The sequence below is a fragment of the Pseudoalteromonas sp. SR41-4 genome (genome assembly GCF_014163985.1).
Taxonomy (GTDB): Bacteria; Pseudomonadota; Gammaproteobacteria; order Enterobacterales; family Alteromonadaceae; genus Pseudoalteromonas; species Pseudoalteromonas rhizosphaerae.
In genome coordinates this window covers 1-57,671 of the sequence record NZ_JACJEI010000026.1, presented here as the reverse complement: position 1 = coordinate 57,671, position 57,671 = coordinate 1, and the positions used below count along the sequence as shown (strand labels likewise).

General features: G+C 41.3%; 55 protein-coding genes and 1 other RNA gene (1 of these 56 running past the window's edge). 24 read left to right on the top strand and 32 right to left on the bottom strand.

The genetic code is table 11. The annotated features are described in order from the left end of the window. From rnr to H5180_RS17800, 3 genes are all read right to left on the bottom strand, one after another. Positions 1-2,354: the 5' portion of a ribonuclease R gene (gene rnr, locus H5180_RS17810; RefSeq protein WP_182758756.1), read on the bottom strand. It extends 142 nt beyond the left edge of the window; only the first 2,354 of its 2,496 coding nucleotides appear in the window; its start codon is at positions 2,352-2,354; its stop codon lies off the left edge, out of view. Positions 2,355-2,474: 120 nt separating this feature from the next. Then, positions 2,475-3,089, bottom strand: coding sequence for a DNA-binding response regulator (locus H5180_RS17805; protein WP_182718062.1), 615 nt, complete (start codon positions 3,087-3,089; stop codon positions 2,475-2,477). Further along, a complete protein-coding gene (locus H5180_RS17800) occupies positions 3,089-4,189 on the bottom strand; it encodes a sensor histidine kinase (protein ID WP_182758755.1) in 1,101 nt (366 codons plus the stop codon). Before H5180_RS17800 ends, H5180_RS17805 begins: the two co-directional genes overlap by 1 nt. Before the next feature lie 310 nt (positions 4,190-4,499). On the opposite strand from H5180_RS17800, the gene H5180_RS17795 reads away from it, so the two are divergent. The 4 genes from H5180_RS17795 to queG all read left to right on the top strand — a co-directional run bounded on the left by H5180_RS17795 (position 4,500) and on the right by queG (position 8,578). Beyond that, entirely contained in the window at positions 4,500-5,366 is an 867-nt protein-coding gene (locus H5180_RS17795; protein WP_182758754.1) for a DMT family transporter, read from the top strand. Then, positions 5,366-6,061, top strand: a complete 696-nt coding sequence (locus H5180_RS17790; RefSeq protein ID WP_182758763.1) for a glycerophosphodiester phosphodiesterase family protein — start codon at positions 5,366-5,368, stop codon at positions 6,059-6,061. The genes H5180_RS17795 and H5180_RS17790 overlap by 1 nt, the downstream gene beginning before the upstream one ends. A 95-nt stretch (positions 6,062-6,156) precedes the next feature. Next, on the top strand, positions 6,157-7,374 hold the full coding sequence (locus tag H5180_RS17785) for a methyl-accepting chemotaxis protein (protein ID WP_182758753.1): 1,218 nt from the start codon (positions 6,157-6,159) through the stop codon (positions 7,372-7,374). 70 nt (positions 7,375-7,444) lie between these two features. Beyond that, complete coding sequence (gene queG, locus H5180_RS17780; protein ID WP_182735138.1) at positions 7,445-8,578, top strand: tRNA epoxyqueuosine(34) reductase QueG; 1,134 nt, start codon at positions 7,445-7,447, stop codon at positions 8,576-8,578. Between the two features lie 25 nt (positions 8,579-8,603). On the opposite strand, the gene H5180_RS17775 is transcribed toward queG, so the two are convergent. From H5180_RS17775 to H5180_RS17765, 3 genes are all read right to left on the bottom strand, one after another. Beyond that, positions 8,604-9,734: a PleD family two-component system response regulator gene (locus H5180_RS17775; RefSeq protein ID WP_182758752.1), complete on the bottom strand. Its 1,131-nt coding sequence runs from the start codon at positions 9,732-9,734 to the stop codon at positions 8,604-8,606. An 84-nt stretch (positions 9,735-9,818) separates the two neighbouring features. Further along, positions 9,819-11,795, bottom strand: coding sequence for an ATP-binding protein (locus H5180_RS17770; protein WP_182731633.1), 1,977 nt, complete (start codon positions 11,793-11,795; stop codon positions 9,819-9,821). Positions 11,796-11,871: 76 nt separating this feature from the next. Then, complete coding sequence (locus H5180_RS17765; RefSeq protein ID WP_182758751.1) at positions 11,872-12,360, bottom strand: GNAT family N-acetyltransferase; 489 nt, start codon at positions 12,358-12,360, stop codon at positions 11,872-11,874. 124 nt (positions 12,361-12,484) lie between these two features. Here H5180_RS17765 and H5180_RS17760 point away from each other — a divergent pair, with 124 nt between their 5' ends. From H5180_RS17760 to H5180_RS17735, 6 genes are all read left to right on the top strand, one after another. Beyond that, positions 12,485-13,057, top strand: a complete 573-nt coding sequence (locus tag H5180_RS17760) for a glutathione peroxidase (RefSeq protein ID WP_182731635.1) — start codon at positions 12,485-12,487, stop codon at positions 13,055-13,057. 85 nt (positions 13,058-13,142) lie between these two features. Continuing rightward, a complete protein-coding gene (locus H5180_RS17755) occupies positions 13,143-13,424 on the top strand; it encodes a peptidylprolyl isomerase (protein WP_149980623.1) in 282 nt (93 codons plus the stop codon). A 68-nt stretch (positions 13,425-13,492) separates the two neighbouring features. After that, a complete protein-coding gene (locus H5180_RS17750) occupies positions 13,493-14,071 on the top strand; it encodes a glutathione S-transferase family protein (RefSeq protein ID WP_182758750.1) in 579 nt (192 codons plus the stop codon). Between the two features lie 17 nt (positions 14,072-14,088). Further along, on the top strand, positions 14,089-14,439 hold the full coding sequence (locus H5180_RS17745; protein ID WP_145236925.1) for a DUF2750 domain-containing protein: 351 nt from the start codon (positions 14,089-14,091) through the stop codon (positions 14,437-14,439). A gap of 77 nt (positions 14,440-14,516) precedes the next feature. Further along, positions 14,517-15,197 carry a hypothetical protein gene (locus tag H5180_RS17740; protein WP_182758749.1) on the top strand — a complete coding sequence of 227 codons (681 nt, stop codon included), beginning with the start codon at positions 14,517-14,519 and terminating at the stop codon, positions 15,195-15,197. Positions 15,198-15,291: 94 nt separating this feature from the next. After that, positions 15,292-17,862 (top strand): M1 family metallopeptidase, encoded by a 2,571-nt coding sequence (locus H5180_RS17735; protein ID WP_182758748.1) that lies wholly within the window; start codon positions 15,292-15,294, stop codon positions 17,860-17,862. 47 nt (positions 17,863-17,909) lie between these two features. Here the strand turns inward: H5180_RS17735 and H5180_RS17730 are convergent, their stop codons facing one another. Both H5180_RS17730 and H5180_RS17725 read right to left on the bottom strand, forming a co-directional pair. Continuing rightward, positions 17,910-18,275 carry a hypothetical protein gene (locus H5180_RS17730; RefSeq protein WP_145236916.1) on the bottom strand — a complete coding sequence of 122 codons (366 nt, stop codon included), beginning with the start codon at positions 18,273-18,275 and terminating at the stop codon, positions 17,910-17,912. A 77-nt stretch (positions 18,276-18,352) separates the two neighbouring features. Further along, a complete protein-coding gene (locus H5180_RS17725; protein ID WP_182758747.1) occupies positions 18,353-19,222 on the bottom strand; it encodes a hypothetical protein in 870 nt (289 codons plus the stop codon). A gap of 137 nt (positions 19,223-19,359) precedes the next feature. On the opposite strand from H5180_RS17725, the gene H5180_RS17720 reads away from it, so the two are divergent. The 3 genes from H5180_RS17720 to yjjG all read left to right on the top strand — a co-directional run bounded on the left by H5180_RS17720 (position 19,360) and on the right by yjjG (position 21,546). After that, complete coding sequence (locus tag H5180_RS17720; protein WP_145236910.1) at positions 19,360-20,259, top strand: phosphoribulokinase; 900 nt, start codon at positions 19,360-19,362, stop codon at positions 20,257-20,259. Positions 20,260-20,326: 67 nt separating this feature from the next. Further along, positions 20,327-20,872: an inosine/xanthosine triphosphatase gene (yjjX, locus tag H5180_RS17715; RefSeq protein WP_182731640.1), complete on the top strand. Its 546-nt coding sequence runs from the start codon at positions 20,327-20,329 to the stop codon at positions 20,870-20,872. After that, the gene (yjjG, locus tag H5180_RS17710; RefSeq protein ID WP_182758746.1) at positions 20,872-21,546 is read left to right on the top strand and encodes a pyrimidine 5'-nucleotidase; all 675 of its coding nucleotides are present in this window, start codon (positions 20,872-20,874) and stop codon (positions 21,544-21,546) included. Before yjjX ends, yjjG begins: the two co-directional genes overlap by 1 nt. Positions 21,547-21,802: 256 nt before the next feature. Here the strand turns inward: yjjG and lpxC are convergent, their stop codons facing one another. The 16 genes from lpxC to mraZ all read right to left on the bottom strand — a co-directional run bounded on the left by lpxC (position 21,803) and on the right by mraZ (position 39,586). Further along, positions 21,803-22,714 carry a UDP-3-O-acyl-N-acetylglucosamine deacetylase gene (lpxC, locus tag H5180_RS17705; protein ID WP_182718054.1) on the bottom strand — a complete coding sequence of 304 codons (912 nt, stop codon included), beginning with the start codon at positions 22,712-22,714 and terminating at the stop codon, positions 21,803-21,805. Between the two features lie 103 nt (positions 22,715-22,817). After that, the gene (gene ftsZ / locus H5180_RS17700) at positions 22,818-24,062 is read right to left on the bottom strand and encodes a cell division protein FtsZ (RefSeq protein WP_182731641.1); all 1,245 of its coding nucleotides are present in this window, start codon (positions 24,060-24,062) and stop codon (positions 22,818-22,820) included. A 21-nt stretch (positions 24,063-24,083) separates the two neighbouring features. After that, entirely contained in the window at positions 24,084-25,316 is a 1,233-nt protein-coding gene (ftsA, locus tag H5180_RS17695; RefSeq protein WP_145236894.1) for a cell division protein FtsA, read from the bottom strand. Continuing rightward, positions 25,313-26,092: a cell division protein FtsQ/DivIB gene (locus tag H5180_RS17690; protein WP_182758745.1), complete on the bottom strand. Its 780-nt coding sequence runs from the start codon at positions 26,090-26,092 to the stop codon at positions 25,313-25,315. Before H5180_RS17690 ends, ftsA begins: the two co-directional genes overlap by 4 nt. Before the next feature lies 1 nt (position 26,093). Then, the gene (locus H5180_RS17685; protein ID WP_145236888.1) at positions 26,094-27,014 is read right to left on the bottom strand and encodes a D-alanine--D-alanine ligase; all 921 of its coding nucleotides are present in this window, start codon (positions 27,012-27,014) and stop codon (positions 26,094-26,096) included. Then, on the bottom strand, positions 27,011-28,450 hold the full coding sequence (murC, locus tag H5180_RS17680; protein ID WP_259399590.1) for a UDP-N-acetylmuramate--L-alanine ligase: 1,440 nt from the start codon (positions 28,448-28,450) through the stop codon (positions 27,011-27,013). Before murC ends, H5180_RS17685 begins: the two co-directional genes overlap by 4 nt. A 9-nt stretch (positions 28,451-28,459) precedes the next feature. Beyond that, the gene (gene murG, locus H5180_RS17675) at positions 28,460-29,569 is read right to left on the bottom strand and encodes an undecaprenyldiphospho-muramoylpentapeptide beta-N-acetylglucosaminyltransferase (RefSeq protein ID WP_182758743.1); all 1,110 of its coding nucleotides are present in this window, start codon (positions 29,567-29,569) and stop codon (positions 28,460-28,462) included. After that, on the bottom strand, positions 29,566-30,741 hold the full coding sequence (gene ftsW / locus H5180_RS17670; RefSeq protein WP_182718050.1) for a cell division protein FtsW: 1,176 nt from the start codon (positions 30,739-30,741) through the stop codon (positions 29,566-29,568). Before ftsW ends, murG begins: the two co-directional genes overlap by 4 nt. Next, positions 30,738-32,063: a UDP-N-acetylmuramoyl-L-alanine--D-glutamate ligase gene (gene murD / locus H5180_RS17665; protein WP_182758742.1), complete on the bottom strand. Its 1,326-nt coding sequence runs from the start codon at positions 32,061-32,063 to the stop codon at positions 30,738-30,740. The genes ftsW and murD overlap by 4 nt, the downstream gene beginning before the upstream one ends. Continuing rightward, complete coding sequence (gene mraY, locus H5180_RS17660; RefSeq protein WP_145236872.1) at positions 32,064-33,146, bottom strand: phospho-N-acetylmuramoyl-pentapeptide-transferase; 1,083 nt, start codon at positions 33,144-33,146, stop codon at positions 32,064-32,066. It lies immediately after the preceding gene. Beyond that, positions 33,140-34,528, bottom strand: coding sequence for a UDP-N-acetylmuramoyl-tripeptide--D-alanyl-D-alanine ligase (gene murF, locus H5180_RS17655; protein WP_182758741.1), 1,389 nt, complete (start codon positions 34,526-34,528; stop codon positions 33,140-33,142). The genes mraY and murF overlap by 7 nt, the downstream gene beginning before the upstream one ends. Continuing rightward, entirely contained in the window at positions 34,525-36,030 is a 1,506-nt protein-coding gene (gene murE, locus H5180_RS17650) for a UDP-N-acetylmuramoyl-L-alanyl-D-glutamate--2,6-diaminopimelate ligase (protein WP_182758762.1), read from the bottom strand. The genes murF and murE overlap by 4 nt, the downstream gene beginning before the upstream one ends. Next, on the bottom strand, positions 36,023-37,840 hold the full coding sequence (locus H5180_RS17645) for a penicillin-binding transpeptidase domain-containing protein (RefSeq protein ID WP_182731646.1): 1,818 nt from the start codon (positions 37,838-37,840) through the stop codon (positions 36,023-36,025). The genes murE and H5180_RS17645 overlap by 8 nt, the downstream gene beginning before the upstream one ends. After that, on the bottom strand, positions 37,837-38,163 hold the full coding sequence (gene ftsL, locus H5180_RS17640) for a cell division protein FtsL (protein WP_145236863.1): 327 nt from the start codon (positions 38,161-38,163) through the stop codon (positions 37,837-37,839). The genes H5180_RS17645 and ftsL overlap by 4 nt, the downstream gene beginning before the upstream one ends. Further along, a complete protein-coding gene (gene rsmH, locus H5180_RS17635) occupies positions 38,160-39,098 on the bottom strand; it encodes a 16S rRNA (cytosine(1402)-N(4))-methyltransferase RsmH (protein ID WP_182758740.1) in 939 nt (312 codons plus the stop codon). Before rsmH ends, ftsL begins: the two co-directional genes overlap by 4 nt. Positions 39,099-39,127: 29 nt before the next feature. Further along, positions 39,128-39,586 (bottom strand): division/cell wall cluster transcriptional repressor MraZ, encoded by a 459-nt coding sequence (gene mraZ, locus H5180_RS17630; RefSeq protein ID WP_145236856.1) that lies wholly within the window; start codon positions 39,584-39,586, stop codon positions 39,128-39,130. Between the two features lie 506 nt (positions 39,587-40,092). Here mraZ and H5180_RS17625 point away from each other — a divergent pair. From H5180_RS17625 to H5180_RS17595, 7 genes are all read left to right on the top strand, one after another. Then, positions 40,093-40,437, top strand: a complete 345-nt coding sequence (locus tag H5180_RS17625) for a DUF883 domain-containing protein (RefSeq protein WP_182731648.1) — start codon at positions 40,093-40,095, stop codon at positions 40,435-40,437. A 6-nt stretch (positions 40,438-40,443) separates the two neighbouring features. Beyond that, complete coding sequence (locus H5180_RS17620; protein WP_182758739.1) at positions 40,444-40,893, top strand: hypothetical protein; 450 nt, start codon at positions 40,444-40,446, stop codon at positions 40,891-40,893. Further along, on the top strand, positions 40,893-41,150 hold the full coding sequence (locus H5180_RS17615) for a hypothetical protein (protein ID WP_182731650.1): 258 nt from the start codon (positions 40,893-40,895) through the stop codon (positions 41,148-41,150). Before H5180_RS17620 ends, H5180_RS17615 begins: the two co-directional genes overlap by 1 nt. A gap of 120 nt (positions 41,151-41,270) precedes the next feature. Then, complete coding sequence (locus H5180_RS17610; RefSeq protein WP_259399589.1) at positions 41,271-44,384, top strand: EAL domain-containing protein; 3,114 nt, start codon at positions 41,271-41,273, stop codon at positions 44,382-44,384. A 109-nt stretch (positions 44,385-44,493) separates the two neighbouring features. After that, entirely contained in the window at positions 44,494-45,162 is a 669-nt protein-coding gene (locus H5180_RS17605; protein ID WP_182731652.1) for a YoaK family protein, read from the top strand. A 153-nt stretch (positions 45,163-45,315) separates the two neighbouring features. Next, entirely contained in the window at positions 45,316-45,945 is a 630-nt protein-coding gene (locus H5180_RS17600) for a response regulator transcription factor (protein WP_149980610.1), read from the top strand. Next, a complete protein-coding gene (locus tag H5180_RS17595) occupies positions 45,932-47,521 on the top strand; it encodes an MASE1 domain-containing protein (RefSeq protein WP_182731653.1) in 1,590 nt (529 codons plus the stop codon). The genes H5180_RS17600 and H5180_RS17595 overlap by 14 nt, the downstream gene beginning before the upstream one ends. On the opposite strand, the gene H5180_RS17590 is transcribed toward H5180_RS17595, so the two are convergent. The 3 genes from H5180_RS17590 to rsmI form a co-directional block, all read right to left on the bottom strand. Then, complete coding sequence (locus tag H5180_RS17590) at positions 47,518-48,060, bottom strand: hypothetical protein (RefSeq protein ID WP_182731654.1); 543 nt, start codon at positions 48,058-48,060, stop codon at positions 47,518-47,520. The genes H5180_RS17595 and H5180_RS17590 overlap by 4 nt on opposite strands. Positions 48,061-48,242: 182 nt before the next feature. Continuing rightward, positions 48,243-48,607, bottom strand: an RNA gene (gene rnpB / locus H5180_RS17585) — RNase P RNA component class A. A 43-nt stretch (positions 48,608-48,650) separates the two neighbouring features. Then, positions 48,651-49,508 carry a 16S rRNA (cytidine(1402)-2'-O)-methyltransferase gene (rsmI, locus tag H5180_RS17580; protein ID WP_149980608.1) on the bottom strand — a complete coding sequence of 286 codons (858 nt, stop codon included), beginning with the start codon at positions 49,506-49,508 and terminating at the stop codon, positions 48,651-48,653. 61 nt (positions 49,509-49,569) lie between these two features. On the opposite strand from rsmI, the gene H5180_RS17575 reads away from it, so the two are divergent. Genes H5180_RS17575 through dolP form a run of 4 tightly spaced genes read left to right on the top strand, consistent with a single transcriptional unit; the run spans position 49,570 to position 53,024 of the window. Then, a complete protein-coding gene (locus H5180_RS17575; RefSeq protein WP_182731660.1) occupies positions 49,570-51,447 on the top strand; it encodes a penicillin-binding protein activator in 1,878 nt (625 codons plus the stop codon). 50 nt (positions 51,448-51,497) lie between these two features. After that, positions 51,498-51,869 (top strand): YraN family protein, encoded by a 372-nt coding sequence (locus H5180_RS17570; protein WP_145236829.1) that lies wholly within the window; start codon positions 51,498-51,500, stop codon positions 51,867-51,869. Between the two features lies 1 nt (position 51,870). Next, entirely contained in the window at positions 51,871-52,458 is a 588-nt protein-coding gene (locus H5180_RS17565; RefSeq protein WP_145236825.1) for an SIS domain-containing protein, read from the top strand. Then, the gene (gene dolP / locus H5180_RS17560; RefSeq protein WP_064667842.1) at positions 52,458-53,024 is read left to right on the top strand and encodes a division/outer membrane stress-associated lipid-binding lipoprotein; all 567 of its coding nucleotides are present in this window, start codon (positions 52,458-52,460) and stop codon (positions 53,022-53,024) included. Before H5180_RS17565 ends, dolP begins: the two co-directional genes overlap by 1 nt. A 340-nt stretch (positions 53,025-53,364) precedes the next feature. Here dolP and H5180_RS17555 read toward each other — a convergent pair whose 3' ends face one another. From H5180_RS17555 to petA, 5 genes are all read right to left on the bottom strand, one after another. After that, a complete protein-coding gene (locus tag H5180_RS17555) occupies positions 53,365-53,805 on the bottom strand; it encodes a ClpXP protease specificity-enhancing factor (protein ID WP_145236812.1) in 441 nt (146 codons plus the stop codon). Next, complete coding sequence (gene sspA / locus H5180_RS17550; RefSeq protein ID WP_064667929.1) at positions 53,805-54,431, bottom strand: stringent starvation protein SspA; 627 nt, start codon at positions 54,429-54,431, stop codon at positions 53,805-53,807. The genes H5180_RS17555 and sspA overlap by 1 nt, the downstream gene beginning before the upstream one ends. 79 nt (positions 54,432-54,510) lie before the next feature. Beyond that, the gene (locus tag H5180_RS17545) at positions 54,511-55,254 is read right to left on the bottom strand and encodes a cytochrome c1 (RefSeq protein WP_182719666.1); all 744 of its coding nucleotides are present in this window, start codon (positions 55,252-55,254) and stop codon (positions 54,511-54,513) included. Next, on the bottom strand, positions 55,251-56,516 hold the full coding sequence (locus H5180_RS17540; protein ID WP_149980603.1) for a cytochrome b N-terminal domain-containing protein: 1,266 nt from the start codon (positions 56,514-56,516) through the stop codon (positions 55,251-55,253). Before H5180_RS17540 ends, H5180_RS17545 begins: the two co-directional genes overlap by 4 nt. Beyond that, the gene (gene petA / locus H5180_RS17535; protein WP_182719667.1) at positions 56,516-57,106 is read right to left on the bottom strand and encodes a ubiquinol-cytochrome c reductase iron-sulfur subunit; all 591 of its coding nucleotides are present in this window, start codon (positions 57,104-57,106) and stop codon (positions 56,516-56,518) included. The genes H5180_RS17540 and petA overlap by 1 nt, the downstream gene beginning before the upstream one ends. Positions 57,107-57,671 lie beyond the last annotated feature (565 nt).

Genomic DNA, 57,671 nt, shown 5'->3' with positions numbered 1-57,671 from the left:
CCTCGACTGGCACTGTTTTTTTTTGGCTTTGGTTTTCCCTGATCAGAACGACCGCTAAGTTCACCAGGCTCTTTCGCGTCAGCTTTTTTACCTGGTATTTTGCCACGTTTTAGCTGCGAACGAACACTTGCCGGCTGATGCCCTTTTGCATCACCACGACGACGCGCGTATCTGTCTTGTGCAACATCGCCACTGAGCGTTAAATTGATGCGACGCTCATCTAAGCTTACCGATGCAACCTGAACCGTGACTTTATCGCCTAAACGATAAACTTTACGAGAATGCTCACCAATCAAGCAATGTTTAGCGCCATCATATTGAAAATACTCATCGCCTAAATTAGTGACATGGATAAGGCCATCAATTTGTAAATCAGCTAAGCGAATAAACAAACCAAAGTTAGTAACCGATGAGATCACTCCTTCAAATTCGTCGCCCACATGATCTTGCATGTATTCACATTTCAGCCAATCAGCTACTTCACGGGTTGCATCATCTGCACGACGCTCCGTATTTGAACACTGCTCGCCCAATTGCGCGACTTCTTCGTCACTATAAACATACGCACCCGACGTAACCATACCTTGGGCTTTCAAAATGCCTTTAATCGCACGATGTACGACTAAATCTGGGTAACGACGAATTGGCGAGGTGAAATGTGCATATTCACCTAATGACAAACCAAAGTGACCGATGTTTTCAGCTTGATATACTGCCTGCTTCATCGAACGCAGTAGCATAGTTTGGATAAGTTCAGCATCAGGGCGGTCGCCAAGCTTGGCTAACACATGGGTAATTTCTTTTGGTGTTGGCTCATCACTGAGTGTTGATTCAATACCCAACTCTGATAAAAACTGTCTAAAGTTAGCCAGTTTTTCTCCATCTGGTTCAGCATGAACACGATAAAGCGCGCTGGCTTCGTGTTTTTCAAGCATTTTAGCCGCAGACACATTGGCTAAAATCATACATTCTTCAATCAGCTTGTGGGCGTCATTACGCAGCACCGGCACTATTGATTCAATCTTACGCTGAGCGTTAAATACAAAGCGTGTTTCAAGGGTTTCAAACTCAATCGCTCCGCGCTCTTGGCGGGCGGCTTTTAATGCCATATACATTTGCTGTAAATCAGTTAAATGTGGCACGACCGGTGCGTATTCAGTACGTAACTTCTCATCACCTTGTAAAATAGCGTTTACTTTGGTGTAGGTTAAGCGCGCATGCGAATTCATCACCGCTTCGTAAAAGCGATAGCCTGATAATTTACCTTCAGCCGATACCAGCATTTCTGCGACCATACATAAACGGTCAACTTTTGGATTTAATGAACACAAGCCATTGGACAATACTTTTGGCAGCATAGGAATAACTTGTTCAGGGAAATACACTGAGTTACCACGTTCGATTGCCTCGGCATTAAGTGGGGTATTCATTGCGACATAATGGGATACATCAGCAATCGCTACCCATAACCGCCAACCACCCGATTCAACAGGCTCACAATACACCGCATCATCAAAATCGCGAGCATCTTCACCATCAATCGTAACCAATGGTAAATCACGTAAATCAACTCGATTTTGCTTGTCACCTTCTTCGACAAACTCACCTAAGTGTTCAACCTGCTTTTCAACCGCTTCTGGCCATACATGCGGGATATCGTGATTACGCAGTGCCACTTCAATTTCCATACCAGGGGCTAAATGCTCACCCAGTACATCAATGATTTTCCCTACCGCATTCATATTACGGTTAGGGTTTTGGGTAATTTGCACTTGCACCATTTGGTTGTGACGTGCGCCGTTTTCACTGCCCGGCAAAATAATAATATCTTGGGTGATACGTGGATCTTCCGCCACCACCACTGCTATGCCATGCTCAACAAAATAGCGACCAACAATCGGTGCTCGCTCGCCAGCCAGCACTTTAATAATACGCGCATCGCACTTGCCGCCGGAGCCTCGTTTGGTGCCTTTAGCCAGTACTATGTCGCCATGCAGCACCGAACTCATTTGATGCTTGGCAATAAACCAGTCTTTACTTTCGCCTTCGACTTCTAAAAAGCCAAACCCGTCACGGTGACCGATTACTTTGCCTTTAACAAGCCCAGCTTCATCAATTAAGGCGTAGCATTTAAATTTATTAAAGAAGAGTTGACCATCACGCTCCATGGCACGTAAACGACGCTTAAAAGCAATTTGACGCTCATCATCGTTTACCGCTAACTCCTCACATAATTGATGAAAATTAGCAGGCTTGGCACGGTCTTTTATATGAGTAAGTATAAACTCACGACTTGGGACAGGGTTTTCGTACTTTTCTTGTTCTCGACTGAGATTAGGATCTTGGTTTGACATTCACTATCTTGTTAATTGGTTATGATGTTATTTTAACCCATAACCGATCAATGAGACAGGCAAAAGCTATGAAACTTTTAAGAAAGCGCTTTTACTTGCTTTAAACAGCTTATTACGGCGTTATAACCAACCTTTTTGTTTGGCTATACGCGCTGCATCTACTCGGTTTATGGCATTTAATTTAGCAATAGCGTCTGATAAGTAATTACGTACCGTGCCCTCGCTTAAGTATAACCTTGCGGCAATATCGGCTGTTTTCAACCCTTCACTTGCGAGTTGTAATGCTTTTCGTTCTTTATCTGTCAGCGGATCAGTATCATCTAATGCGTTAATAGCAAGCTCAGGATCAATAACCTTTTGCCCGTGCATTACTTTTTTAAGCGCGCTAATTAATTCATCGCTCGGGGCTTCTTTTAAAATAAAGCCCTTAACGCCAGCACTTAAAGAACGCCTAATATAACCCGCTCGCGAAAAGGTGGTCATAATAACTATTTTTATAGCAGGGTATTTTGATGCAATTTGCTCACTGAGTTCGATGCCGTTCATGCTAGGCATTTCGATATCGGTTAAAATAATATCAGGAAGAGAGTTACTGTCTAGCATGTTTATGGCTGTTAATGCATCTTGCCCGTTACTTGCTTGACCAATTACCTCAATATTAAAATCTAGACTTAATAATGCTGCGATTGCGTCGCGCACAAGCCCCTGATCTTCTACTAAATACACCTTGATCATTAGAAACCCTTCGCTGTTAAAGGCAGCATTACATTTAAACTAAAGTTATCCTCACAGGTAAATGTAGCCTTACCATCTAGCTGCTCTGCTCGTTCTTTAATGCCATTTAAGCCATTTCCAGGTTTTATTGAGCTGCCTGGTGCATGATCAATCACATTGATTATTAATTGCTGCTGATTTTGCGTTATGCTAATTATACATTTCTTGGTGCTGCTATGGCGTAGTAAGTTAGTAACAACCTCCTTAATTATAAGACTTGCTATGCCTTCTACTTTCGCAGGTAACGCATTTAACTTGACGTTAAAATCCGCCTCAAAACCTTGTTCGGTTAGCCTTTGTTTCAATTGGGAAATTTGACTCGCAAGATTGAGCTGTTTTAAATCACTGACAGCACTTCTCACATCACTCAATAGCTGCCTTGCAAGCTCTGCAACTTGGGCAATTTCAGTATTTGCTTGTGTGTAACGCTCACCTTGATTTAATTTATTAGCAAGCTCTGCTTTTAAAGCAATTGATGAAAGAGAATGACCTAAAATATCATGTAAATCGCGAGCAATACGCTCGCGTTCAGCAATTGCTGCTAATTGCTCTAATTGCGTGGCGTTTTCTTGCTCGCGGATTTTATATTGCTGCTCTCTTTTTGCAGCTATACCGTAGCTAAATAAGGCAGCACATAAAATTAAAGATATAGCGAGAAAGTATTCTACTTTTGCAATATCGCCAATATATGCACTTAATAAAACAGTTAAAATGACCGCTAACGCTGAAAAAATTCGTTGCAGTTTACTATATGCATAACCGACAATGTAGGCAACGAAACCAAATAATGTCGGTGTGCCTGAGGTATAAAAAGTAGCACTAAAACAAACTAACAACATAGCAATAACTAACTTAGTAGTATCGGTATCTTGGCAATTTATTGCTTTTACATAGAGCATAATAAAAGCAATATATAAAGCTAAGGACATAAAAATGTTGTTTGCGGTTAAATTTGCAAAGTTAATCATAATTGGCAACAAATAAAAGCCAGTAAAAATTAAATGTCCATACTTCCAAAACCCTTTATCGATTTGCTCAGCAACCGTGTCAAGTGAACTCATACTAATACCCCAAGTGTATCGTTTTATTTATAATTATGTTTTTACTAAATAACACAAAAACACATAACAGCATAAAGTAACCGGCGAAAGTAATACTAAAACTATATATTTCAAAAAAATCGCTGATATATAAACTGATTAAAATTAAAGCATTCATAATTACCTCCAGTTGAATGCGATAACTATGCCAGCCGCTAAAAAAAATAAGAGTGTAAAATGTCATCAACTTTGCTGACATTTGTCATGTTTTAAAAATTTCACCTTATTATGAGCAGTGATAAGATAGTAAAAAATAGCAGAGCGAATTTACATGCAACCCCAACAGCAAAGTTTAGTTTATTTACACATTGCGGTATTACTTTTTGGTGGCACAGCACTATTTGCCAAATTAATAAATCTAAACGCATTAGATATTACCGTGTACCGCGCAGCCATCGCGGGTCTGGCTATTATGATATTGCTGTTATGGCAAAAAAAAGCAATTAAACTCAGCTGTGCTAAAGATTACTTAATTGCTTTGTTGTTAGGAGCTGCTGTAGGTATACATTGGGTCACCTACTTTGCTGGTATGCAAATGGCTGGGATTGCGGTTGGCATGATTGCATTTTTTACTTACCCTGTGCTCACCGTATTTATTGAACCATTCTTTAATGGTAGTAAACCCAAAGTAAACGATTTGCTCAGCGCAGGTGTAGTAATAACTGGGATCTATTTGCTGACCCCAAATGCAGATATGGGTAATGATGTCACCTTAGGCGTGGTAACAGGTGTTATTTCAGCATTTTTTTTCGCATTTAGAAATATTGTTCATAAGCGATACTTTAGCCACTACGGTGGGCCACAAACTATGTTTTATCAAACATTAGTGGCTAGCTTGTTATTATGTGCTTTTATTGAAGTACCAGTGATTAATATATCGAACCAAGATCTAGGGTTATTGCTCGTCGCTGGCGTAATTTTTACTGCAACTCCGCACTCTTTATTTGCAGCAAGTTTACAGTATTTATCAGCATCAACAGCGGGACTTATTTCTTGTTTACAGCCTTTATACGGCACATTTTTAGCTTTTTTGCTGTTGCATGAACAACCTTCACTACAGACCCTGCTTGGCGGTGCTTTAGTGATCAGTGCAGCATTTTACGAAACATGGTCAGTTACTCGGAAACACACATTATGATAAAAGTTTTTGCTCATCGCGGCGCCAGTGGCACTTATCCAGAAAATACCCAGAGTGCGATAACCGCAGCAGTCGAAATTGAAGTCGATGGTATTGAAGTCGATGTACAAAGCTGTTTGGATGATTACATGATCATCCATGATACTTGGCTAGATCGCACCACCAGCGGCCGTGGCAAAATAAATAAACTCACCCGAGAGCAAATTCAATGTTTTGATGCTGGCAATGGCGAATTTGTCCCAACCCTACAGCAAACTATTGATTGGACAGCCAATAAAGTGCTCTTAAACCTTGAGTTAAAACACACTTTCTCGTTGGATAAATTTGTTGAGCTGATTGAGTTAAATATCGTTAATAACAAACTATCTCAGGACATGCTGTTAGTCTCTTCATTTGATCATCATCAATTAATGTGGCTTAAACAAAAACTACCTTGGCTAAAAATTGGCGCGTTAACGGGCTCCATTCCTATCAACTATGCTGAATTTGCCCAGCGCTTACAGGCGTTTAGTATTCATGTTGATAAAAACTTTATTAACCATGAGTTTGTCACGGATGCCAAACAACGCGGCTTACAAGTTTATGCATACACGGTTGATAAACAAGAAGATATTGAGTTAATGCTGAGTTTTGGTGTCGACGGAATTTTTACTAATTACCCATGCAACACGAAAATGATTTTAAACTCACTGTAGTTATCAAAAATGGCTGCCGTTCATCCTATATTCTTGAATTAAAGTGAATTTGAACGATACTGAGTAAAACAATACAACAGCCGAGCGGGCAATTGATGAGTGGGTATATGCGTATTTATAACTTTATAGAACAAAGCTTCTTTTTTACTTTAACCCGAAAGATTGTTGGCAATCTTAGCTTTGTATTTTTTTTCCAAGCTATTACTTTGATTTGGTTATATAAAAGTCTAACTACGCAAGACGCAGACACTAGCCTATTTTGGTTACTCACGGTGATTATTATTGCCGGCTTTGCCTTTACACTCTTTTACATGCGCTTTCTGATCGTGCGCCCAGTTACAGCAATGCGTGATACTTTAATAAAAATTAACCGCCAAGATGCAAACTTAGCAGCTAAACTCCCCCACTTTACCTATGATGAATTTCGTGAGATCAGCCAACAGTACAATACCTTTACTGATCATCTAAGCCAATTACTCGCTACCACTTACCAAAGTTCGCAGGCCAGCGCACAAAGTAATAATCAAGTGACTGAGTCAATGCAACATACGGCGCAGCTAAGCGAACAACAAATTGATTTTAGCCAAACAATAACCGCAGCCAGTAATCAAATAACTGATAGTCTGCAAAGTATCGTTACCAATACCGATGATGTTCATCAAGTAAACGCAGAGCATTTAAACTTTGTTACACACTCAGCACAAGAACTCACAAAACTAGTCACTCAAGTTAAATCGATTAGTCATGTATTGAGCAGTTTTTCAGAAACGATTTCTGGCTTAAAACAAAACAGCGAGAATATTCGTAGCATCCTGAAAATGGTTGAAGAGTTTTCAGATCAAACTAATTTGTTGGCGCTCAATGCTGCAATAGAAGCCGCTCGTGCGGGTGAAGCAGGTCGTGGTTTTGCGGTTGTAGCAGATGAAGTAAGAACTTTATCGGTTAAAGTAAGTGATGCAACTCGCCAGATCAGCGATTTCATCAACCAAATGGATTCTTTAGTAAATCAAACAAATAAAGAATCTGAGCAACTTGTCAGTTATTCACATAATGCAGAAACAACCATTAGTAATACATCCCATGGATTTACCGATCGGCTTGTTGAATTTGAACACAATCAACAACAATTACAGCAAATTGTAAGCGCTGTGCACTTACTCGAACAGACACAAAATCAAACCCATCAATCAGTTGAACAAATCGTTGCATTAGGCAGCCAAGCAAAAGCACAAATTGATGTAGCGTTAAGTGATTGTCAATTATCACAACAACTAAGTGAGCAAACTCAGCAGCAGTTAAAGCGTTTTGTCTAAGTACAAGCGTTTTAACTGCGCTGTAAATGTGTTAAATTGCGCCGTTATTTTTTCTTAATGATGTACCCATGTGAGTAGTTCAATATCCGATCACACGCAGTTAGCCCTTGATATAAAACAGTGGGGTAAAGAACTTGGCTTTGCTGAAGTTGGCATCACTGACATTGATTTAAGCAAACACGAAGCACAATTACAGCGCTGGCTTGATTTAGGCTATCACGGCGATATGGAATATATGGCCGCTCATGGAATGAAACGCGCTCGCCCTGCGGAGCTAGTCCCTGGTACTGTGCGGGTTATATCAGTAAAAATGAATTACCTACCCCCCGATGCAAGCTTTGCTAAAACCCTCAAAAATACCGATAAAGCTTATATTAGTCGTTATGCGTTAGGGCGTGATTATCATAAACTGATGCGTAATCGATTAAAGAAATTAGGTCAAAAAATTGAGCTGCAAATCGGTCAATTAGGCTATCGGCCATTTGTTGATTCAGCACCAGTATTAGAACGTCAACTTGCTGAAAAAGCAGGTTTAGGCTGGCGTGGAAAGCACAGCTTGCTAATCAATAAAGAAGCCGGTTCTTGGTTCTTTTTGGGTGAGTTATTTGTTGATATCCCTTTACCAATTGATAAGCCCAATGAGTTTGAGGGATGTGGAAAATGCGTAGCCTGCATTACTTTATGCCCAACCGGCGCAATTGTAGAGCCTTACGTGGTTGATGCACGCAAGTGTATTTCTTATCTTACTATTGAGCTGCAAGGACCAATCCCTGAGCAGTATCGCTCACTATTAGGTAATCGCGTTTACGGCTGTGATGATTGCCAATTAGTTTGCCCATGGAACCGCTACGGGCAAATTACCGATGAAGCCGACTTTCATCCACGAACACAACTAAAAGATAAAGATTTACTTGATTTATTTAGTTGGGATGAAGCTACCTTTTTAAAAAATACCGAAGGCAGTCCGATCCGTCGAATTGGCCATCAGCGCTGGCTACGAAATATTGCTGTAGGTTTAGGTAATGCGCAATTTAGCCAATCGATCGTTGACGCGCTTAGCGCCAGCTATGATCAATCAACCGAGTTGGTAAAAGAGCATATAGAGTGGGCGCTTAAGCAACAACGCTCAAAACAAGATAAATTGCTACGAAAAACCGCCCGTTTGATACGTATCGTAGAAAAGGGCTTACCAAGAGATGCGTAGCTTCACACCCCTTGATTATTTAGTGTTACTTTTTCAATAAGATAGATAGGTCTTGCTCAATTTCATGAAAAGCGGCTTTCACTCCCTGCACAGACTCTTCACGGGCAACTGAGTTTTGAATCGCTTGATCTACCTTCTGATAAATAAACACTTCTTGATCTTCGTCTAACCCCATTGATGGAATACGCTGTTCTAACTCTTCTTGTAAACGCTTGAACACCGCTTCATTACTCTTACGGTTTTCATTTAACAGCTCAATTAAGCCATGAAACTTGCTATTCACCATAGTAATTGCATCATTTAGCTTTGTTTGTTGCGACTGTAAAGCTTCACGAGTCATGATTGCTCGTAGCTGTTGCTCTGTGACACTGACAATAAAGCACACATGGTCACGGATCCGGCCATGCTTATCAGGATCGTGATCTGGCATATTTAAAATCAATAAACTAATTAATTCATAGTTAACTAAGATACGGTGAGAAAACTCATGTAAGCGGCCCTTATTTTTGAGCATATCAAACAACTCAATTACAATTGGCGAACACGTAGCATTGAGGGCAAAGTGCTCAGGAGCATCAGCAATAACTCTAAACTCAATATTACTTTGTAAATCAAACGATCTTAAACAATGAACTAGGGCCTCCCCAAGCGCTTTGGTGTTGTTAATCATACCAATCTTCTCAATATAATTAACTATTTGCCCCATTTCACTACTGTTTGCCATAGCATTGAATGCAGTTGATGTGGCCTCTTCAATTTGCTGTTCTAACGATTTTTTTTCAATCAGTACTTGATTAAGAATTTTCAGTTTCGATTTAAGTTCATCCTGTCCAAATGGCTTAACAATATAATCTTCAGCACCTACAGCATACCCTTCCATCCGCTCCTCTACTGTGCCTCTGGCTGATACAAACATGACTATGATATGAGCCGTACGAGGGTTTGCTTTTAGTCTTCTACATACTTCATAACCATTCATTTGTGGCATACTCACGTCAAGTAAAATTACTTGTGGCGCAAACTCTTCCACGATACTGAGGCACTCAGGGCCACTGCTAACCATCTTTAATTCAAAATCAAGATCTAATAATATTTCTTCTATAATTTCTAAATTAAAGGGCTCATCATCAACAGCTAGAATTCTCGTTACAGGCATAATTGTCATCCATTTCATAATTCATATTAATAGTTTAGTCGTAAAAAAAACTCTTACCAGTAAGGCTAAGTAATTTATTATTGCTTAGCTGAAACTTTTTATTTCTAAAGGCAGAGCGATGTGAATCGTCGTGCCTCCTGAGCTATTGTTATGAGCAGAAATAACTCCTTCATGTAATGAAACAAACTCACGGCATAAGGCTAAACCAAGCCCTGTTCCACCAGCACCGCTATTAGTTGTGCTACTCTGCACGAATTTTGAGAACACATACTCAAGTTCATCATCAGGTATCCCTATACCACTATCAATCACTTCAATAATTGCCTGCCCTTGTTGATTAGTTAAAACGACTTCAATACGGCTATGCTGATCACTAAATTTCAACGCATTGCCGAGGATATTACGTAATAATTGATTTATTTGCTCTTCATCACAGTCAATTATAATAGGCGGTTTTGGTGGCAAATACTGTACTTCAATCTCTTTTTCCATAGCGGTACCTGACACATCATCAATACTGGTTTTAATAATATTACTCAGGTTATGCGGGCGCGGATTAAAAGGGAACTTACCAACATCGAGTTTAGATAGGTCGAGTAAATTATTAAGTAATGAGAGCAGCCGCTCGCCACTACACTCTATGCGAGATAAATATTTCTGTAGCTTTTCAACTGAAATATCACCTCTGCCGAGTTTATCTAAACCAAAGCGAGCAAAACTTAATATTGAATGCATAGGAGTACGTAATTCATGGGACATATTAGCAAGAAACTCTGATTTACTGTGATTTGCTGCCTCGGCGACATTTTTAGCATGCTCAAGCTGCGATGTTCGGGCACGTACTTGCTCTTCAAGCATATCTTTTGCCTCGAGCAACAGCTCCTCTTTAAGTTTAAGATGAGTAACATTCTTAAAAATAACCGCGAGTGCAATATTACCATGATGGTCAATCTCATTAAACGAACCAACTAATGGGATAGCCTCTCCCTCTTTCATTGGCAGATATACATCACAACTAAATTGACGATTTTTATTTAACGTCGCTATTTTTTCTTTAATTTGCTCAGCAGACATCGTATCTAATAAAGTAAAAACTGAGCTACCTTTAAGTATTTTTGCAGGTAAATTAAAGAGTTTAGAGCAAGCATCGTTTGCTTCAATCACTTCACCATTGCGCTCAAATAACATAATCGCATCAGGTGTGTGCTTATAAATAACGCGTAACAAGCTATCCTTTTCAATAAGTGCATCAACGGTATCTTGCAGACGTTCAACTAACTCTGTGTTATGCCGTCTTAGCAACTCAGTTTGCCAAAGTTTATGCACAGATTGCAGTATCATATTTTCATTGATCGGTTTAACCAATACGTCTTCCACCCCTTGACGAATTGCTTCAATCATCGACACTTGATTTGGTTTTGAGGTAAATAACAAACAGCGACATTGCGGATATAGTACTTTGAGAGCGGCGAACACTTCTAAACCTGAGCCATCAGGCAGACTAAAATCACTCAATAACAGATCAATTTCATGCCCTTGCGCTTGAGTTACCGCAGAGCTAATACTATGAGCTGTAATCGTTTTAATATGGGCGCCTAACAGGCTATTTGCTATTTTTTCAAGCCGCTGGGGGATATGATCAACCAGCAATACCGTTGGTAATACTAAAACACTATCGGAGCCAAGCTCTAAAACACTCTCCAGCAAGGTGCTGATTTCTTTATTCGCAAAAAATGGATAAATTACAATAGCATTTGGCACCAGCCGATTAAGATCACTAAATGAAGAAAGTTGTTCATTGTTTTCAACTTTAGGGGCGAGAAGCAAAAAACGATCTTGATTGATCTGCGTTACTAAAGAATTTGCGGTAGCTAATGGAACGCCATGAGCCACAGCCACTAAATCATAACAACTAAACGCAGTGCACTCATGTAGCATTGAAAAATGAATCAACTCAACTTCACAGCCAATCAATTCGAGCAATACTTTTATTCGCATCGCTAAAATGCTACTGCTATCAACTATCAATATTTTCCGCACAGCTTTGACCACGCTTTTCATCAACTTGAGATTGTAAAAGCGTAGCCTAAGTTTTCTGCATTAACATAATCAAAGAGGTTATTTTTTGGGAGTACCGCTACCCTAAGTGCTTACCTAAAATAGTTAAGCTGTAGTGATTGCCATCCATAATTGCTACATTAGGCAACTCTCCCCACCGTTGATAACCAAAACGCTCAAACAATTTAACACTCGGTATATTATGACTAAATATAAATGCCAGTAGTACTTTAATATTTAATGGCTTAGCTTGCTCTTGGGCAAAAGTAAGTAAACGTTTACCAAGCCCTTGACCTTGTGCATCGGCTGTAATGTAAATACTGACCTCTACCGTACCATCATAGGCTGGACGGCCATAAAATGACTTATAACTAAGCCAAGCTATCACCTTCGAGTCTTGCTCATAAACGTAAATAGGCCGCTGCTCGGTATGGCTATTAAACCAACTTTGCTTGTCTGCTATGCTTACTTGTTCGGTGTCGGCTGTAACCATTCTACTTGCGATTGTTTCATTATAAATTGCAACTATAGCGGCTAAATCATTACTATTTGCTAATCGTATTGTCATTTTGTTTTTAGCGGTTGTTGATCAATTCATTGCATAGTAACGTATGAGTTAAACTGACACTACTGCAAAATAAACGGTAGACTGCCATCTAGGGTGATCAGCCACAACAAGTTAAGGAATCGGTATGTTTAAAAAATTATTATTATGCTGCGCAATACTCAGTTGTAGTGTTTATGCACAGCCAGAGCAAACAAGCCAACAGCAGGTTGAGGCTACATCATGTGATGACTTCACTAATGTTACTATGCGCAAACTTCGCTCTAAAGAGAGCATTAATTTGTGTCAATTCAAGAATAAACCCTTATTAATAGTCAATACGGCAAGCAACTGCGGTTTTACGCCACAATTTGAAGGTCTAGAAGCGCTATATCAAAAATACCAAGATCAAGGTTTAGTGATACTGGGATTTCCTTCTGATGATTTTTTCCAAGAAGAAGATGACGAAAAAGACACCGCTAAAGTTTGCTTTGTAAATTACGGCGTAACTTTCCCGATGTTTGCCACCAGCGAAGTCAGAGGCAGTGATGCTAATGCTATATTTAAACATTTAAATGCACAAACGAGTTCGCCAAATTGGAACTTTTATAAATATCTTGTATCTGCAGATCGCAAACAGGTTGAACGTTTTAATAGCAAAACCAAGCCTGATTCAGACAAGTTAGTTAAAGCAATAGAACAAGCAATTTCAGATATTTAATTTTATACTGGTACAAGTAGTTATTATTGAACTAGAATAACGTAAGATTTGATTAAAAAAACACCACCTTGAAACGGGAGATTTTATGACAGTGGCAAGTGCAAGACACATATTAGTAGACAGCGAAGCGCAGTGCTTAGATTTAAAAACCAAGATTGAACAAGGCGAAGATTTTGCTGAGTTAGCTAAGGTACATTCAAACTGCCCTTCAGGTCAGGATGGCGGTGCATTAGGTGAGTTTGGTCCTGGTATGATGGTTCCTGAATTTGATAAAGTGGTATTTTCAGCACCGATTAATCAAGTACAAGGTCCTGTGCAAACTCAGTTTGGCTACCACTTACTTGAAGTGACTAGTCGTACAGAATAACGTTGGTTTTATTACTAACCTAAAAGAAAGCCGCCTCTGCGGCTTTCTTTTTATCCAAAGGAAAGCACATGCAACTATTAGGCTCAACAACCTCGCCATTTGTACGCCGCATTCGTATTTGGGCACTGTTAAATCAATGTAGTCTTGAGTTTATCAACTTAGATATTTTTTCAGACACTGATCGTCAGCTGATGATACAAAATAATCCAGCCCGAAAAATTCCAGTGCTAATCACTAAGCAGCAAACTTTAGCTGATTCAAATAACATCATCCGCTTTTTGCTCGAACAACACAGTCAAACTCGTCTGAATTGGCAACAAGAGCACCTACTAACAATCATTAATGCATGCAATGATTCGCTGGTTGAGCTATTACTTTGTCAGCGTTCAGGATTCGATACACAGGATGATAAATTATTTTTTAATCTACAAAATGAACGCATTGCTGAAACATTAAGCTATTTAAATAACCATTTTGCAGATGCAGAATTTAAAAGCTGTGAATACCTGTGCATCAGTTTATACTGCTTACTTGATTGGATTTGCTTCCGCGAGTTAACGGATCTAACGGCACATACCGAGTTAATGAATTTCTATTATTCATTTGCTCAGCAACAGGCAGTGCAGCAAACCGATCCACGTAATTAACATTTAAGGGTAAACACATGAGTGATATCGAAATTGAATCAGAACTAGTTAGTTTTGTTGAAAAAGTACGTCAAAGTGAACAAATCTGGGCGCTAGGTGCTGAAGATGGCGGTTTTGTGGTTTGTGACTCTAACCAATTTGAAAACACCGATGTACTACTATTGTGGGAAAGTGAAGCAACAGCAAAAGCCCAGTGTAAAGAAGAATGGGCCGATTACAGCCCACTGCAAATCACCTTGGATGAGTTTTTAGATGACTGGGTTGAAGATCTAAAAGAAGATGACGCACTGGTTGGCCTAAACTGGAATGACGACCAAGTATGTGTTGAAATCGAGCCGGTTGGATTAGCACGCGCACTAAGCGAATAAGCATTATTTAACATTGCTTTACTGCGCTGGTTTATTTGCTATAAACTAGCGCAAATCTTTACTTTCAGGGTATTACGTTGAAGTCCCATCTTGGTCGCCGCCCTTTTTCCGCTATGGAATTACATACGCTTTACCATGGCTATATATATGGTGATCAACGCTTACCTCGCGAACAGCCGAAACACTGGCATTTTTGGCTCCCTTTAATCGCTTATTACAGCGGAGCTTACAGTGATGAAATTGGCCATTTACAACTGTGCGATATTGTTGAACATCAACAGATCCTTTGTTTTCATTTCCAGACCCACGGTAAAATAAAAGCCCGTATTGTGCCTATCCATCAAGCACTTTTTGATGCTGGCTTAAACGAGTATATCGCAGCAGTTAAACAACAAGGACACAATCGCCTATTGTTTGACTTACCATCTAAGTCAGGTCGCTATAGCGAGAAAGTTCGCATTTGGTTCTCTGGTGAAGGAGAGCGTGCCGGCTACTTACAAAAGTGTGATATTCCCAATATCGATCAACTTGGTATGAAAACCGCTGTCAGCAGTCTCAGGCTCAATTTTGAGCAGCAAATCCGCATTTATGCAATTCAAGCAGGCAATAAAGATGCTTTTAATTATCTGCTGGGTTTTAATGAATATGAATTGACTGAATTTAGCGATGTAATCACCCTTAATCAGATCTGCCAACAAATACGCGTGATCAACCAGCACATTGATTGGCACCGCTTTAATCAGCGCCACACCATTTGACAAACTTTGTTACCAACTAGCTCATTACTCACTGCTTAAAAACTGTTACGATAACTGAGCACAAAACTCTAACAAGAAAATATCAGGGATATCTATGTTTATTAAAAGCCTACTCACACTCAGTGTGGCCGTTGCAGTAAGTTCAGCTCATGCTAATGAGTTTGTCCTAGAAAAGCTCGCAAAACCAAGTTCTCAACACGTATCTCTAACGCTTGATCCAGCTCAAGAAACCTTTAGCGGTATGACCGAAGTCGCCCTTGAAGTACTTAAGCCAACTAACTATATCGAGCTAAATGGTGTTGCTTACGCAACGCAAATGGCAAAACTGCTTGGAGCAGAAAACTGTGACTTAAGTGCTGAAATGCTAAAAACAGGTAAAGTAAAATTTAGCTGCGATGAGCAAATTCAACCAGGTAAATACACGCTTAAAGTCGACTTCACTGCCCCCTATAATCGCCAAAGTGTTGGCCTGTATAAAACCTTAGATCAGGGTGTGCCGTATTTATTTACCCAATTTGAAATGAGCGATGCCCGCCGCGCATTCCCTGTATTTGATGAACCAAGTTATAAAATTCCATTCCAATTAACGATTACAGCACCTAGCTCTCAAAAAGTGTATGCCAATACACCTGAGTTAAAAACGACCGTTAATGGCGATATGACCACTCACTTTTTTGATAAAACACCGCCAATTCCTTCATACTTAGTGGCCATGGCTGTCGGTCCATTTGAGGAGCGTGAAGTCAAAGGCATGCCAATTCCAGGTCGTGTGATCACGCCACAAGGTAAAATTCACTTAGGTGAATATGCCGAGCAAGCAATGCCAAAAGTATTGGCCGCGCTTGAAGGCTACTTTGGTATTCCTTACGTTTATAAAAAACTAGATTCAGTCGCTGTTCCAGAGTTTCCATTCGGTGCCATGGAAAACGCAGGCTTAGTTACCTACCGTGAAGATATTTTGCTGCTTGATTTGGCTACAGCGACTCGCAATAAAAAACAACGTAATGTATCTATCATCGCTCATGAACTTGCTCACCAGTGGTACGGTAACTTAGTAACCATGAAATGGTGGAATGACTTATGGCTAAATGAAGCGTTTGCAAGCTGGATGGCTGCTAAAATCACAGCCCAGCTTAACCCTGAATTTGAATCACATTTAGACCTGCCGCAAAATAACGTTATGGCGTTAGATGCTCGTTTAAGTACTAAGCCAATTCGTAAACCAATCAAAACCGAAGCCGATATTATGGACGGCCTAGGCTTAGCTTATAGCAAAGGCAGCTCGGTATTAGCTATGGTTGAAAACTGGATTGGCGAAGAGGCTTTCCAGCAGGGTATTCGTGCTTATTTAAAAGAGTTCTCGTATAAAAACGCCGAAGCAGCCGACTTATGGCAAGCCCTTGGTAAAGCATCAAATAAAGATGTGGCAGCGGTTTTAAAATCGTTTATCGAACAATCTTCATTCCCACTGATCAAAGTAACTCAGCAAGGTAAAACGATTACCATTAATCAAAGCCGCTTTACTAACGCGGGCGTTGATGCTCCTGCACAGCTTTGGAATGTGCCAGTTGCAATAAAATACGGTGCTGGCGATAAAGTTAAAACTGCCAATATATTACTAACTAAAGCCAATCAAACTGTTGAACTTGAATTTGAACCTGAGTGGATTTATCCTGATCAAGGCGCTTTAGGTTATTACCGCTGGGTGATGGATGACAAACAATTTGCTGCATTGATTGATAACGCCGCACAGTCATTGACAGTACGAGAACGTTTAGCGTTATTGTCTGCCGCTGATGCATTACTAGATGCTGGTGTTATTTCTGCTGCACATTTAATGCAAACACTAGAAGTTTTTGTAAGCGACAAACACCCACGCGTTGCTAATACCGCTTTGGGTTATTTAGCCGCACAAAAGCGTACCTTTGAAGATGAAAGCAACCAAGACCTGTGGCCTGAATTTATTCGTAAAAGCATCATGCCTGCAGCTAAACAGTATGGTTTAACTGCAAAAGTAAATGAAGATGCTGCAATCTCGCAATTACGTACTCAAGTAGTTGCACGTTTAGGTTTTGATGGTGAAGATCAAAGTGTGATCAATACCGCCAAGGCACAAGCCCGTGTTTACTTAAATAACCCAGAAAAAGTTGATCCGTACCTTGCGTCAATCTACTTAAACTTAGCCGCATTCCATGGTGATAAAAACCTACTCGATGCGTATATAAATACCTTTAAAACTACCAAAGATCCGCAAGTGCGTACAAAAATGCTAGCGGCTATGAGTTACTTTGGCACGCCAGAGCTACAAACTAAAGTATTAAATTACAGCTTAACTGACGATGTCACTGCATCTGACATGCGTACGATTATGTCAGGACAGGCTTACACGAAAGCCCGTGAAGCTTTGTTTATTGAATGGATATACGCGAATTACGATAAGGTAGTTGCAAACTTGCCACCTTTCTTCGTACCTAACCTGCCTAACTTTACCACCTCAGGTTGTAGCGCCAGCAGCTTAGCAAAAACGCAAACTTTCTTTATGAGCAAAATTGCTGATGAGCCAGGTTATGCCCGTACCTTAAGCAAGCTTGAAGAAAGCGTAAATAATTGTATTGCACTTAAAGAACGTGAACTAGCTTCAGTTAATAGTTTCTTAAAACGTTAATTTGTACGGCAAGCCATTGGCTTGCCGTTTTTTATCAACAGCGTTATTTATCCATTGATAATTTTTACTAGCTGAGAAATAAACTCTTTTGCTCCTTCAACGCTGGTCATTTTAAAACCAATTCCATAATGGATTGGATTCGTGCTTTTAAAAATACGCGTTGGAAACCGTGTCATTTCACTACTATGAAAAAAACCGCTAATGCGGTTAACGCCTGCTATTTTATTAAAGTCATCACTAAAGACTTCCAGTGCAGGACGAAGCACAAGCTTAGCTTGGCCACCTTCTATATGCAGATAAATTGCTTCTTTGGACTTAGGTAACATATATTCAGTGATATTCTTAATTCTAAAATTACTACGGCACTCTAATGCAATAAGTTGCTCGTTGATTTGCTCTGGACTAGCTGACATGGATATCCTTGATTTTCATTAAGCTCTTAGCTGTAAACTACAGCACAGCCAAGAACCTGCAAAGTTTTATATTATAGTTATTTAACGCATACAAAAGCGAGTTGATCATTTAAGTAGCTCATACGGGTAATATTGGTGTCACAGAAAGGCGTTAAATCAAGCCATAGCGAGACCTGTTCAGGGCTATTTAGCTGGCGCTGGTAAACACGATTATCGACCGCATAAATGACCGTATTAGCGTCTTTAAATGCGTAATCTTGTACCGTCTGCGGTAAACGAAAGAGGTCAGTGACGGTATTTTCTTGCGGATCATAACTTGCTAACCAGTGCTGCTGCGCTTTGCTATAACTAAATGTATAGGCAGCTAATGCATGGTTAAATGTCAACGTACGGCCAATATGCTCAGCAACCACTTTTGGCTTCGCTGCAGCAACCTGAGTATATTGTAAAGTATGTGGTTCGCCTAAAATAAACATCACCATATCATTTTTGGCGCCCCAGGCATGATAACCAACTGGTTCTATCCACTCAAAAATACGACTTGGTTTAACATTATCGTCAAACGGATATTGCCATAACTTTTGCTTACCATCCGCCTCAACTACGATAGCTGACAGTGCCTTACCATTAGGTGTTAAAGTCGGCGAGTATTCACTTACAGCAGTATTTGTTAAATTAGTTACTTGCTTATTGGTAAAATCATAAAAAGCTAGATCTGTTTGACTTTGCCCATCACTTTGCACTTCTTGGGTAAAATAAATACCACCTTTGGTAAGTAAAGGCTGATTATTATAAACATCATTATTAGTGATACGGCTTACTTGTAACCCATATTCTGTGTTAAGTTTAGCAAGTAAAATTTCGCTTTTTGGCATCGCAGCTAAAACGCTATTAGGGGTAACTGCAAGGGTGGCAACAAAACTTAGCCAAGGTAAAGTCAATTTCATATCATTCTCTAATTATTTTTATCGCCCTTATAATAGCGCTATTTTATAGTTATTCCCAAGTCTGTTATTGATATGTCACTTGACCTACCCCCTTACTACGCCTTATAACTACAGAGCTACTTAAAACGAGAAAAATTATGTCAGCTAAACATCCTATTATTGCGATCACTGGTTCATCTGGTGCGGGTACTACCACCACGACAAGTGCTATTAAGCATATATTTCGTAGTCTTAATATTGAGGCCGCATTTATAGAGGGCGACAGTTTTCATCGCTATACTCGTCCTGAGATGGATAAAAAAGTTCGCGAAGCGCAGCAAGAAGGTAAACACATTAGTTACTTTGGTCGTGAAGCTAATGACTTTGCAGCCCTTGAAGGTTTGTTCAGCACCTATGGCGATACTGGAGCAGGTAAATTACGTCGTTATTTGCATACCTTTGACGAAGCCGTGCCATACAATCAACTACCAGGTACCTTTACTCCGTGGCAAGAACTGGAAAGCAGTACCGATATTTTATTCTACGAAGGACTGCATGGCGGTGTTGTCGATGAAGATCATGATGTAGCTAAGCATGTTGATTTACTAATTGGTATGGTGCCTATCATTAACCTTGAGTGGATCCAAAAGTTAATCCGCGACACCTCTGAACGTGGTCACTCTCGCGAAGCTGTTATGGGCTCAATTGTCCGCAGTATGGATGATTACATTAATCACATTACGCCACAGTTCTCACGAACTCACATAAACTTTCAGCGCGTGCCAACCGTTGACACCTCAAACCCATTTAGCGCAAAAGATATTCCGTCCCTTGATGAAAGCTTTGTAGTTATTCGTTTTCGTGGCATAGATGACGTCGATTTTCCGTATTACCTACGTATGATAGAAGGCAGCTTTATGTCGAGGATCAACACCTTAGTGGTCCCTGGTGGAAAAATGGGACTCGCTATGGAGTTAGTATTAACCCCACTTATCAAAGATATTATCCTTAAAAAGCGTGCGCTTGCCGAATTAGCCCCCGTTGATTTGCCTATTTAAGAAATACGCTTGCTGAAATACATAGCTTATGTAAACTGCTGACTTCATCATAAAAGGAGATATCAGCATGACAGAGCCATTACGCATTCTCGTCGGTTCCAAAAATCCGGTAAAAATAAATGCTGCCCGCAGTATTTTCTCTCTCTATTACCCTGATATGACGATTGATTGTCAAGGAGTTGATGCACCTTCACAAGTACCTGATCAGCCAATAGGTGAAGATGAAACACGAATAGGCGCACAAAATCGTGTCTTGTATTGCCAACAGCATTACCAAGCTGATTTTTATGTTGCAATGGAAGGTGGTGCTGAGCAATTTAGCTACGGCCCCGCTACCTTTGCATTTGTAGTCGTTGCTGATAACCAACAACGTGCTATCGGTCGTAGTAGTAACCTTCCTTTACCCCCAAGCCTGTATAATGCGTTATTGCAAGGCAAAGAACTTGGCGATGTAATGGATAACGCATTTAATACTACCAATATCAAACAGCAAGGCGGTGCTATTGGTTTATTAACTAATCATCATGCCACCCGAGAAAGTACCTATACGCAAGCGCTGACACTCGCTATGGCGCCTTTTCTTCATCCCGCGCTTTACTCTAAGGAAGTTTAATGAAGTACACCCATGTTTTATTTGATGCCGACGAAACCTTATTTAGCTTTAATGCCTATGCAGGCTTAAAAAGAATGTTTGCAGTTTATGGCGTTGATTTTAATGACGCTGATTACAGTCATTATCAAGCAACAAATAAACCGTTGTGGCTTGAGTATCAAAACAATACTATTTCCGCTACTCACCTACAAGTCACTCGATTTAGTGAGTGGGCTAATAAGCTCAATGTTCCAGCTCAACAGCTTAATGATGATTTTTTAACTGCCATGGCTGAGATCTGCGAACCATTACCTGGTGCTATTGAACTGCTAAATAAACTAAAACCGCATGCTAAATTAGGCATTATCACTAATGGTTTTACCCAGCTACAAGCACGCCGCTTAGAGCATACCGGATTAAAAGAGATGTTTGATTGTTTAGTTATCTCTGAGCAAGTGGGAATTGCAAAACCAGCCGCAGAAATTTTTTATCACACTTTTGAACTGTTAGGTAATCCACCAAAAGAACAGATCTTAATGGTCGGTGATACCGCAAGCAGTGATATCTTAGGTGGCCAAAATGTCGGGATTGATACCTGCTGGCTACAGCATCCCAACACAGTTCTGCCAGAAGGCATTGAACCAACATACCAAGTGACTGAGCTGGTACAGTTACAACAGCTGTTAGGATTGTAAAAAGGTTTAATACCAATCGACTTAAATATTTAACCATTCTAGCGAGCTAAATAAAGCGCTAACTGCGTTATAATTTTTTAAGTAGAACAACTACATGTCAAAATTTACGCCTTGTTATCACTCCATTTATCTGTCGCTATAAATGGTCAGTAACTTAACACGATTGGTATAACATTAAAAAACTAAACCGCAATATTTAAACAAAAAAATGACGCTAGATAGCGTCATTTTTTATAACTGTTTTAAGCGTTTGCGATTAAGCTGTGGCTACTTCTAAACCTGGTGCTGGCATGTATACTGGGGTATCAAATGTTGCCCATTCCCATGCTGACTCAGTCGCCATAATTTTACGAAGTAACTTATTGTTCAGGTCATGGCCTGATTTATAAGCTGTAATTTTTCCTAAAATGTTGTGGCCTGTCATAAACATGTCACCAACACAGTCTAGAATCTTATGCTTAACAAACTCATCGCTATAACGCAGACCGTTAGGATTAAGCACTTTAAACTCATCCAATACCACGGCGTTATCCATGCTGCCACCTAAAGCTAGGTTATTAGCATGCATATATTCAATGTCTTTCATAAAGCCAAAAGTACGTGCGCGGCTGATTTCTTCCGTAAAGCTTTGTGCCGTAATATCTAAACCGATACGTTGGCGGCTTTCATTGATTGCCGGATGATCGAAAGCAATTTCAAAGTCGATATGAAAACCATCATATGGTTCAATCTCGGCCCATTTATCACCTTCTTCAATACGTACTTTTTCTTTAATACGAATAAAGCGCTTAGCCGCATTCTGCTCTGCAATGCCGCCTTTTTGTAACAAATAAATGAATGGTAATGCACTACCATCCATTATTGGTACTTCTGAGCTATCTAATTCAACGATCAAATTATCGATACCCATTGCCGCTACCGCAGCAATAAGGTGCTCAGTCGTAGATAAGCGAACGCCATCTTTATTAGTTAAACAGGTACATAATTGCGTATCGCCAACGGCTTCAGGTGTTGTTTCAAAATCAACAACCGGATCAAGGTCGACACGACGAAATACTATCCCAGTATTTGCGCTCGCAGGTCGGAGAGTAATAGTGACCTTCTCACCTTTGTGAAGTCCAATTCCTATGGCTTTGACTATCTCTGCAATGGTACGCTGTTTAATCATAGCTTCGCTCACTTATAGTTACAGTTAGACCGCCGATTATATCACATATACGACCAGCTGCCAAATTCGTTCGCTTTTTAAACAAAAACAATTACCTTTTTGCTTAATCTGCTTGTTTTCTTAAAAATGCAGGGATGTCGAAATAATCGCCACCTTCTGATTTATTAGACTTTTTACCGCTATCATTAGTTTTAGATAAACCACTATTGCTTTGCGTTGTCTTGCTCGATTCATGCTTTTCAATCGCTGGAGCAGCAGTCATTTCATCGCCACTACCTTGGCTTGCAAAGCTTGGTACATACATACTGCTAGTTTGGTTTGTTGAACTGCTAACATCAGAACCTGACGCTTTTTTAAAGCCGTTATCGACAATACCAAACTGTGGACGACGATCGCCGCCTAAACCTGTAGCGACTACAGTTACACGTAGTTCATCAGTCATTTCAGGGTCAATAACCGCACCAACCACCACAGTCGCATTTTCAGATGCTAATGCTTTAACGTGATTACCAACAATTTCAAACTCTTCAATTGCGATATCCATACCTGCAGTGATGTTAACTAGGATGCCTTTCGCGCCAGTTAAATCAACGTCTTCAAGCAGTGGGCTTGAGATTGCAGCTTCTGCAGCTTCTTGCGCACGATCAGGACCCGATGCAGACGCTGTGCCCATCATCGCAGTACCCATGGCTGACATTACTGTACGTACGTCGGCGAAATCCACGTTAATCAAACCAGAACGAGTAATTAGTTCCGCAATACCTTGCACGGCACCAAATAATACATCATTAGCTTTAGCGAATGCGTCTAATAGTGTAGTCCCTTTGCCTAAAACTTTAAGCAATTTATTGTTAGGAATTGTAATAAGTGAATCTACAATTTCTGACAATTCGTTAATACCTTGTTCAGCCGCTGCTGCGCGCTTTTTACCTTCAAAGTCAAACGGACGTGTCACTACAGCAACCGTTAAAATACCTAACTCTTTAGCAATTTTGGCAACCACAGGCGCAGCACCTGTGCCAGTACCACCGCCCATACCCGCTGCGATAAATACCATATCAGCACCTTCAAGGCTGGCACGAATAGTATCGGCGTCTTCTTCTGCTGATTTACGACCTACATCAGGGTTTGCACCCGCACCTAGCCCAGACGTGATCTGAGTACCTAGTTGCACCGTAATATCTGCTGATGAGTTACGTAATGCCTGAGCATCCGTATTAGCGGCAATAAAACGCACGCCTTCAATTTGTTGCTTAACCATGTGCTCAACAGCGTTACCGCCGCCGCCGCCCACGCCTATTACTTTTATAACAGCTTCTTCGCTGTGTTGTTCCATTATATCAAACATGTTTACTCTCCGACTTGAGTATTAAAACTCGCCTTGAAACCACTTCGTTATGCGGTTCCACCAATTATTATCGCCTTCAGGTTTCGATTTTTGTGCATTCATCGATTGCATTGTGCGGCCATATTGTAATAAGCCAACCGCCGTTGCATATGAAGGGTCATCTACATAATCTGTCAAACCAACTATCCCTATAGGTTTGCCTATTCTCACTGGCATCTGGAAAATGTCTTCAGCCACTTCCATCGCGCCAGCCATTTTAGCACTACCGCCAGTAATGACGAGTCCTGCTGCAATTTGGTCTGCTAATCCTGAACGATGAATTTCTTCCATCGCTAATTCAAATAATTCTCTAAAACGTGGCTCAACCACCTCAGATAAGGTATGACGCGACATTAACCGCGCTGGTCGTCCGCCTACACTAGGCACTTCAATAGTTTCTTCGCTGCTGGCCATTTGGCTACTTGCACAGGCATATTGTACCTTGAGTGATTCAGCATGGGATATCGGTGTACGAAATATTTTTGCAATATCGCCAGTAACTTGGTTGCCCGCTACAGGAATAACTGCAGAGTGGCGCAACGCACCATTGATATAAATAGTGATATCCATCGTACCGCCACCGATATCAAGTACCGCAACACCGAGCTCTTTTTCGTCATCGGTTAATACCGAATAACACGACGCTAATGCGGTGAAAATCAGTTGGTCAACTTCAAGACCACAACGCTCAACACATTTTTCAATATTTTTCGCCATATCGTTTGAGCAAGTTATGATGTGAGCACGGGCTTCCATTCGTACACCACTCATACCACGCGGGTTTTTAATCCCTTCTTGCATATCGATACTATATTCTTGCGGCAGTGCATGCAGCATTTTACGTTCGGCTGAAATAGGCACAGAGCGCGCAATATGAATAACATTTTCAATGTCTTCATCAGTCACTTCAGTGTTATTAATTGCCACAACACCACTTTCGTTTTGGCACTGAATATGTTTACCTGAGATCCCCAAATACACGGAGCTAATACGGCAATCAGCCATAAGTTCAGCTTCATCGATTGCACGACGAATAGACTCCGACACCAAGTTAAGGTCGTTTACGCCGCCTTTATCCATACCATGGGACACTTGGCTGCCAACCCCAACAATGCTGAGTTTGTTATCTGCGGTGATTTCACCAACCGTGGCCACCACTTTTGAGGTGCCAACGTCTAATCCAATCACTAGGTTTCTTTCTGCTGACTTAGTCATGCCTTACTCTTATTTTGTAATTGCGCTTCTTCCAGGAGCTTCCAGCTCACCGCAAGGCCGGTATCATACCGTAAATCCACTACATCTACTTGTGCATCTGCACGTTTTTCCATCCGCGGGTAAACATCTATAAACCGTTGTACCCGTTTAGCTTTTTCTTTACGCCCTAATTTAAGGCGAATACCGTTATCGAGCCATAACTGCCATGAAAATCGCTCTGACAATGCCAGGCTGGTTAACTTTAAATTATTAACCTTAAGCATTTCATCAAACTGCTTGAAAGCTCCCCATGCTTCAAATTCACTGCCCTCAGGGCCATAAAGTTGTGGCAGCTCGTCACTGAGCTTCGCACTGCTAGCTTGAAACACTTCACCGCTTTGGTTAAGTAATAAATCACTGTTCCACACTGCGACGGCCTGATGCTCTACCACATACACTTGTAATGTATCTGGCCACTGCTTGCGTACCGATGCAGTAGCAACCCATGGCAGCTCTTGAACCAAATGTTGAACATGTTTAACATCTAAATCAAAAAAACTCGATAAGTCAGCTTTTTTAATCGCGCCAATAATCGCTTTTTCGTCCGTATATTGAGGTTTCCCCAACACCGCTAAATGCTTTATCTGCGCATCTTTATTTTTCACCAACCACTGTCTAACGCCGCTGGTTATTTGTACTAAGCTAAAAACTACAATAAGGAAAAAGCTCACACCAAAGATTAACGACCAATTGAGTTGCTGTTTTAATTGTTGCGCTTTTTCCAAAAAGGGATGCATATTAAAGCGTTTGCTCCAAAATGCGAACAACTAATTGCTCAAAGCTTGCACCATTTGCTTTAGCAGCCATTGGCACTAACGATTTTTCAGTCATTCCTGGTACTGTGTTTACTTCTAACAAATAAAAGTTACCGTCTGCATCTTGCATTGCATCAACACGGCCCCAACCACTGGCACCCACTAGCTCAAATGCCGCTAAAGCCATTGCTTGTAAATGCGTGGTATCGCTAGCTGATAAGTCTGCTGGGCAATGATATTGCGTGGTATTTGACTGATACTTTGCTTGGTAATCATAAAAACCATTTGGGGTGGTCATTTCAATTACTGGCTGTACCTCATCGCCTAGTACAGTGATTGTAAATTCGCGCCCTGTTATCCACTGCTCAACCAGTACTTGGCTGTCAAACTTAAACGCTTCGGCTAAAGCAGCTTCAAGCTCTTGCGCATTATTTGCTTGCGCCATACCAATGCTAGAACCTTCGTGCGACGGTTTTACCATCACTTTTTTCAGTTCATTCATTATCGCTGTCGCATCAAAACCACGTTTGCTATCCACCACCGCATAAGGCGCAGTGCTCAAGCCCGCAGATTTAAATAAATGCTTACAACGTATTTTATCCATCGCCAATGCTGAGCCTAATACGTTACTGCCAGTGTATGGCAACCCCATAAACTCAAGTGCACCTTGAATAGTACCGTCTTCACCACCGCGACCATGCAGGGCGATAAATACTCGTTCAATGCCGAGTTCTTTTAATTGCCATAACGGTTGCTCTTTTGGATCAAAGCCAATGGCATCAACGCCCGCATTTTGTAATGCGTTCAATACCGCTTGGCCTGATTTTAGTGATACTTCGCGCTCAGCTGAGTGTCCACCAAACAACACTGCCACTTTGCCAAACTGTGTGTTTAATTGCGTCATACCTTTACCTGCTTAAGTTGCTCAATCGACAGCGATGTCGCCGCGAGTTTTTTTACTAATTGACCAATATTACCAGCACCTTGGGTTATAACTAAATCATTATCTTGTAACGTATCAGCTAATACTCCAGCTAGTTCAGAGCTACTTGCAACATGCAGTGGTTCTTTACCGCGTTGACGTAAGCTGCGACATAAACTTTTACTGTCTGCGCCAATAATTGGCTCTTCACCAGCGCCGTATACATCAAGCAATAATAACTGATCAACATCGGCTAACACTTTTACAAAGTCTTCATATAAATCACGAGTACGAGTAAAGCGATGTGGTTGATAAATCATTACTAAGCGTTTATCAGGCCAGCCTTGGCGAATTGCCGCTATAGTCGCTGCAACTTCTGAAGGGTGATGACCATAATCATCCACCAGCATTACTTTGCCACGTTCGTTTTCAAAATCGCCATAATGCTGGAAACGACGTCCGATACCTTCAAACTGTTGCAATGCTTCTAAAATCGCGTGATCAGCTATTTGTTGATCTTTTGCAACAGCAATCGCTGCAGTAGCGTTCAATGCATTATGTTTACCTGGCATATTTAAATGCACAGTTAATTCATCACCTTGCTTAGTGCGCACTTTAAACTGACTGGTATTTGCCGTTTGGCTAAAATCAGTCATGCGGTAATCGGCGTCGCTCGATTCACCATAAGTGATCACAGGACGGCCAAATCGCGGAATAAGCTCAGCTGCCACTTCTGAATCGATACACACCACAGCAAGGCCATAAAAAGGCAGGTTATGAATGAAATCCACATAAGTGTCTTTCATTTTTTCTAAGCTACCGCCGTAGGTATCCATGTGATCTTCTTCAATATTAGTGATCACCGATACCATAGGTTGCAAATGCAAGAATGACGCATCACTCTCATCAGCTTCAGCAATTAAAAAATCACTTTTACCGACTTTTGCGTTACTACCCGCACTATTAAGTAAACCACCAATAATAAAGGTTGGATCCAGCCCTGCTTGAGCATAAATACTCGCGATCAAACTAGTGGTGGTGGTTTTACCATGAGTGCCAGCGATAGCAATACCGTGGCGAAAGCGCATTAGCTCGGCCAACATCTCGGCACGGCGCACAACCGGAATACGTGCCGCCTTAGCTGCAATAATCTCAGGGTTAGTTTCATCAATTGCACTTGAAACCACCACTACATTGGCATCTTTAACATTACTTTGATGATGGCCAATAAACACTTCAGCGCCAGCTTGGATCAAACGTTCGGTCATTGCACTATGGGCAATATCAGAGCCTGTAATACGATATCCTTCAAATGCGAGTACTTCGGCAATACCGCCCATTCCTGCGCCACCAATACCAATAAAGTGGATAGTGCTAATTCGGCGCATTGCCGGGCGAGTGCTCTTGTGTGTTGACATTTGTTTCACTTAATTATCTCTTTTTTCTGTTACTTGCAGCGCTGACAAGGGGACACCTGCGGCATCCATACAATGCCATGCGACATTGGCAGTAGCTTCTAGTGTCGCCAATTGCTTAGCATTGCCTGCAAGTTCACTGATTAATGCTGGTTTGGCTAAATACGGGCGTAATAGTTCAACAATACTGTGTTGATTGAACTGCCCCTGTGGCATTAATAATGCCGCATTGCCATCAACTAAAAATTTTGCATTCGCAGTTTGATGATCGTCAACCGCATGCGGAAACGGCACAAACACGGCCATTTTTCCTGCAGCAGCAATCTCACTTACGGTTAACGCCCCCGCGCGGCAAATTACAATATCTGCCCAGCCATAAGCCGTATCCATATCATCAATAAACTCAGCCACCTTAGCTTGTTCAGCACTAAAACCTTGCTGCTGATATGCCTGTGTTACTGAGCTTAAATGACCTTTACCGGTTTGATGCCATGTATTGATCTGAAACTCTTCACTGAGCTGTTTAAATGCTGCTGGCAAAGTTTGGTTTAGCACCTGCGCACCTAACGAGCCACCAACGACCAACACATTAACCGGACTTGATACTTCCCGCATTGCCACATTTGCTACGCTGGCTCGTACCGGATTACCAACCACGTCACTGTATCCAGAGGCAAATGCTTGCGGAAATGCAGCCAACACTTTATTGGCAAACTTGGCTAAGTACTTATTACTCATACCGGCAACTGCATTTTGCTCATGGATCACCAGTGGTATACCTAAGCTTTTTGCGGCAATGCCAGTCGGCCCAGTAACATAGCCGCCCATTGCTAACACAACATCAGGTTGTTGTTTTTTCAATACTTTGCGTGCTTGTAATATGGCATTAATCACCATAAAAGGGGCTTTGACTAAACGTGCAAGGCCATTGCCACGTACACCTTTAACATTAATAAAATCAATCTCAATATTATGCTTTGGTACAACCTGCGCTTCCATTCGATCAGCAGTGCCAATCCAACTCACTTGCCAACCTTGTTGCCTTAAGTGATCAGCCACAGCTATGCCGGGAAAAATATGCCCGCCAGTACCGCCAGCAACAACGACTAATTTTTTATTCATCGCTTGCCTCCACCGGATGTTGCTTGTTTAGTGGCCATTTTGGTTTCAAAATCCACGCGTAATAAAATACCTGCCGCAATAGTCATGATAAGTAAACTTGAGCCACCATAAGATACAAACGGCAAGGTTAAACCTTTGGTTGGCAAAATACCGGCACTCGCCCCCACATTAACCATGGTTTGAAATGCAAACCAAATACCTATTGCGAATGCAAAGTAACCTTCATATTCTTTGCCACATTTAAGTGCTTGCTGACCAATTAACAGTGCTCTAAACACCAAAGTACCAAACACCATTAAAATACTGACGATACCGATAAAACCTAACTCTTCGCCAATCACCGCAAAAATAAAGTCATTATGGGCCTCAGGTAAATACTGCAATTTTTGCACACTATTACCTAAACCTTGGCCAAACCAACCACCTTGGCTATATGCCATCAGCGATTGTACTAACTGGTAGCCTTTACCAAATGGGTCATCCCATGGCTCTAGAAAACCGACCACCCGCGCCATCCGATATGGCTCAACAATAATGAGCAATACGACTAAGCCTACGCCTGTTAATATCAAGGCAAAAAACTGCCATAACTTAGCCCCAGCTAAGAACAATAAGCCTACGGTAGTTACAAACATCACCACCACAGTGCCTAAATCGGGCTGTAATAAAATCAACAATGCGTAAACTGCAAACACCGCGATTGGCTTAGCAAAGCCTTTGATGTTTTCTTGAACTTCCTCACGTTTACGCACTAAGTAACCGGCGATATAACTGAAAAAGAATAATTTAGCCGCTTCAGCGACCTGAAAGCCCACCGGACCTACTGGGATCCAACGTTTTGCGCCATTCACTTCACGTCCAACGATTAACACCACTATCAGTAGCGCCATGCCAAACAGTAATAAGTAAGGATTCGAGCGTTTCCACCAAGTCATTGGTACACAACAGGTGATCCAAAACAGCACAAAGCCCATCGCCAAAAACATGCTGTGGCGAATAATAATATGATAGGGATTGTTAAATAAGCGATCAGCGGTCGGCATCGACGCACTCGTCACCATCACAAACCCCAAGCCAATTAGCATGATCACACAATATAACAGTGGCACATCGTATAACTGCGCCGAAGGCTTAGGAGTCAGGGTGTCACGAATATTAGCTAAAGCAATCATACTGCCTCCGCTAATACGCATTGACTAAAGTGCTCACCACGTTGCATATAATTGTTATACATATCAATACTGGCACATGCAGGTGCAAGCAACACAATATCGCCCGCAGTGGCAAGTTGCTTGGCAAGCATCACCGCTTGCTGCATATTTTCTGTTAAGTGGCCTTTGTCAGTCAACGCAACCAGTGCTTTGGCATCTTTACCAAAACAAATAAGCGCTTTAACTTGCTGTTGTAAATACGGCTTTAAGCTATCGAGATCGGCGCCTTTGGCATCGCCTCCGGCAATCACCACTAGTTGCTTGGCCTGATCGGCTAAACTTTCTATCGCCGCAATGGTGGCCCCGACATTCGTAGCTTTAGAGTCATTAAAATATTTAACCCCCGCTTGCTCGGCAACAAACTGACAACGATGCGCCAAGCCAGTAAATTGGCTAAAAGCTTGTGCAAACTGACTAGCACTGATATCGAATGGGCTCAATAATGCCATAACCGCTAACGCATTTAGCCGATTATGACGACCAACTACGGCCAAGCTACTAACAGGCAATAGAGCTTTGCCTTGATAACTAAAGTAACTGTCACCTTGATACGTCATTAAACAATAATCCGCATTTTCTAAGCCAAAGCTTAATTGCGGCATTGTTTTTGTATACGTTGCTGGGTCAGTCTTATTTACTATAGCCAGCGCGGCATTAGCATAAATCGTTTGTTTTGAATCAATATAGGCTTGGTAGCTCGGGTAACGGTCTAAATGATCTTCCGACACATTAAGTACCGTAGCGCTAACCGGTTTTAAGCTTTGCATCGTATCGAGCTGAAAACTCGATAGCTCTAATACGTAAACATCAAAATCATCAGCTAATAAATCCAGTGCGGCAGTACCAATATTTCCGCCAAGTCCGACTTTATAGCCAGCCGTTTTCAATACTTCATAAGCCAACGTAACGACAGTCGATTTACCGTTAGAGCCTGTTACAGCCACCACCGGCTTGTCTGTTAAACGAGCAAATAACTCAATATCACCAATCACTTCAACACCCGCTTGCATTGCTTGTGCAACTGCTGGAAGTGTTAAACTTAAACCGGGGCTGATGATGATCATATCAGCGCTTTCAAGCTGTGCAGTTGCCAAATCACCAAACTGCGTCGTTAAATTTGGCGCATGTTGTTGTAACCAATCACAACCGGGCGGTGATTGGCGACTATCAACTACATTAGGCGTTAAACCTTGAGATAATAAAAAACGCACAATGCCCAGACCGGTTACACCGAGTCCGAGCACTGTAATATGTTTGTTTTTCATCTCGTTTAAATACGTCATTTACCTGATCTTTAATGTTACTAGGCCAGCTAACACTAGCACGATAGAAATTATCCAAAAACGCACGATAACTCGTGGCTCAGGCCAGCCTTTTAATTCGTAATGATGGTGGATTGGTGCCATTCTAAAAATCCGTTGGCCACGTAATTTATAAGAGCCAACTTGCAAGATAACCGACAGTGCTTCCATCACAAATACACCGCCCATAATGATTAAAATTAACTCTTGGCGAACTAATACAGCAATAATACCCAATGCTCCACCAAGCGCTAATGAACCAACATCACCCATAAATACTTGTGCTGGGTAAGTGTTAAACCATAAAAAGCCTAATCCGGCACCAACAATGGCGGTACATACCACAACCAACTCACTGGCCAATGGTAAATGTGGAATATGCAAGTAAGCTGAGAAATTCACGTTACCTGTTAAGTAAGCGATAATAGCCAATGCTGCTGCCACTAAAATAGTCGGTACAATGGCCAGACCATCCAAGCCATCGGTCAGATTCACAGCATTTGACGTACCCACCACTACAAAGTAAGTCATAACTATGTAAAACAAACCTAGTTGCGGTAATACATCTTTAAAAAACGGCACTACTAATGATGTTTCGTTGGCATGATTAGCAGTAAAAAATAATGCGCAGGCAACCACTAAGGCAATCACTGACTGCCAAAAATACTTCCATTTAGCAATTAACCCTTTTGGATCTTTGCGGATCACTTTACGGTAATCATCAACAAAGCCAACAATTCCCAATGAGCCGATCACAAACAAGGTAGCCCATACATATTTATTCGCTAAATCAGCCCACAGTAAAGTACTGGTAAAAATAGACGCTAAAATTAACAAGCCTCCCATGGTTGGGGTGCCCTTTTTCGATAAATGCGACTCAGGGCCATCGTTACGAACTACTTGACCAATTTGCATTCTTTGCAAAGCACGGATCAACTTAGGCCCAAAATACAATGAAATTAATAATGCCGTTAAAATACCAAATACAGCGCGAACGGTTAAATACGAGAACACATTAAATGCACTGTAATATTGTGTTAAATACTCAGCCAGCCAAACTAACATTGAGATACTCCATTGCGGCCAGTTTGCTGGCTGTTAACTAAATCTTGTACTAATAATTCCATGCGAGAACTGCGTGATCCCTTCACGACTATGGTGGTTTTTTGTGCTAAGTCAGTTAACTGTGCTTGTAATTGTTGCAACAGTTCCTCGCGGCTTGAAAAATGCCGCTGTGGTTTAGCAAATTCATCACTGGCGTATTGACTCAATACACCTAAGCTATACAACTCATCAATACCTTGTTGTTTGGCATAGGCGCCAACTTGTTGGTGATAAAGCGCAGCTTCTTCACCAAGTTCTCCCATATCACCTAACGCTAAAATACGCTGACCTTGTATATCACTAAGTAAATCAATCGCGGCTTTAACCGATTGCACATTGGCATTATAAGTGTCATCAATCACGGTTAGTGTTTCATTGACTTGAATAATGTTTACTCGGCCTTTTACTTCAGCCATGGTTGCTAGTGCCATTGCCACCGCCTCAAGACTAACGCCAAATTCACAGGTTAATGCAGCTGCTATAAGGGCGTTTGTAACATTGTGACGACCTGGTAATGAAAGCTTAACGGGTACTCGCTGCTGCTTGGTACAAATATAAAAAGAAGCATGAGCTTGTTCATCGAGACTGACTTCTTCTGCCCAAATATCTAGTTGTTCAGTGCTTGAAAAACGTTTTACACTGCGCCCTTGTAACTTAGTAAGCCAACCATCACTGAATTCGCTGTCACAGTTAACTAGCGCAATGCCATGCTCTTTCAAACCATCGTAAATTTCACTTTTAGCCGTTGCTACACCCGCAAGAGAGCCAAAACCCTCAATATGCGCAGCTGCCACATTACAAACAACGGCAACATCTGGCTTAGTCATCGCCGTGGTGTAGGCAATTTCACCAATATGGTTAGCGCCAAGCTCAATCACCGCATATTTGTGCTGCGGTTCTAGGCGTAACAAGGTTAATGGGACGCCAATATCATTATTAAAATTACCTTTGGTCGACAGTACTTCACCGTGAGGAGCTAAAATAGCTGCGCACATTTCTTTTACTGTGGTTTTACCGACACTGCCTGTAATTGCGATAGTTTTTGGTGCCACACTGGCCATTACCGCAGCACCAATTTCGCCTAGCGCAATACGCGTATCCGTAACTAAAAACTGAGGAATATCAACGGCAACTTTTTGACTTACAATAGCGGCTATTACGCCTTTGTCTTTCGCTTGTTGTAAAAATTGATGGCCATCAAAATTAGGGCCTTGTAGGGCTAAAAATACTTCTCCTTCGCATACGGTGCGAGTATCGGTATTAATATTTTTTACTGTTTGATTATCACCTTGATAATCAGTTGCTAACACATTTGCTAGCCAATCAAAATCCATTGGGATCATAACTGCGATCCTCTTATTTGTTGTTCTTGTGGGTCTAGCTTTTGCTTTTGTTGTAAGTGCTGCTGGACAAATTTACGATCGCAAAAATCTATCCGTTGCGTACCAATTATTTGATAATCTTCATGGCCTTTACCTGCAATAAGCACTACGTCATTGGCATTTGCGTTATCTATTGCAAAGGCAATAGCATGAGCACGGTCAGCTTCTAAGTGCGCACGGTCAGGCTGGCTTAAACCAGCAGCAACATCTTTAATGATCTGCCATGGATCTTCGCTACGCGGGTTATCACTAGTAATAATTACTTTATCAGCATTTTGCTCAGCCGCTTGGGCCATCATTGGTCGCTTGCCTTTATCACGGTCTCCGCCGCAACCAAATACACAACTTACGCCACCGGGCACATGTTGTTGCAATGCTTGCAATGCTAAAGCTAACGCATCTGGCGTGTGAGCATAATCAACAATACAGGTTGGTTGGTTTGGCGCGCTAAATGCTTGCATGCGTCCAGCAACTGGTTGCAAGCTTGCACAACCCGCTGCCAGTTGATCTAATGGGTAACCTAAACCAAGTAAAGTTGCGATTGCAGCCGCTAAATTATATAAATTAAATTCGCCAAACAGCGGACAGGTAATAGCAATATCACCCCAACTTGTCGTCAACTGTGCCGATATACCGGTTTTATGGTAAGAAACATCAGTGAAGTATACAAACTTAGCACCTTTTGGCTGCAAGTTTTTATGGCCATAACACACTAAGTTATTAAAATCGTATTGTTCTAACCATTGCTCTACTTGGTTATCATCTTGATTTAGTACCACCAGCTGCGCGTCAAAATCTCGCATTAGCATTAACTTTGCATCGGCATAACTGGCCATATCACCGTGGTAATCTAAATGATCGCGCGATAAATTAGTAAACACAGCAGCTTTAAAGTGCGTTTTCGCAACACGCTGCTGTACCAAACCATGTGATGACACTTCCATCGCCACCAGTTTGTTATTGTCAGTGGCAAGTTGCGCTAATATTCTTTGTAAATCAACACAAGACGGTGTGGTATTGATTAACTCAGTTAAACTTTCTGGTTGCCCATACCCAAGCGTACCGATAATCGCTGATTGGGTGTCGCAAAACTTAGCTAAATGAGCAATCATCGCAGTGGTAGTTGATTTACCATTGGTGCCAGTAACACCTACCACATCTAATTGTTTACTTGGTTGCTGATAAAAATGACTCGCTAATGCGGGCAATTTCTTATTCAAATCGGAAATTAAATAAAGCGGCTCAAAATCACATTCAAACTCACATAAACGATCAGCAATTACTGCGACAGCACCATTTGCAATCGCTTTATCTATAAATTGTCCGCCATCTAATTGATGACCTTTAATTGCTACAAAGACATCCCCAGGGGTTACATCTCGACTATCTAAACGTAAGTGCCTTACTAATAAGCTTGTTGCTGCTACTTCTATTTGTTGTAAAATTATTTTTAAATCATGCATCATCATCTATGCCCTTCACGTAGGCAACCGAGCCTTTGTCTGGTGCCACGTTTAAAATTCTTAACGCATTGGAGATTATTTCTGCAAACACTGGTCCTGCAGTTGCACCGCCATAATAAACATCTCCACCGGGCTCATTGATCATTACAACAACAGCTAAACGTGGATTACTCGCAGGTGCTATACCAGTAAAGTAACCTACATACTCATCACCATAACCACCTGCGGCAGCTTTTTTAGAGGTACCCGTTTTACCCGCAGCACGATAACCATCAACTTTTACCCGGCTCGCTGTACCACCTTCTTCAAAAACGCTTTCCATCATATGCACAACCGCTTCAACATCTTTTTGTTGAAAAACACGCTCGCCTTCAGGGATTGAATCTTGCTTGAGGATGGTCAATGGTCTATTGATCCCGCCGGCACCTAACATGGCATAAAAACGCGCCATTTGTGCGGTGCTTACAGCAACGTTATAACCAAAAGAAAGTGCTGCAATTTCATGGTCAGACCAACGTCGATTCGGATAAAACAAGCCACTACTTTCACCAACCATGCCGGTGCCTGTATCTGAACCAAAGCCAACCTTTTGGAACAAGCCAACAAAGTAATCCTTCGGTACATCTTGCGTTATTTTTGTCACCCCCATGTTACTGGAGTACTTTAAAATTTCACGTAAGGTCATTTCACCATGGTTACGCGAGTCTGTAACTAACGTACCACCAATGCGCATCCAGCCTGGGTAAGTATCAATTTTATCATCCGGTTGGATTGAGCCGTAGTCTAACCCAGCTAATATGGCTAGAGGCTTAACGGTTGAACCTGGTTCGAACAAATCCGTGATCGCTCGATTTCGGCGTTTATGCGGGGCTGCATCATTTAAATTATTTGGATTAAAAGACGGGCTGTTAACCATCGCTAACACTTCACCAGTTTTCACATCGACCACCATCGCAGAGCCAGACGTTGCTTTGTAGGTTAGAACTGCTGATTTTACTGCTTTATAAGCAATCGCTTGAATGCGTTGATCAATACTTAAATGAATACTTTCAGGCTCGATCCGTTCACGTTCATCAAGCACTTCAACTTCACGACCCTGTGCATCTTTGCGAATTGTGCGACGACCTTCAACGCCAGTTAATGCGTTTTCGTAAAGCTTCTCTATGCCTTCGATACCTTTGCCATCAATATTAGTAAAACCAAGCACATGTGCGGTAACTTCTCCGGCAGGATAATAGCGTTTTGATTCATCTAATAGATGAATACCAGGCAGACGTAAGTCGCCAATATAATTGGCAACGGCAGGGGTTACTTGGCGTTTTAAATAAACAAAGCGGCGACTGGCATCATCCCGCAAGCGACCGTTGATTGTTTTCGGTTCAATACGCAGTACGTCGGCAAGTTCACGCCAACGCAAATCATTTTTGTAGTACAACGCAATACGCTGTTCAAGTAGCGCGGTATTTTCTGCAAGAGCATTCTCATCTTCGCCATTTTTACGCGCTTGCTTGAGCACTTTAGCACGCAATGATTTATGCAATGCTTTAGGATCCGCATACACGCTTACCACAGGCACACTAACTGCAAGTTCTTTACCATGACGGTCAAAAATCATCCCGCGTTGCACATGCAACTTTTCCACGCGCACAGTACGTTTATTACTTTCTGAACGGGCTTTATCAGGCTCGATAACTTGTAAATAAGCAGCACGAGAAACTAAAGTAACAAAAACCAGCAGCACTACAGAGCACACCAGCATAAAACGCCATGTGATCAAACTATTAACTGGTTTTTTCCCTCTACTTCTCATGGTAGTACTATCACCTGTTCGTCTTGGCTTGTGGACCGTTTCATCTGAAGTTGCTCGATAGCAATTTCTTCAATGCGTGCATGTTGCGAATAAAACTCTTCTTCAACTAATAGGTAACGCCATTCTAAATCGAGTTCATCTCGCTGTTGTAACAACTGATCTTGCTCAATCAGCTCTTGGCGAGCAAAGTGAGTGACCTGCACCACACTCAAACTTGATGCGAATATCACAACCAACAAGGCCGAGGTTAGCTTATTAGCTCCTAGGCCTTTGATTATTTCTAAAAATAAATTGGGTTGTCGATGATTCGCTTTAGGCTTCATCCCAACCTCTGTGCCACCCTAAGTACTGAACTGCGTGAACGTGGGTTACGGTCAACTTCAGCTTGGCTTGGCTTAATAGCTTTACCCACTGCCTTTAACGTCAGATTTTTATTTATTTGTGCATCAGTTAAAGGCAGACCTCTGGGTAATGCCACTCCCTTACTCTGTTTTTTAATAAACTGTTTAACAATACGATCTTCTAGTGAATGAAACGAAATCACCACTAACCGACCACCGGGCTTTAGTACACCCAGCGCAGCTTGTAATGCCGTTTGAATCTCTTCCAATTCACTGTTGATATAAATACGAATAGCTTGGAAAGTACGCGTCGCAGGATGTTTGAATTTGTCTTTTACTGGCACTGCTTCGTCAACTAAATCAGCTAGTTGCTTAGTTGTTGTAATCGGCGTATGTGCTCGCACTTCAAGCACTTTATGTGCAATACGACGACCAAATTTTTCTTCGCCATAAGTTTTGATCACATGAACAATCTCCTCCAGCTCGGCTTCAGCTAACCACTGCGCAGCACTGCGGCCGCTGGTAGGATCCATGCGCATATCAAGCGGGCCATCTTTCATAAAGCTAAAACCACGCTCGGCATCATCTAGTTGTGGTGATGACACACCGATATCTAATAAAATGCCATCTACTTTTCCTAATAGATCGTTTTGCTCTGCCACTTCGTATAAATTAGAAAAGCGAGTATGGGCAATGGCAAAACGACTATCATCGGCAAACTTTTCGGCAGACTTGATCGCTTGTGGATCTTGGTCAATAGCTTGTAATCGACCATATTCACCAAGGCGCGCCAAGATTTGTCCAGAATGTCCGCCTCGGCCAAATGTACCATCCATATAAATACCGTCTGGCTTAATTGCTAGACCTTCGATGGTTTCGTCCATTAGTACGGAAATATGTTCAAATTGCGCTGTCATTAGCTATTGTTTGCCTTTTTATTGTGTGATCAGAGCGAAAAATTATCTAAGTCTGGGGTTGATTCAAACTCACCGAGTCGTTCAATTTCGGTGTCTTGGCGCATTTGTTCATGCCAACGCTCTTCATCCCAGATCTCAAATTTATTCATCAAACCGACCAACATGATTTTTTTGCCTAAATCAGCATGAGACCGTAACGACGGTGCCAGCAATATTCGACCATTTTTATCTAATTGGTACTCTGTTGCATTACCTAACAACATCCTTTGCATGCGTCGAGCGCGTGGATTCATATTGGAAATTTTAGCTAAGCGATCTTCTATATCCTGCCATTGCGCCAATGGATATAACCACAAGCAAGGCTCGTTCAGTGCGACAGTACAGATCACCGTCCCCTGATCTTCAGACAACAACGAGTCTCGGTACTTAGTCGGTACCGCAAATCGTCCTTTATCATCCAAACTCAGTGAACTCGCACCACGGAACATAAAAAGCCTACTCTAAAAGTTTGTAATTAATCTGTTTTGATTAATTTGATCCAATTTGATCCACTAAATACCACTTTTTACCACAGTGCTCCAGTTTAGGGCTTGACAAGCTATTTTGTCAAGTCAGCAAAAACCTATAATGGCGTGTTAAAGCCAGAAAAAATAAGGCCTAGCGCAAAGCTACTGAATTACGTGGGAAAAAGTGGATAACTACAAAAAAAATATTTTATTCTGAGATAAAACAAAATAAACAGACTTAAATGATTAATGAATAATCAATGAACAGTTACAAAATATTAGTAGCGAATTACTGCTTAATAGATCTTGTAAAATTTACGCGATCTTTTTGCAATAGTTACTTAAAACGCTGTTATTTCAAACAAACCAATTCGAAAAATAAAAAGTAAAACATTGATTTATAAGTAATTAAATAAGATTGTAGAAGTGGTACGAAGGCTGCAACAAGTATTACACAATTTAGTTTTAATATTTAAGGAACGATTACTATGACTACTTCAACATCGAGTTCTAATTCAGCTGCAAAAACCAGTAAAAAAGTTGATGACATCGCTGCTCACACTGAATCGCCATTAACAGATAAAGCAACCTCAGCGGCTCATCTTGCTGTTGATTCGCTGTCTTCTAAGGCTGCAACAGCAGAGCAAAATATTCGCCATGGTGCTTCAAGCTCAGCTGAAACTCTGACTGAAAAGCAAAAAATTGCGCGTGAAAAACTGTCTGAATACAGTGGTAAAACTCGTCAATTAGCCGCTGAAAATCCGCTTGCTACAGCTGGTATTGCGTTTGCAGCCGGTATGCTAGTAACTGCACTATTTCGCCGTAGCAAGTAAGCGATTATGCAACCACATACCGATCCTAAAGATAAACAGCATCAAGCCGCTGATCCTGCGCCGCAAAGTGCTGATCAGTGGCAAGATCATCTTGCTAAATTGTCTCAATACGGTGAACAGCTTTATCAGGACTATCGCCAACAGGCAGGTATTTGTAAAGAATTAGCGAGTGCCGAGTGGCGACTATCAACCCGCTCTTTGGCATTGACTATTATTTTACTGGTAAGTTTTGCCGGTGGCTTAGTATTGTTGTGGGCCGGTTTGCTGATCACACTTGGCTTTGCGATTTTTGCCTTTAGTCAATCAATATGGTTCAGTGCTGTGTGTCTAATTGGCTTACAATTGCTTTGTTTGATGTGGCTGTGGAAAAATATTGGTTATATCAGCAGTAAAATTGGCTTTGATAAAACTGCGCACAGCATTAAACAATTACTCAATATAAATAGGGGTGAATAATGCTAATTGATTATTTTATTAAGAAACCAAATCATAAAGTTCGTCACTTAAGTCAAAAAATGAATAGCATCAATGCGTTAAAACAGCAACATCATCAAGCTTTCAATTACCGACTTAAACGCTTTGCAGTATCGAATGTCGGTATTGCCAGTGCCTTTACGGCAGGTGCAGGCTTTCAAGCGCTAAATAGTCATAACCAAAATTCATCCAAAAAAATAAAGCTAAGTCAATTTAGCTGGTTATTACGTTTACTATAATAATGAGGTTTACGTAGCGCAATCATACTCTTTTGCGTAGTTGCTCTATTATTTATTAGAGAAAGTATAAATAACCTTTTATTATATATGGTTATTTTCAACTTAATTGGCTACAATTTTATGCCAAAGCCCAGTATGAAGAGTATTGTTATTTTTTCCTCATCGTTACAACACCGACTTTATCGTTTATTTATCTTACTGAGCTTACCAGGTATTTTGGTGATCTTATTTAGCCTTTGGCATGCCAAAGAAACGGCGCGCCAAGAGAGTCGGCTGCAGGCTTTAACGGTTGCCGAACAGCTTATGGATCAGCAAACTGAGCTACTCAAAAAAATTAAAACATTTACTATTCAGCTTGCGGATTTAAAAGACTTTGCCGCGCCACTACAAACCGGCTGCCCTTATTACTTAGCTAAAATACAAAAACTTCAACCTGAAATTGCAAATATTGGTATCGTCAATATACAAGGCGATGCGGTGTGTTTATTACAAGGACGCAAAGAAAATATTAATATTGCCGATCGTGAATACTTTAAAAATGCTGTGGCAACTAAAAGCTTTGCCATTGGCTATTTTCAAAAAGATCGCAGTATCAATTCCCTCAGTTTCAATTTTGCTTATCCACTTATTGATCAGCAGCAACAAGTATATGGGGCGGTAGTAACGGTTGTCACATTAGATTGGTGGAGCCAGATACTTGCCAACTCTCATTTACCCGAAGATGCCATTGCTGTTATAACCGACAACAACGGTCGCATTATTGCAAATTACCCTAACGATCCATCGCTGTTTGGCGAAAATATTAACGCCTATGGATTTAGCTCTGAACTACCTATGCTCAATAGCACAATTGAATTGCAAGGTATTAATCACATTTTACACAGTAAAACCATGTATACCGATGAAACTAAAAATAGCCTAAACGTCTATGTTGTCATGCCATTTAATAACGCAATTCAAGCTGCCAACCAACTATTTTTTATCACATTAGCTGCATTCACATTGATGATTATTGGCCTGTCTATATTTGCTCATAGCCAATTAAAGCGCAACGTATTAACGCCCATAGCGCAACTCACACTGACGATTAAAGAGCTTGCGCAAGGGTTATTACCAAAACAGTTTTCTTTAAATAGCCCAGAGCTGAATACTCTCTATCAACATTTTAAAGCGATGGCGCAAACACGTCTGACGGCAGAAGCGAGTGTCAAACGCCAACATGACGAACTAAGTAGTTTATTAAACGCCTTGCCTGATACCTATATTCGGATCAATGTTCACGGTGATGTACTGAACTTAGGCGGACAAATTTCACAGTTAAATTTACCAGTGTGTGCGCGTTCAAAGTTACATCTTCGCGAGCTACTTGGTGAAGAAAAAAGTAAACAGTTACTTAGGAATTTACCCTGTAAAAATAAAACTAGCCAATTTGAGTTAATAATCAATAACAGCGAAGTCGAGCAAGTATTTGAAGCGCGGATCAGTGCCAAGCATAATAGCAACGAGTACACCATCGTATTGCAAGATATTAGCCAGCGAAAGAACGCTGAAAAAGCCTCTCATCTGGCCTCATTGGTCTACTCAAATAGCAGTGAAGGAATGGCTATTACCGATCCAAACGGCGTTATCTTAGATGTTAACCCAGCTTTTTGTGAAGTAACTCAATACAGTAAAAAAGAAATACTGGGCAATACCACCGCTATCTTAGCTTCAGGCAAACACAGCAAAGCGTTTTATCATGAAATGTGGCTACAGTTACAAAAAACGGGTCGTTGGCAAGGTGAAATAATTAACCGTCGTAAAGATGGCGAGTTATTCACTGAATGGCTTACTATCGATACTGTATACAATGAACATTCTGAAGCGCAGCGCAGAGTCGCGATCTTTACCGATATTACTGCTAAAAAAGCAGCAGAAGATCTGATATGGCATCAAACTCACTATGATCATTTAACCAATCTACCTAATCGAATTGAGCTTAAAGAACGCTTAAATCAGCGCCTCAACAACAGCTTAAATCCTAATGAGCCACTGGTGATCATGCTACTTGATCTTGATCATTTCAAAGACATAAATGACACCTTAGGCCATTTTTATGGTGACGAATTACTTAAGTTGATCGCAATTCGTTTGCAACAAGAAATTGTTGATATTGAGTTTATTGCACGTATTGGTGGCGACGAATTTGTCATTGTGCATGCCAAGCTAGTCACTGAAGAACACATTAAAAAAGTAGCCAACGATATCCTCAATGCCATGACAAAAGCATTTATACTCGAAGGCGAAGAACTACACATAGCAACCAGCATCGGCATCGCTATTGCACCAATCGATGGCGATAGCTCAGAGCTGTTATTAAAAGCCGCCGACCAAGCCATGTATAAAGCCAAACAAAATGGTCGTAACTGTTTTGAGTTTTTCAATCACAACTTACGTGAGCAAGCACAAGCGCGTATGGATTTACTCAAAAACATGCGCTATGGCATTGAACAAAAACAATTTGATCTTTATTACCAAGCAATCGTTAACCTAGATTCTGGACACATTCATAAAGCAGAAGCACTATTGCGCTGGCGCCACCCGACACGCGGCGTAATTAGTCCCGCAGAGTTTATACCTCTGGCCGAAGAGTCTAGATATATCAACCCATTAGGACAATTTGTATTTACTCGCGCATTACAAACGCTAACGATTTTACGAGCGCAGGTTGATGCCAACTTTCAACTTAGTATTAATGTCTCGCCGGTACAATTTAGCTGCCTTGATAGCGGTATTGATCTGTGGCCAGCCTTACTAAAAGCCGCCAATTTACCACCGAGTGCAATTGTTAGCGAGATCACCGAAGGGTTAATGATCGCACCAGAGCAACTCACTCAACAACGTCTGAAAGCGCTGGTAAAATCCGGTATGGAACTCGCTTTAGATGACTTTGGCACCGGCTATTCATCGCTTGCCTACTTGCAACAAATGGACGCAGATTATTTAAAAATTGATAAATGTTTTGTTGATAACATTCAAGCCGACAATCAAGATCTCGCGTTATGCAAAGCAATTATCACTATGGCACATCAATTTGGTTTAAAAGTGATTGCCGAAGGCATTGAAACACCAGAGCAGCAGCAATTATTACTTGGTATAGGGTGTGATTATGGCCAAGGCTATTTGTTTGCAAAGCCATTACCCGAACAGGAATTTTTAGCACTGGTAAGCAACCAATCCACAACAGCTACCTAAATATTGCTGATCCAGCACAAACTATGCACAGAAAACTTAGCTAGCTATTGTTTAATAAATAACGAACTGATAGGTTACCAAACAGATTTTATTAAATTAACTGTTAGCCGTGATTTCAAAATTGCCTCGTTGGGTAGAATATGGATCGTTTTTACTTGCGCTTGTTGCTGGGCTTGTTAATTCGATAGGGTTACTAGGCTTCAAACATCAATCAATTTCACATCTATCAGGCACTGCAACACTCCTTGGCACAAGCCTTGTTACCTCCCACGTTACTGATGTATTACACCTAGCTCTTATCCTACTGAGTTTTTTAGCTGGTGCGGCGATCTCCGGCGCTTTTTTGCAAAGTGGTGCATTAAAACTTGGCCATAACTACAGCAGCTTGCTGTTATTTGAAGCCATTCTGTTAGCAAGCTCAGTGTATTTTTTATCGAATGACTCTGTAAACGGGCACTATTTAGCATCTGCAGCCTGCGGCTTACAAAATGCGTTAGCCACCACTTACAGCGGCGCAGTTATTCGCACCACCCATGTTACCGGTATCTTTACTGATCTAGGGCTAATGCTTGGCGCTAAATTAAGAGGCGAACCCTTTGATAAACGCAAAGCACTGTTGTTTTTACTGATCATCTCAGGATTCATTTGCGGTGGTACATTAGGTGCTTATGCATTCCAGTTTTATAAATTTAATGCACTCTTTATCCCCGCCACCATCTGTCTAGTATTAGCCGTTAGCTACTCAGTGTTTAAAGCGATTAATAGTAACAAGACTTAGCCCTTTGCACGGTTCATACCTCTTTTGCAGTACATCATTGCTACAAACCTACATTAACGTTCATCTTAAGAATCGACAGGTAATTTCACTAGGAATAATTCTTAGACATAGTAAATTGATTTAGATGTATAATTCCTGAAAATGGAGGGATTTATGCGGATTGGTATCATTGAAGATCATCAGTTAGTTCGAGATAGTTTTAAAAAACTACTTGAGCTCGAGTTAAACTGGCAAGTAACAATTGAAGCTTGCTCAGTGAACGAAGCAAAGTTAGCAGTAAATATTGACCAGCCAGATGTCTTTATCGTTGATATTTCAATGCACGAAGGTGAGACTGGCCTGACTTTTCTATCATACTTAAATGAGCATTACCCAGAAATAAAAACCATTGTAGCTTCTATGCACGACCATGAACCGTACGTCAGCAATGCAATACAACTTGGGGCGCTTGGTTATGTGTCAAAGCGCTCAGCTTCAGACGCTATGATTGATGCGGTAAAAACAGTAATGCGCGGCCATCGCTACATCAGTGAAGACGTTAACTTCAACTACACCTGTGTTTCTGATAAAAAAGACCTTTTAACAAATAGAGAAATAGAGGCTCTACCACTTTTTGCCAAAGGCTTAAATGCCAAACAGGTTGCTCAACAGCTCGGCATGATGCCGAAAACCGCTCACGTACATAAAACAAATATTTGTAATAAACTAAACGCAACAACTTCATTTGAACTATTAAAAGTTGCCATTGATATCGGGGTTATTCAACTTAATGAGTTGGCCTAGGCTTATCACTGCCACACCTTCCACTACAAACATAGTACTAGGGGCAGCTAAGCAATGCGCGGTTTGCGTTGCTTACTTAATCGCGCTGTGTGCCTCTACATGGGTTAGTAACCATCTAGAAACCGTCCCACAAAGTAGTGCTATATTTCTCCCTGCAGGTATTAAACTGGCTTTTGTTATTATGTTCCCAACACGCTATTGGCCAATAATATGGTTAGCATCACGACTCTATGCAGCGTATTTAGGTTCTTTTTATACCCAGCAATGGCATTTAAATTTATTGCATGGTGCGTGGCAAGAGGCTATCTATTTAGCCATTGTCTTCGCTTTTAAGCATAGCCGTTGGCCACCAACGATAAAAGATAGTAAAGGTGTGCTTTCGCTTATTTTACTAGCAAGCTTAGCGGCAGCATCAAAATGGTTTTTGTTTGCCAGCTCTTTTGAGTTCACAACTTGGTTAGAAGGTAAACAACTACTGCAATATCAGTTAAATATGACTTTAGGTGATTTAACTGGCAGCTTGTTTATCACACCTTTTATTATTTTGTGTGCTAACAGTTATCACCGAGCCTTTAGCCTAGAGGGCGGAGTTAAACTAATTATCACAGTCACTGTTTTTACCCTATTAATGCTGTCGATTTATCTGCTGCGCCCTGATATCTACTCACTATTACGCTTGGCTTCCCTACTACCAATTATTTGGTTTTCATATCACTTTGGTATTACAGGCGCTATATTTGGCGCAGCAGCAGCAAATGGCTTAATAATATTAGAAGCAAGCATCACACAAGATGCAACTAATACTTATATTAGCCAATTGTTTATTCTGACCAATGCCGCAACGAGTTTATTACTCGGTGCGGCAGCAGCAGAGCTGCGACAAAAAAATAATATGCTAACACTGACAAACATTGAACTTAGGGCGCAATTAGAAAAAAACCAACAACTGGCTATCAAAATGGTGAATGTACAAGAAAGTGAGAGGAAGCATTTATCACAAGAGCTTCATGATGAATTAGGGCAAAACCTGACTGCATTTAAAACCGATCTTGCCGTTTTAACCAGTATGACGGATCAAAGCGTCAGCGCGATTGTGACTACGTTAAAACAAAATGCTAATTCAATGTATGATTCAGTCTATCACCTGATGCATTATCTGCGTCCGCGTGAGCTTGATGAATTAGGCTTAGCAAAAGCACTTTCACAAGGGAAGTTTAAAAGCTTGATGCATAAAGAAAAAGTTAGGTATATAACACATTTATGCATAAACGAAGCAATTAGAGATGAACATCAAATTGCGATCTATCGAATTTGCCAAGAAGCAATCACCAATTGCATCAAGCACAGCTGTGCATCTGAGTTGGTAATTAGTTTAGATTCCAACTCGGATCTGATCACGTTAATTATTCAGGATAATGGCAATGTCGCGACAACCGCCTCACACTCGGGTGGTTATGGTCTCGCTTTCATTGATGAACGCGTGACTGCTCTTGGCGGCCAATGCTCATTCTCAAACGAGCAAGGCTTCACCATTAATGCAACATTCCCCATATCAGCTGATGAACAAGTCCGCTAGCGAATATAAACTTGCTTGGAATAAAACTTTTTCCTTACCTGTATCGCCTCATTATCGTTAGCAGGTACTTGCACTTCAGCTTGATTACCGACTAACTGTAATAGCAATCCTTGAGCAATTTCCTTATCCCCGACTTTTGATTTTATAACCACTTTTTTGCCAATAGCACCTTGCAGCCGAGGCTTAGGAAAAGTGACTTTATTGATTGGCTTTAAGCCTTCATAATTAGTGAAAAGATTAACGCAGTGCTGTTTTGCTGCAAGTATCAAATCGTCTTTAGACTTCACAATATCGACATTATTCAAAAAGTGAATAAGTGCACTATTACGCCGATCAAACTCACTGGACACATCCTGTATATTAAGCGCTGATGCCCATTTACGGAGCACTAAATATTTTCCTAGTTTGATCCGCGTCAAGCTGGTTGATGCCCCAGTCATCTTGCTATACCACTCGATGCGGTAGCATGATGAACCTAAGCTATGTAATAGCACCGTTGTATTGCCAAACTCCCTTGTACTGCCCTCGATCACGCTCATTCTAATTCCCTAAACTAGCAATAAAGCAATAGGTTAGGCGCTAATGAAAGAGGTTAATATCATCGTTTTTCTTATTACGACTAAGAAAATGGCTTATAGCATTTGTGCCTAGTTTGGATTTAGAGCGTATATTTCAAGCATAAAAAAGCCCGCAGCGTTAACTGCGGGCTTTTTTATTGAATGAGTGAGTCAGCCGTATAAGCCGGGTTCTGTCCTTTCCGAAGAAAGTGATAATCATTCGTCTAGGCCATAAATCGCTCTATGGCTCAAGCAACCTACCCGGTTCCAACGTGGGCCACGCCATAAGGAACCCTATTTGGTCTTGCTCCGGGTGGAGTTTACCTTGCAACCAACTATTGCTAGTGGCCCGGTGCGCTCTTACCGCACCCTTTCACCCTTACCAATCCGAAGATTGGCGGTCTCCTCTCTGCTGCACTTGTCGTAGGCTCACGCCCCCCAGCCGTTAGCTGGCACCCTGCCCTATGGAGCCCGGACTTTCCTCCCCCTGCGCATTTTCGTTGCAGGCAGCGATCATCTTGGCTGACTCGGCGCGCAGTATACCTGAGCTGGATTGTATGTGCAGTAAAGATTTAGCCTTTTTCGTCAATAATTGTTTTATAAAGGGCATTTTTCTTCATGCCAAAATAATCGGCCACTATACCGCAGGCTTTTTTCATTGGCATTTCATTCTCAAGTAACGCCAACATTTTACGTGCTTCTGGCGGAATATCATCAACCTGCTTTGGATTACCAGGCAACATTAGCACTATTTCGCCGCGCTGTTTGGTTGGATCGTCGGTTAAAAACTGTTTAAGTTCACTTACTGTGCCATTAAAAAATGTTTCAAAGGTTTTGGTCAACTCTTTAGCAAACACCACTTGTTGCTCACTACCAAGCGCTATCTCCAAGTCATCTAAACTTGCCATGATGCGATGAGTACTTTCGTACATAATGCTGGTTATATTGGAATTAACCGCTTCAATAAAAAAGTCTTGGCGAGCTTTGCTTTTTGCTGGGGTAAAACCAATAAACTGAAAACGATCTGTTGGTAAACCTGAACAACATACAGCTGTTATGGCGGCGCATGCTCCTGGTATGGGTGTGACATGTGCGCCCTGCTCTCGGCATAAATTAACAACCGCATAACCAGGGTCACTAATTAGCGGTGTGCCTGCATCCGAAACTAATGCTATATTTAAACCTTGATTAAGTTGATCAATAATTTGTTGCGCTTTTTGCTTTTCATTATGGTCGTGCAAAGCAAAGGTTTTAGCTTTAATACCAAAGTGACTAAGCAACTTACCGGTATGGCGCGTGTCTTCAGCAGCGATTAAGTCAACTTGCGATAAAGTCGCGATTGCACGCTGACTTAAGTCGTCATAATTGCCGATTGGGGTGGCTACAATGTAAAGAGTGCCGATTTTCTGTGAATTCTCCTCATTTAACATTGAGGTCTCCTGCGTCAGTCAGTAATATAAGCAAATCGCGTTAACGTATTGGGAAATCATTGTGCGACTTAAACTTGTTAGTCTATTAATCATATTGTCAGGGTTATCGGCCTGTAGTACAACCGAAAAACCGACTAAAACCAGTGAAAACCTCAGTTCAGCTAATAGCGCATCACAAATTCAAGCGACTGACGCACAATCTATGTACCAACTAGCATTAAATCGCCTAGGCGCTGACAAAATCCAACTTCTTTATAGTGCGCGTGATGCTGCGATTGTAGAGCAACAATGGCCACTGTTAGAGCAAATTAGTACTGAATTAGAACGCACACCTAGCGTAGACCAAGTGCAAAATAAACTCTATACCGCTTTTGCGCAAATGCAACAAAACAAGAATACCCTCGCACTTGAGATGCTAGCCAGTTTAGACAGCCAATTGACTCAACCGGAGCATTTTGCTTGGCATCAATATTTAACCGCCAGTATTTACGCATCACAAAATTTACCAAAACAAGCGATGCCATATTTTTTTCGCGCTTCTGAAACCGCAAGTAAAAAGAACTTAACGATCCCACAATTAAATAGTGCGTTATGGCAGAACCTTCAGCAGCTTTCATCTTATGCCCTTGAACGCTTTAACCGCGGCTCAGTGATACAGCAAGGTTGGGTAAATTTAGCTTTATATCATAAAGTTTACTTAGGTGCCCCTGTAGAACTTGACCAAGCAATTAATAATTGGCAGCGCCGTTATTCAGGCCATCCGGCAATCGCGGTATTACCAAAAAAGGCTGCGGATCTAATTACTGCTGAGCCACTGAATATTGAACGTTTAGTTGTTTTATTACCCCAATCAGGTGCTAATGAACGCCTAGGTGATGCCTTAAAAGCTGGCGTGTTAGCAGCACTAGATAACTCATCTATTGATGAAACCATTTTTATTGATGAAATGCTTAGCTCTGCTGAGCTTTCTGCAAAATTACTCGAAATTAAACCAAACTTTATAATTGGGCCGTTACTCAAAGCGAACATTGATAAGCTAGTTGCAAGCAAAGCATTACAAGATTACCCAGTTTTGCACTTAAATACCTTTGATGGTGAGCGCCAGTCTCCACAGCATTACTTCTTTGCGCTTAATCCTGAACACGAAATACAGCAAGCACTTGAGCACTTTTTAACGGTTGGTTATCAAAAACCTATGCTGCTTGCGCCAAATAATAGTTCAGGCCAGCGCTTAGTGGATTTATTCAACCGACAATGGCAACGCTATAGTGAAACCACACCAGAAGTTGGTCTTTATAATGATAAAAAAGATATGCCAACCACCATTATTAACCTGTTAGAAGTTGATAAATCAAAAGAACGTATTGCGACCGTTAAGTCATTATTTAAACAAGAAGTAGAAAGCGAAACCCGCTCTCGTCGTGATATTGATGTTATTTATATTCTCGGTGATGCTATCGAAACTCGCTTGATTAAACCTTATTTAGATGTAAATGTGAGTACCTTTGCTGATCGCATTCCTCTGTATGCCAGCTCAAAAAGTCATAGCAAGCAAATCGATAGCACCGATAAAGGCGATCTCGATGGTTTGTATTTTACCGAGTTACCATGGATGCTCAGTGGACAAGTCAAAGATCATGCCTTGCGTCAGCAATATAACTCGCTGTGGCCAGAACAGGCTGATATAAGTCAGCGTTTATTTGCGATGGCCTATGATTCGGTTGCTATGTTAAGTAGTATCACACAATTGAGTATGCTTCCCGGTAAGCGGTTTAATGGCTTAACCGGTCAATTAAGCATTACCAGTGATGGGCAAATAAATCGCCAACTTAATTGGGCGCAATACAAAAATAGACAAATCCAGGCGGTGCAGCTAGCAACATCAGCACCGTTACCATTATTTATGCAATCAGCTACCAGCCGGTCAAACAGTGAGTAGCTAAAAGCAATATAAAACAATATAAAACAATATAAAACAAGGATGTTGTGATGTCGTGGTTTAAACAACTGTGGCAAAATAGCCGAGAGAAAGGCCAGTATTACGAGCTACAAGCGCAAAAATACTTAGTAACGCAAGGGCTGATCCCGTTAGAGCGAAACTATAACTGCCCCTACGGGGAGCTAGATGTAATAATGCGCGATGGCAACACGCTAGTGTTTGTGGAAGTGAAATTTCGCAGTAGCTATGTTAAGGGTGGAGCAATCCACGCTTTAGGTAAACAAAAGCAAGAACGTTTAAAGCGCTCTATTTACCATTATTTAGCAACCAAAAAGCTTAGTGATCAAGCAATAAGAATCGACTTTGTCGCAATAACAGGCGGCACATCGCAACAACTTAATTGGATAAAAAACGTATTTTAATATGCAAGATACTATAAAAGAGATTTTTACTGAAAGCATTCAGGTGCAAATAGCCGCCGGCGAAGTACTCCCAAGCGCCCTAGAAGCCGCTGCATTTACCATAGCGCAAAGCCTAATCAATGGTAATAAATTGATTTGTTGCGGTACTGCGAGCTGTCATATGCTTGCTCAGCATATGGCCGGTATATTGATCAACTACTACGAAACAGAACGTCCTTGTTTACCGGCAATCGCGCTGTCACAAGAACATATCAATCTTGGTCAAAGCACCCAAAGTGACGACCAAGAAACTTTTGCGCGGCAAATACGAGCGTTTGCTCAACAAGGCGATTTACTATTGGTCTTAGCAATTAATGGCAACGAAAAAAACATCATATCTGCAGTCGAAGCCGCACTCACCAAAGATATGAAAGTTATTGTTATGGTTGGTGATGATGGCGGTGAGCTAGTAGGTTTACTCGGCGCCAATGATGTCGAAATTCGTGTTCCGTCAAAACGTCCTAGCCGCATCATAGAATCTCACTTGGTTAATCTTCATTGTTTGAGTGAACTCGTCGACTTGACCCTATTCCCACAGGAAGAAAGCTAATGTTGAAACAATCTCTAATTGTTATTAGTACAGTACTATTATTACAAGGCTGCGCTGCTGCAGTTGTTGCAGGTACCGCTGGTGCCGTTACCGCAGCCAACGATCGTCGTACTCTTGGTTCGCAAATCGATGATAGTAATATCGAAATCAAAGCTGGGGTCGCAATAAACGATGTACCTCGCCTTGCTGATCATGCCAATATCAGCGTGGTTAGCGTTAACGGCATCGTGCTGTTAGTAGGCCAAGTTGCTAATCAAGAAATGAAAGATGAAGCTCAGCGTGCCATTGAGGGCCTACCTGCAATACGTAAAATACATAACCAGCTGCGCATAGGCTCTAACATTAGTATGAGCACCCAAACCCATGATTCTTGGTTAACCTCTAAAGTAAAAACGCAATTACTCACTACTGACAATATCAGCAGCAACAATATTAAAGTAGTTACTGAAAACGGCGAAGTATTTTTAATGGGCTTAGTGTCTGATGCCGAGTCAAATACAGCAGTAGACGTTGCCCGTAATGTCTCTGGCGTAGAACGTGTTATTAAGGTCTTTGAGTATTTGTAGAGGTATCAAGTTCTAGGTTCGAGGAACTTATAAGCCTTGCAGTTAATATTGCAAGGCTTTTTAATTCCTGTACGCGGGAGTGTACCTCGCGCATTTTCGCTTAAAACGCGGGATAACCCGTTGCTACAACAATCAACCTTAACCCGCTTCTCGCAGCTCGTCGCCCGTGAACTTAAACTACACCTGCGCGACATAAAGCCGCGCCTACGCAAATCCAACCATCCATGCCAACCCCGTAGCCCTTAGTTTACCTAGCGCCTTTAACCTTTAACCTTCAATCTGCTTTTATACAGACATAAAAAAACCGCTTAATCAGCGGTTTTTATCAAACAATTACATATTACTTAATAACACGTAAGTGTGAGCCTTTTTTCTTTTCAGGCTTAGAAGGAGCTGGCTCGTCAGGTAATAATTCATCTGCGATATCAACACTTTCTAACTCAGCTGCAAACTCGTCTTCATCTTCTAAAAACTCATCTGCAGTAAACACAGTGCCTTCACCGTTTTCGCGGGCATAGATCGCAAGCACGGCACCAATTGGCACGTATACTTGCATTGGCTGACCACCAAAGCGGGCACTAAAGCTTAACTGCTGATTATCCATTGAGAATTGTGTGACAGCTGATGGGCTAATATTCAACACAATTTGTCCATCTTGAACAAACTGTGTTGGTATTTGCACGGCTGGAAAATCAGCATTAACCACTAAATGCGGTGTACACTGATTATCAACAATCCAATCAAAGAAAGCACGAAGTAAATAAGGACGATTAGGCGTCATTACAAACGGATCTCGCGCTCAGTTTCAGTAAGAGAAGCTTGGAATGATTCACGCTCAAATAAACGGATCATATATTCTTTCATCTCTTTAGAACCTGCACCAGTTAGCTCAATACCAAGCTCTGGTAAACGCCATAGTAATGGTGCTAAGTAACAATCAACTAAACTAAACTCTTCACTCATAAAGTAAGGAGCTTCAGTAAAGATTGCTGAAACAGCAAGTAAAGCTTCTGTTAGTTCTTTACGCGCTTGCGCTGATTCAGCGCCATTAGCATAAATTTTAGCAGCAAGGCTGTACCAATCTGTGTCGATGCGATGCATCATTAAACGGCTGCGGCCACGCATTACCGGATAAACAGGCATTAGTGGAGGGTGAGGAAAACGTTCATCAAGGTATTCCATGATGATGTTTGCCTGATATAAACCAAGCTCACGGTCAATCAGTGTTGGCACTGTACCGTAAGGGTTAATTTCATGAAGTGCTTCTGGCAGGTTGTCCTTTTCGGCCAGATGAATATCTACACTTACGCCTTTTTCAGCAAGTACAATGCGTACTTGATGGCTATACATACAGTTAGCACCAGAAAAAAGGGTCATTACAGGGCGCTTATTGGCAGCTACGGCCATGCCTACCTCCATTAAATAACAAAAACAGCAAAAGGGGCTTAAGCCCCTATTGCAAAATTACCTTTAAATATGTTCAAAATTAATGAACATCTCTCCAGTATTCTTTCTTCAACATGAATGCCAAGATAAATAGGATAACTAAGAATCCGATAACCTTGATACCTAACGCTTCTGATTCAAGACGTGAAGGTTCACCCACGTACTCAAGGAAGTTAGTTAAGTCACGAGCCGCTTGATCGTACTCGTCTACACTCATTTCGCCAGTCCCATCTGTTTCAGTACCAATAACTTTAGTCACAGTGTGACCATGTTCTTCGACTTCTTCAGTAATAGGCGTTGGTAAACCTTGCAGTTCTTGCAAAACGTGAGGCATACCTACCGATGGGAAAACAATATTGTTAACTCCAAACGGACGAGATTCATCTTTATAAAATGACTTTAAGTACGTGTAAATATAATCCGGAGATTTTACACGTGCAATTAGAGTTAGATCCGGCGGAGCCGCACCAAACCATTTTGCTGCATCATCTTTAGTAATTGCGTTAGTGATATGGCTACCAACTTTTGAACCGTCAAAAATTAACTGCTCAAGGCCAACGGCTGTTGGAATACCGATATCACGGAAAGTACGCTCATAACGCTGATACTGCATTTGGTGACAACCAAGACAGTAGTTCATGAACAACTTTGCACCACGTTGCAACGAAGGCTGATCAGTTAGGTCATTACCGGCTTCCATTAATGGAACCGATGGACCTGCCGCCATTGCCGGCAATACGTTTATTGATAAAGCAAATAAACCGATAATTAGCTTTTTCATCATTTCGTTAACCTCTCTGGCAATGGCTTAGTTTTTTCATTCTTACTGTATACAAACAACAGTACGAAGAACATAAAGTAAGTCACAGTACAGATTTGTGAAATGATCGTCTTCATATCAGTTTGTGGAGTTGCACCCACCCAACCAAGAAGCACGAAAGTAACAACAAAACCTGCGATGTTCCATTTATGGAAGCCACAACGGTAACGAACCGATTTCACTGTGCCACGGTCAAGCCAAGGTAATAACGCCAGCACTACAATCGATGCACCCATCGCAGCAACACCAATTAGTTTATCTGGGATTGCACGTAAGATTGCATAGAATGGCGTAAAGTACCAAACTGGGAAAATATGTTCAGGTGTTTTAAGTGGGTTTGCCGCTTCAAAGTTTGGTCCTTCAAGGAAGAAACCATTCATCGCAGGCATAAAGAACACCACCCAACAAAACAAGATTAAGAAACCAACCACACCCACAATATCTTTTACTGTGTAATAAGGATGGAACGGAATCGCATCAACAATATCTTTCTTGTCAGTGTAATACTCATGGAATTTAAATTTAGGCTTATCTTCTTCAGCAACAGAGCCTTTCTTACGCTTGATCTCAACACCGTCAGGGTTATTTGAACCCACTTCGTGCAGTGCCACAATGTGTAAGAATACTAAAATTACGATAACCAATGGTAAAGCAATAACATGTAATGCAAAGAAGCGGTTAAGCGTTGCACCTGATATTACATAATCACCACGGATCCAAAGTGTTAAGTCATCACCAATAACCGGAATAGCCCCGAATAGTGAAATGATTACCTGTGCACCCCAGAATGACATTTGACCCCATGGTAATAAGTAACCCATGAATGCTTCAGCCATTAACGCTAAGAAGATAAACATACCGAATAACCACAGTAATTCACGTGGTTTTTGGTAAGAACCGTAGATCATGCCACGGAACATATGCATATATACAACGATGAAAAACGCTGATGCACCTGTTGAGTGCAAATAACGTAGTAACCAGCCGTATTCTACATCACGCATGATGTATTCTACTGAAGCGAATGCGCCCTCAGAAGACGGAACAAAGTTCATCGTTAACCAAATCCCGGTAAGAATTTGGTTTACTAGTACTAACATGGCCAATGAGCCAAAGAAATACCAGAAGTTAAAGTTTTTCGGTGCTGGATACTGTGCAATATGCATGTTCCAAACACGTGTCATTGGGATACGGTCGTCTATCCAACCAATAATTTTACCGAACATTAGGCTACCCCTTTTTCTTCGCCCACTAAAATAGTGGTATCATCAAGAAATGTGTAAGGTGGTATTTCTAAGTTTAACGGGGCAGGTACCGATTTAAATACACGGCCAGCCATATCAAATTTAGAACCGTGACATGGACAGTAGAAACCATCATCTGTTCCCTCAACCTTTTCACCAAAATTACCTTGGAAAAAGCCAGGTGAACACCCTAAATGCGTACAAATACCTACCGCGAGAAATATCTCAGGGCGTAATGAACGGAAATCATTGGTTGATGATTCTAATTGTTGTGGCTCTTGCGATTGCGGATCACGAAGTTGACCTTCGTGTTCTTTCATCTGCTCAAGCATTTTAGGGGTTCGTGATACAACCCATACAGGTTTACCACGCCACTCGACACGTATTAATTGTCCCGGCTCAAGTTTGCTGATATCTACTTCTACAGGCGCACCCGCAGATTTAGCTCGCTCACTTGGATTCCAAGACGCAATAAAAGGAACAGCAGCCCCAGCCGCACCAACACCACCTACAACAGAGGTAGCTATGGTTAAAAAGCGACGTCGGCCATTGTCTACAGGCGCATTGCTCATCCACTTATCTCCACTATGATTCTCAACACTTGCTATATTGAGAACATCAGTTACAGCAGGTTAATTTTTCGAAATTTTAAAATAGAAGCGATCATAATTAAAACCCTTGATTAAAACAAGGTTATTAACAGCCTCATGCTCGAATAATCCCGACTTTATCAACTAATTGACTAAGTTAGCTCGAGCATAGAGCCGTTTCTATGATATGACTTTTACAAAAACAATATACTGACCAAGATCAACCTCACTAAAAGGAAGCAGATTAACTGCACATGGTGCTGTTGAACTCACTCACATTACTTGCCAGACAATTGTAGCAAAAAAATTCATCAATTAACTGACGGATTTACACTTATTACGATAATTATTGAACTTTTTTTAAAGTTATACGCAACAAAGGCAGTAGCAGGTTAATTATTAGCCGCATATTTGATACGAGTTTGCTTATGTCTGATAAAAAGTGCGAGTTTGCGAGTTTGTGAGTTTGCTTTATTGCTAGGTTGCGAGCTTGAGTTTCAGCAATATCGCTAGTATGAGCGTTTGAGATTTTCATCTGTATCGTGTT

Excerpts from the sequence above, each read along its gene's own strand:
- mraY (WP_145236872.1), bottom strand. The coding sequence starts at position 33,146 with ATGTTAGTTTGGCTGGCTGAGTATTTAACACAATATTACAGTGCATTT.
- H5180_RS17800 (WP_182758755.1), bottom strand. The coding sequence starts at position 4,189 with ATGAGTTCACTTGACACGGTTGCTGAGCAAATCGATAAAGGGTTTTGG.
- murE (WP_182758762.1), bottom strand. The coding sequence starts at position 36,030 with ATGCATGATTTAAAAATAATTTTACAACAAATAGAAGTAGCAGCAACA.
- H5180_RS17750 (WP_182758750.1), top strand. The coding sequence starts at position 13,493 with ATGCAACTATTAGGCTCAACAACCTCGCCATTTGTACGCCGCATTCGT.
- murF (WP_182758741.1), bottom strand. The coding sequence starts at position 34,528 with ATGATCCCAATGGATTTTGATTGGCTAGCAAATGTGTTAGCAACTGAT.
- H5180_RS17570 (WP_145236829.1), top strand. The coding sequence starts at position 51,498 with ATGTCGTGGTTTAAACAACTGTGGCAAAATAGCCGAGAGAAAGGCCAG.
- ftsZ (WP_182731641.1), bottom strand. The coding sequence starts at position 24,062 with ATGTTTGATATAATGGAACAACACAGCGAAGAAGCTGTTATAAAAGTA.
- H5180_RS17730 (WP_145236916.1), bottom strand. The coding sequence starts at position 18,275 with ATGTCAGCTAGTCCAGAGCAAATCAACGAGCAACTTATTGCATTAGAG.
- murC (WP_259399590.1), bottom strand. The coding sequence starts at position 28,450 with ATGTCAACACACAAGAGCACTCGCCCGGCAATGCGCCGAATTAGCACT.
- dolP (WP_064667842.1), top strand. The coding sequence starts at position 52,458 with ATGTTGAAACAATCTCTAATTGTTATTAGTACAGTACTATTATTACAA.
- rsmH (WP_182758740.1), bottom strand. The coding sequence starts at position 39,098 with ATGACAGCGCAATTTGAACATATTTCCGTACTAATGGACGAAACCATC.
- yjjX (WP_182731640.1), top strand. The coding sequence starts at position 20,327 with ATGACAGAGCCATTACGCATTCTCGTCGGTTCCAAAAATCCGGTAAAA.
- H5180_RS17620 (WP_182758739.1), top strand. The coding sequence starts at position 40,444 with ATGCAACCACATACCGATCCTAAAGATAAACAGCATCAAGCCGCTGAT.
- H5180_RS17625 (WP_182731648.1), top strand. The coding sequence starts at position 40,093 with ATGACTACTTCAACATCGAGTTCTAATTCAGCTGCAAAAACCAGTAAA.
- H5180_RS17545 (WP_182719666.1), bottom strand. The coding sequence starts at position 55,254 with ATGATGAAAAAGCTAATTATCGGTTTATTTGCTTTATCAATAAACGTA.
- H5180_RS17645 (WP_182731646.1), bottom strand. The coding sequence starts at position 37,840 with ATGAGAAGTAGAGGGAAAAAACCAGTTAATAGTTTGATCACATGGCGT.
- lpxC (WP_182718054.1), bottom strand. The coding sequence starts at position 22,714 with ATGATTAAACAGCGTACCATTGCAGAGATAGTCAAAGCCATAGGAATT.
- H5180_RS17765 (WP_182758751.1), bottom strand. The coding sequence starts at position 12,360 with ATGACAATACGATTAGCAAATAGTAATGATTTAGCCGCTATAGTTGCA.
- H5180_RS17785 (WP_182758753.1), top strand. The coding sequence starts at position 6,157 with ATGAGTGGGTATATGCGTATTTATAACTTTATAGAACAAAGCTTCTTT.
- ftsA (WP_145236894.1), bottom strand. The coding sequence starts at position 25,316 with ATGACTAAGTCAGCAGAAAGAAACCTAGTGATTGGATTAGACGTTGGC.
- H5180_RS17745 (WP_145236925.1), top strand. The coding sequence starts at position 14,089 with ATGAGTGATATCGAAATTGAATCAGAACTAGTTAGTTTTGTTGAAAAA.
- H5180_RS17540 (WP_149980603.1), bottom strand. The coding sequence starts at position 56,516 with ATGTTCGGTAAAATTATTGGTTGGATAGACGACCGTATCCCAATGACA.
- H5180_RS17590 (WP_182731654.1), bottom strand. The coding sequence starts at position 48,060 with ATGAGCGTGATCGAGGGCAGTACAAGGGAGTTTGGCAATACAACGGTG.
- H5180_RS17600 (WP_149980610.1), top strand. The coding sequence starts at position 45,316 with ATGCGGATTGGTATCATTGAAGATCATCAGTTAGTTCGAGATAGTTTT.
- H5180_RS17555 (WP_145236812.1), bottom strand. The coding sequence starts at position 53,805 with ATGACGCCTAATCGTCCTTATTTACTTCGTGCTTTCTTTGATTGGATT.
- H5180_RS17595 (WP_182731653.1), top strand. The coding sequence starts at position 45,932 with ATGAGTTGGCCTAGGCTTATCACTGCCACACCTTCCACTACAAACATA.
- H5180_RS17775 (WP_182758752.1), bottom strand. The coding sequence starts at position 9,734 with ATGCCTGTAACGAGAATTCTAGCTGTTGATGATGAGCCCTTTAATTTA.
- H5180_RS17755 (WP_149980623.1), top strand. The coding sequence starts at position 13,143 with ATGACAGTGGCAAGTGCAAGACACATATTAGTAGACAGCGAAGCGCAG.
- murG (WP_182758743.1), bottom strand. The coding sequence starts at position 29,569 with ATGAATAAAAAATTAGTCGTTGTTGCTGGCGGTACTGGCGGGCATATT.
- yjjG (WP_182758746.1), top strand. The coding sequence starts at position 20,872 with ATGAAGTACACCCATGTTTTATTTGATGCCGACGAAACCTTATTTAGC.
- murD (WP_182758742.1), bottom strand. The coding sequence starts at position 32,063 with ATGACGTATTTAAACGAGATGAAAAACAAACATATTACAGTGCTCGGA.
- H5180_RS17760 (WP_182731635.1), top strand. The coding sequence starts at position 12,485 with ATGTTTAAAAAATTATTATTATGCTGCGCAATACTCAGTTGTAGTGTT.
- sspA (WP_064667929.1), bottom strand. The coding sequence starts at position 54,431 with ATGGCCGTAGCTGCCAATAAGCGCCCTGTAATGACCCTTTTTTCTGGT.
- H5180_RS17720 (WP_145236910.1), top strand. The coding sequence starts at position 19,360 with ATGTCAGCTAAACATCCTATTATTGCGATCACTGGTTCATCTGGTGCG.
- H5180_RS17615 (WP_182731650.1), top strand. The coding sequence starts at position 40,893 with ATGCTAATTGATTATTTTATTAAGAAACCAAATCATAAAGTTCGTCAC.
- H5180_RS17690 (WP_182758745.1), bottom strand. The coding sequence starts at position 26,092 with ATGCATCCCTTTTTGGAAAAAGCGCAACAATTAAAACAGCAACTCAAT.
- H5180_RS17725 (WP_182758747.1), bottom strand. The coding sequence starts at position 19,222 with ATGAAATTGACTTTACCTTGGCTAAGTTTTGTTGCCACCCTTGCAGTT.
- petA (WP_182719667.1), bottom strand. The coding sequence starts at position 57,106 with ATGAGCAATGCGCCTGTAGACAATGGCCGACGTCGCTTTTTAACCATA.
- ftsL (WP_145236863.1), bottom strand. The coding sequence starts at position 38,163 with ATGAAGCCTAAAGCGAATCATCGACAACCCAATTTATTTTTAGAAATA.
- H5180_RS17735 (WP_182758748.1), top strand. The coding sequence starts at position 15,292 with ATGTTTATTAAAAGCCTACTCACACTCAGTGTGGCCGTTGCAGTAAGT.
- H5180_RS17565 (WP_145236825.1), top strand. The coding sequence starts at position 51,871 with ATGCAAGATACTATAAAAGAGATTTTTACTGAAAGCATTCAGGTGCAA.
- H5180_RS17685 (WP_145236888.1), bottom strand. The coding sequence starts at position 27,014 with ATGACGCAATTAAACACACAGTTTGGCAAAGTGGCAGTGTTGTTTGGT.
- H5180_RS17770 (WP_182731633.1), bottom strand. The coding sequence starts at position 11,795 with ATGAAAAGCGTGGTCAAAGCTGTGCGGAAAATATTGATAGTTGATAGC.
- H5180_RS17805 (WP_182718062.1), bottom strand. The coding sequence starts at position 3,089 with ATGATCAAGGTGTATTTAGTAGAAGATCAGGGGCTTGTGCGCGACGCA.
- mraZ (WP_145236856.1), bottom strand. The coding sequence starts at position 39,586 with ATGTTCCGTGGTGCGAGTTCACTGAGTTTGGATGATAAAGGACGATTT.
- H5180_RS17610 (WP_259399589.1), top strand. The coding sequence starts at position 41,271 with ATGCCAAAGCCCAGTATGAAGAGTATTGTTATTTTTTCCTCATCGTTA.
- rsmI (WP_149980608.1), bottom strand. The coding sequence starts at position 49,508 with ATGTTAAATGAGGAGAATTCACAGAAAATCGGCACTCTTTACATTGTA.
- H5180_RS17795 (WP_182758754.1), top strand. The coding sequence starts at position 4,500 with ATGCAACCCCAACAGCAAAGTTTAGTTTATTTACACATTGCGGTATTA.
- ftsW (WP_182718050.1), bottom strand. The coding sequence starts at position 30,741 with ATGATTGCTTTAGCTAATATTCGTGACACCCTGACTCCTAAGCCTTCG.